Annotated in this window: 56 protein-coding genes and 1 tRNA gene (1 of these 57 running past the window's edge); 24 read left to right on the forward strand and 33 right to left on the reverse strand. The window is 64.6% G+C overall.

The features are described 5' to 3' along the window. Positions 1-144: 144 nt before the first annotated feature. Positions 145-591: a cupin domain-containing protein gene (locus J2Y55_RS25480; protein WP_310159087.1), complete on the reverse strand. Its 447-nt coding sequence runs from the start codon at positions 589-591 to the stop codon at positions 145-147. 281 nt (positions 592-872) lie between these two features. Here J2Y55_RS25480 and J2Y55_RS25485 point away from each other — a divergent pair, with 281 nt between their 5' ends. From J2Y55_RS25485 to J2Y55_RS25495, 3 genes are read left to right on the forward strand one after another with little or no spacing between them, the layout of a single operon-like run. Further along, entirely contained in the window at positions 873-1,553 is a 681-nt protein-coding gene (locus J2Y55_RS25485) for a gluconate 2-dehydrogenase subunit 3 family protein (protein ID WP_310159089.1), read from the forward strand. Between the two features lie 18 nt (positions 1,554-1,571). Continuing rightward, positions 1,572-3,335, forward strand: a complete 1,764-nt coding sequence (locus J2Y55_RS25490) for a GMC family oxidoreductase (RefSeq protein ID WP_310159092.1) — start codon at positions 1,572-1,574, stop codon at positions 3,333-3,335. Further along, complete coding sequence (locus J2Y55_RS25495; RefSeq protein ID WP_310159095.1) at positions 3,332-4,552, forward strand: cytochrome c; 1,221 nt, start codon at positions 3,332-3,334, stop codon at positions 4,550-4,552. Before J2Y55_RS25490 ends, J2Y55_RS25495 begins: the two co-directional genes overlap by 4 nt. On the opposite strand, the gene J2Y55_RS25500 is transcribed toward J2Y55_RS25495, so the two are convergent. From J2Y55_RS25500 to J2Y55_RS25590, 19 genes are all read right to left on the reverse strand, one after another. After that, complete coding sequence (locus J2Y55_RS25500) at positions 4,549-5,370, reverse strand: HpcH/HpaI aldolase/citrate lyase family protein (protein WP_310159097.1); 822 nt, start codon at positions 5,368-5,370, stop codon at positions 4,549-4,551. The two genes, J2Y55_RS25495 and J2Y55_RS25500, sit on opposite strands and share 4 nt — an antisense overlap. Before the next feature lie 13 nt (positions 5,371-5,383). Continuing rightward, positions 5,384-6,607 (reverse strand): CaiB/BaiF CoA transferase family protein, encoded by a 1,224-nt coding sequence (locus J2Y55_RS25505; protein ID WP_310159100.1) that lies wholly within the window; start codon positions 6,605-6,607, stop codon positions 5,384-5,386. Then, complete coding sequence (locus J2Y55_RS25510) at positions 6,604-7,494, reverse strand: HTD2 family dehydratase (protein WP_310159103.1); 891 nt, start codon at positions 7,492-7,494, stop codon at positions 6,604-6,606. The genes J2Y55_RS25505 and J2Y55_RS25510 overlap by 4 nt, the downstream gene beginning before the upstream one ends. A 21-nt stretch (positions 7,495-7,515) precedes the next feature. Beyond that, entirely contained in the window at positions 7,516-8,709 is a 1,194-nt protein-coding gene (locus J2Y55_RS25515) for a CaiB/BaiF CoA transferase family protein (protein ID WP_310159105.1), read from the reverse strand. After that, positions 8,706-9,887, reverse strand: a complete 1,182-nt coding sequence (locus tag J2Y55_RS25520; protein WP_310159107.1) for a CoA transferase — start codon at positions 9,885-9,887, stop codon at positions 8,706-8,708. The genes J2Y55_RS25515 and J2Y55_RS25520 overlap by 4 nt, the downstream gene beginning before the upstream one ends. Positions 9,888-9,901: 14 nt before the next feature. Then, positions 9,902-11,119 carry an FAS1-like dehydratase domain-containing protein gene (locus tag J2Y55_RS25525; protein ID WP_310159111.1) on the reverse strand — a complete coding sequence of 406 codons (1,218 nt, stop codon included), beginning with the start codon at positions 11,117-11,119 and terminating at the stop codon, positions 9,902-9,904. A 293-nt stretch (positions 11,120-11,412) separates the two neighbouring features. Next, positions 11,413-12,210, reverse strand: a complete 798-nt coding sequence (locus J2Y55_RS25530) for an N-acyl homoserine lactonase family protein (RefSeq protein WP_310159114.1) — start codon at positions 12,208-12,210, stop codon at positions 11,413-11,415. Positions 12,211-12,295: 85 nt separating this feature from the next. Further along, positions 12,296-13,057: an ABC transporter ATP-binding protein gene (locus J2Y55_RS25535; RefSeq protein ID WP_310159117.1), complete on the reverse strand. Its 762-nt coding sequence runs from the start codon at positions 13,055-13,057 to the stop codon at positions 12,296-12,298. Then, positions 13,050-13,832 (reverse strand): ABC transporter ATP-binding protein, encoded by a 783-nt coding sequence (locus tag J2Y55_RS25540; RefSeq protein WP_310159120.1) that lies wholly within the window; start codon positions 13,830-13,832, stop codon positions 13,050-13,052. The genes J2Y55_RS25535 and J2Y55_RS25540 overlap by 8 nt, the downstream gene beginning before the upstream one ends. Further along, positions 13,829-14,806 (reverse strand): branched-chain amino acid ABC transporter permease, encoded by a 978-nt coding sequence (locus J2Y55_RS25545; RefSeq protein ID WP_310159124.1) that lies wholly within the window; start codon positions 14,804-14,806, stop codon positions 13,829-13,831. The genes J2Y55_RS25540 and J2Y55_RS25545 overlap by 4 nt, the downstream gene beginning before the upstream one ends. Then, positions 14,799-15,701 carry a branched-chain amino acid ABC transporter permease gene (locus tag J2Y55_RS25550; RefSeq protein WP_310159126.1) on the reverse strand — a complete coding sequence of 301 codons (903 nt, stop codon included), beginning with the start codon at positions 15,699-15,701 and terminating at the stop codon, positions 14,799-14,801. The genes J2Y55_RS25545 and J2Y55_RS25550 overlap by 8 nt, the downstream gene beginning before the upstream one ends. Next, entirely contained in the window at positions 15,698-16,615 is a 918-nt protein-coding gene (locus tag J2Y55_RS25555; protein ID WP_310159129.1) for an NAD(P)-dependent oxidoreductase, read from the reverse strand. Before J2Y55_RS25555 ends, J2Y55_RS25550 begins: the two co-directional genes overlap by 4 nt. A 4-nt stretch (positions 16,616-16,619) precedes the next feature. Next, positions 16,620-17,369 carry an SDR family NAD(P)-dependent oxidoreductase gene (locus J2Y55_RS25560; protein WP_310159132.1) on the reverse strand — a complete coding sequence of 250 codons (750 nt, stop codon included), beginning with the start codon at positions 17,367-17,369 and terminating at the stop codon, positions 16,620-16,622. A 54-nt stretch (positions 17,370-17,423) separates the two neighbouring features. Then, positions 17,424-18,635 (reverse strand): ABC transporter substrate-binding protein, encoded by a 1,212-nt coding sequence (locus J2Y55_RS25565; protein ID WP_310159134.1) that lies wholly within the window; start codon positions 18,633-18,635, stop codon positions 17,424-17,426. 153 nt (positions 18,636-18,788) lie between these two features. Further along, on the reverse strand, positions 18,789-19,430 hold the full coding sequence (locus tag J2Y55_RS25570; RefSeq protein ID WP_310159137.1) for a GntR family transcriptional regulator: 642 nt from the start codon (positions 19,428-19,430) through the stop codon (positions 18,789-18,791). A 135-nt stretch (positions 19,431-19,565) separates the two neighbouring features. Then, entirely contained in the window at positions 19,566-20,138 is a 573-nt protein-coding gene (locus J2Y55_RS25575) for a cysteine hydrolase family protein (RefSeq protein WP_310159139.1), read from the reverse strand. A 55-nt stretch (positions 20,139-20,193) separates the two neighbouring features. Beyond that, positions 20,194-21,231, reverse strand: coding sequence for an ABC transporter substrate-binding protein (locus J2Y55_RS25580; protein ID WP_310159141.1), 1,038 nt, complete (start codon positions 21,229-21,231; stop codon positions 20,194-20,196). A gap of 53 nt (positions 21,232-21,284) precedes the next feature. Then, complete coding sequence (locus J2Y55_RS25585; RefSeq protein ID WP_310159143.1) at positions 21,285-22,097, reverse strand: ABC transporter permease; 813 nt, start codon at positions 22,095-22,097, stop codon at positions 21,285-21,287. Next, positions 22,094-22,894, reverse strand: coding sequence for an ABC transporter ATP-binding protein (locus J2Y55_RS25590; protein ID WP_310159145.1), 801 nt, complete (start codon positions 22,892-22,894; stop codon positions 22,094-22,096). The genes J2Y55_RS25585 and J2Y55_RS25590 overlap by 4 nt, the downstream gene beginning before the upstream one ends. Before the next feature lie 406 nt (positions 22,895-23,300). Here J2Y55_RS25590 and J2Y55_RS25595 point away from each other — a divergent pair, with 406 nt between their 5' ends. From J2Y55_RS25595 to J2Y55_RS25610, 4 genes are all read left to right on the forward strand, one after another. Then, positions 23,301-25,325: a coiled-coil domain-containing protein gene (locus tag J2Y55_RS25595; RefSeq protein ID WP_310159147.1), complete on the forward strand. Its 2,025-nt coding sequence runs from the start codon at positions 23,301-23,303 to the stop codon at positions 25,323-25,325. Positions 25,326-25,399: 74 nt separating this feature from the next. Beyond that, a complete protein-coding gene (locus tag J2Y55_RS25600) occupies positions 25,400-26,440 on the forward strand; it encodes a TAXI family TRAP transporter solute-binding subunit (RefSeq protein ID WP_310159148.1) in 1,041 nt (346 codons plus the stop codon). A gap of 8 nt (positions 26,441-26,448) precedes the next feature. Further along, on the forward strand, positions 26,449-27,036 hold the full coding sequence (locus J2Y55_RS25605; protein WP_310159150.1) for a hypothetical protein: 588 nt from the start codon (positions 26,449-26,451) through the stop codon (positions 27,034-27,036). 25 nt (positions 27,037-27,061) lie between these two features. After that, positions 27,062-27,568, forward strand: a complete 507-nt coding sequence (locus J2Y55_RS25610; RefSeq protein ID WP_310159151.1) for a DsrE family protein — start codon at positions 27,062-27,064, stop codon at positions 27,566-27,568. 322 nt (positions 27,569-27,890) lie between these two features. Here the strand turns inward: J2Y55_RS25610 and J2Y55_RS25615 are convergent. The 3 genes from J2Y55_RS25615 to J2Y55_RS25625 all read right to left on the reverse strand — a co-directional run bounded on the left by J2Y55_RS25615 (position 27,891) and on the right by J2Y55_RS25625 (position 30,583). Continuing rightward, positions 27,891-27,977 (reverse strand) — tRNA-Leu (locus tag J2Y55_RS25615). 112 nt (positions 27,978-28,089) lie between these two features. Beyond that, complete coding sequence (locus J2Y55_RS25620) at positions 28,090-30,219, reverse strand: methyl-accepting chemotaxis protein (RefSeq protein WP_310159152.1); 2,130 nt, start codon at positions 30,217-30,219, stop codon at positions 28,090-28,092. Between the two features lie 70 nt (positions 30,220-30,289). Beyond that, on the reverse strand, positions 30,290-30,583 hold the full coding sequence (locus J2Y55_RS25625) for a hypothetical protein (RefSeq protein WP_310159154.1): 294 nt from the start codon (positions 30,581-30,583) through the stop codon (positions 30,290-30,292). A 14-nt stretch (positions 30,584-30,597) separates the two neighbouring features. Here J2Y55_RS25625 and J2Y55_RS25630 point away from each other — a divergent pair, with 14 nt between their 5' ends. Further along, positions 30,598-31,608, forward strand: a complete 1,011-nt coding sequence (locus tag J2Y55_RS25630; RefSeq protein ID WP_310159156.1) for a complex I NDUFA9 subunit family protein — start codon at positions 30,598-30,600, stop codon at positions 31,606-31,608. 14 nt (positions 31,609-31,622) lie between these two features. Then, positions 31,623-32,303 (forward strand): HAD family hydrolase, encoded by a 681-nt coding sequence (locus J2Y55_RS25635; RefSeq protein WP_310159158.1) that lies wholly within the window; start codon positions 31,623-31,625, stop codon positions 32,301-32,303. A 189-nt stretch (positions 32,304-32,492) separates the two neighbouring features. Here the strand turns inward: J2Y55_RS25635 and J2Y55_RS25640 are convergent, their stop codons facing one another. Further along, entirely contained in the window at positions 32,493-33,488 is a 996-nt protein-coding gene (locus J2Y55_RS25640; protein ID WP_310159159.1) for a 2-hydroxyacid dehydrogenase, read from the reverse strand. 201 nt (positions 33,489-33,689) lie between these two features. On the opposite strand from J2Y55_RS25640, the gene J2Y55_RS25645 reads away from it, so the two are divergent. Next, positions 33,690-34,226, forward strand: a complete 537-nt coding sequence (locus tag J2Y55_RS25645; RefSeq protein ID WP_404979039.1) for an SH3 domain-containing protein — start codon at positions 33,690-33,692, stop codon at positions 34,224-34,226. Positions 34,227-34,451: 225 nt separating this feature from the next. On the opposite strand, the gene irrA is transcribed toward J2Y55_RS25645, so the two are convergent. Further along, a complete protein-coding gene (irrA, locus tag J2Y55_RS25650) occupies positions 34,452-34,916 on the reverse strand; it encodes an iron response transcriptional regulator IrrA (RefSeq protein WP_310159161.1) in 465 nt (154 codons plus the stop codon). A gap of 183 nt (positions 34,917-35,099) precedes the next feature. Here irrA and J2Y55_RS25655 point away from each other — a divergent pair, with 183 nt between their 5' ends. The 7 genes from J2Y55_RS25655 to J2Y55_RS25685 all read left to right on the forward strand — a co-directional run bounded on the left by J2Y55_RS25655 (position 35,100) and on the right by J2Y55_RS25685 (position 39,788). Then, positions 35,100-35,735, forward strand: a complete 636-nt coding sequence (locus J2Y55_RS25655) for a LysE family translocator (protein ID WP_310159163.1) — start codon at positions 35,100-35,102, stop codon at positions 35,733-35,735. A 120-nt stretch (positions 35,736-35,855) separates the two neighbouring features. Then, a complete protein-coding gene (gene fabA / locus J2Y55_RS25660; RefSeq protein ID WP_069689584.1) occupies positions 35,856-36,368 on the forward strand; it encodes a 3-hydroxyacyl-[acyl-carrier-protein] dehydratase FabA in 513 nt (170 codons plus the stop codon). 120 nt (positions 36,369-36,488) lie between these two features. Continuing rightward, entirely contained in the window at positions 36,489-37,715 is a 1,227-nt protein-coding gene (gene fabB / locus J2Y55_RS25665) for a beta-ketoacyl-ACP synthase I (protein WP_310159165.1), read from the forward strand. A 6-nt stretch (positions 37,716-37,721) separates the two neighbouring features. After that, positions 37,722-37,994, forward strand: a complete 273-nt coding sequence (locus J2Y55_RS25670) for a DUF3303 domain-containing protein (protein ID WP_092171235.1) — start codon at positions 37,722-37,724, stop codon at positions 37,992-37,994. Positions 37,995-38,111: 117 nt separating this feature from the next. Then, positions 38,112-38,945: an enoyl-ACP reductase FabI gene (gene fabI / locus J2Y55_RS25675; RefSeq protein ID WP_310159166.1), complete on the forward strand. Its 834-nt coding sequence runs from the start codon at positions 38,112-38,114 to the stop codon at positions 38,943-38,945. A 22-nt stretch (positions 38,946-38,967) separates the two neighbouring features. Further along, entirely contained in the window at positions 38,968-39,501 is a 534-nt protein-coding gene (locus J2Y55_RS25680; RefSeq protein ID WP_310159167.1) for a YcxB family protein, read from the forward strand. 41 nt (positions 39,502-39,542) lie between these two features. Then, complete coding sequence (locus J2Y55_RS25685; protein WP_310159169.1) at positions 39,543-39,788, forward strand: DUF2188 domain-containing protein; 246 nt, start codon at positions 39,543-39,545, stop codon at positions 39,786-39,788. Positions 39,789-39,940: 152 nt separating this feature from the next. On the opposite strand, the gene J2Y55_RS25690 is transcribed toward J2Y55_RS25685, so the two are convergent. Then, entirely contained in the window at positions 39,941-40,315 is a 375-nt protein-coding gene (locus tag J2Y55_RS25690; protein ID WP_310159170.1) for a hypothetical protein, read from the reverse strand. 248 nt (positions 40,316-40,563) lie between these two features. Continuing rightward, entirely contained in the window at positions 40,564-41,796 is a 1,233-nt protein-coding gene (locus J2Y55_RS25695) for an argininosuccinate synthase (RefSeq protein WP_069689589.1), read from the reverse strand. A gap of 253 nt (positions 41,797-42,049) precedes the next feature. On the opposite strand from J2Y55_RS25695, the gene J2Y55_RS25700 reads away from it, so the two are divergent. Next, on the forward strand, positions 42,050-42,658 hold the full coding sequence (locus J2Y55_RS25700; RefSeq protein ID WP_310159171.1) for a 2-hydroxychromene-2-carboxylate isomerase: 609 nt from the start codon (positions 42,050-42,052) through the stop codon (positions 42,656-42,658). 7 nt (positions 42,659-42,665) lie between these two features. Continuing rightward, on the forward strand, positions 42,666-43,631 hold the full coding sequence (locus J2Y55_RS25705; protein ID WP_310159172.1) for an NHL repeat-containing protein: 966 nt from the start codon (positions 42,666-42,668) through the stop codon (positions 43,629-43,631). A gap of 9 nt (positions 43,632-43,640) precedes the next feature. On the opposite strand, the gene J2Y55_RS25710 is transcribed toward J2Y55_RS25705, so the two are convergent. Together J2Y55_RS25710 and J2Y55_RS25715 are read right to left on the reverse strand one after the other, a co-directional pair. After that, complete coding sequence (locus tag J2Y55_RS25710; protein ID WP_310159173.1) at positions 43,641-44,699, reverse strand: M48 family metallopeptidase; 1,059 nt, start codon at positions 44,697-44,699, stop codon at positions 43,641-43,643. A gap of 37 nt (positions 44,700-44,736) precedes the next feature. Beyond that, entirely contained in the window at positions 44,737-45,294 is a 558-nt protein-coding gene (locus J2Y55_RS25715) for a LemA family protein (RefSeq protein WP_310159174.1), read from the reverse strand. A 206-nt stretch (positions 45,295-45,500) separates the two neighbouring features. Here J2Y55_RS25715 and J2Y55_RS25720 point away from each other — a divergent pair, with 206 nt between their 5' ends. Together J2Y55_RS25720 and J2Y55_RS25725 are read left to right on the forward strand one after the other, a co-directional pair. Beyond that, a complete protein-coding gene (locus tag J2Y55_RS25720) occupies positions 45,501-46,289 on the forward strand; it encodes an ABC transporter permease (protein ID WP_310159176.1) in 789 nt (262 codons plus the stop codon). A gap of 7 nt (positions 46,290-46,296) precedes the next feature. Next, positions 46,297-47,052, forward strand: coding sequence for an ABC transporter ATP-binding protein (locus J2Y55_RS25725; protein ID WP_310159177.1), 756 nt, complete (start codon positions 46,297-46,299; stop codon positions 47,050-47,052). Between the two features lie 94 nt (positions 47,053-47,146). On the opposite strand, the gene J2Y55_RS25730 is transcribed toward J2Y55_RS25725, so the two are convergent. Further along, entirely contained in the window at positions 47,147-48,988 is a 1,842-nt protein-coding gene (locus J2Y55_RS25730; protein ID WP_310159178.1) for a glycosyltransferase family 2 protein, read from the reverse strand. A 496-nt stretch (positions 48,989-49,484) separates the two neighbouring features. Between J2Y55_RS25730 and J2Y55_RS25735 the strand changes: the two genes are divergently transcribed. The 3 genes from J2Y55_RS25735 (at position 49,485) to J2Y55_RS25745 (ending at position 53,218) form a co-directional block, all read left to right on the forward strand. Further along, positions 49,485-50,252 (forward strand): rhamnan synthesis F family protein, encoded by a 768-nt coding sequence (locus tag J2Y55_RS25735; RefSeq protein WP_310159351.1) that lies wholly within the window; start codon positions 49,485-49,487, stop codon positions 50,250-50,252. Between the two features lie 365 nt (positions 50,253-50,617). Next, on the forward strand, positions 50,618-52,051 hold the full coding sequence (locus tag J2Y55_RS25740; RefSeq protein ID WP_310159180.1) for an MBOAT family O-acyltransferase: 1,434 nt from the start codon (positions 50,618-50,620) through the stop codon (positions 52,049-52,051). A gap of 12 nt (positions 52,052-52,063) precedes the next feature. Then, a complete protein-coding gene (locus J2Y55_RS25745) occupies positions 52,064-53,218 on the forward strand; it encodes an alginate O-acetyltransferase AlgX-related protein (RefSeq protein WP_310159181.1) in 1,155 nt (384 codons plus the stop codon). 27 nt (positions 53,219-53,245) lie between these two features. Here J2Y55_RS25745 and J2Y55_RS25750 read toward each other — a convergent pair whose 3' ends face one another. The 3 genes from J2Y55_RS25750 to J2Y55_RS25760 all read right to left on the reverse strand — a co-directional run. Then, positions 53,246-54,574: an ABC transporter ATP-binding protein gene (locus J2Y55_RS25750; RefSeq protein ID WP_310159182.1), complete on the reverse strand. Its 1,329-nt coding sequence runs from the start codon at positions 54,572-54,574 to the stop codon at positions 53,246-53,248. After that, complete coding sequence (locus J2Y55_RS25755) at positions 54,564-55,394, reverse strand: ABC transporter permease (RefSeq protein WP_310159183.1); 831 nt, start codon at positions 55,392-55,394, stop codon at positions 54,564-54,566. Before J2Y55_RS25755 ends, J2Y55_RS25750 begins: the two co-directional genes overlap by 11 nt. A gap of 163 nt (positions 55,395-55,557) precedes the next feature. Further along, on the reverse strand, positions 55,558-56,276 hold the 3' portion of the coding sequence (locus J2Y55_RS25760; RefSeq protein ID WP_310159184.1) for a glycosyltransferase family 2 protein. It continues 322 nt past the right edge of the window; 719 of the gene's 1,041 nt are visible here — the last part of the coding sequence; its start codon lies beyond the right edge, outside the window; it ends in the stop codon at positions 55,558-55,560.

Here is a 56,276-nt window from a genome sequence, read left to right on the forward strand (position 1 = left end):
AGGTCAAAGCGAGCCATCTCAACCTCCAAGGCTGAGATCAATGAATCAGAACTCAGTCCCGCAGGGAATCCCGTTTATGAGTATGTGACCTAGAGTCCGTCTCGAAACTCTAAGCGCCCAACCGCTCTCGCGCACAGGGAGGCGTCATGCGTCCTGCGGCACATAACGCCGCGACAACTCGCTACTGTTGTCATAGGACGCTTCGAAGATGGCGGCGGCCAGGGTCGCGCGCACGCGCAGAATGCCGGTGCCGACATTCTTGAAGCCGTGGCGGGCGCCGGCCGGGATCAGCACGGACTGATTGGCCGTCACGATCATGCTCTCATTGCGAAGGTAGATTTCGGCCGTACCCTCGTAAACCTCGAGCACCTCCTCGACCGCGTGAATATGCATGGGGGCTCCCAGCCCCGGGTCGCAGAACTGGTCGAAGATGCATAATTGCTTGCTCTGCACCGTTGCCGAGGCGCGCATCAGGGTCATCACGCCGTCACGCCACTTTTCCAAGGGCTGGGTGTTGTGATCGAGAACTTGCATCGGAATGCCTTCATCCTTCGTGATTTCGTGGGCCGGCCCGGTGTCGCGTCGAGACAAGCTGATCTCCCCTCATCTCTCAGCATATGACGCGCAGCGATGGAAGAGGGTCGCCAGCATGCGCGGCCGCTCCCACGGGCCTCTCCATGCACCTGGCGGATGGCAGTACCGCTCTGATCGGATGTTGATTGTTCTCAATCGAAAGTAGAGCCTCGCCTGGTTAGCAATGGCTGCGGCTTGTCCGGCCAGCGATGCGGACAGTCGAGGCCGGCATGACATCATCCACACCGTTTCGCCCCAGTCGCCGCGGTTTCCTTTCTTCGACAGGCATGACCTTGCTCGTGGCCTCCATCGCCGGCGCGAGGGCGGCCGAGCACTCCGGAGCCTTGCCGTGGAAGCCGTTCGCGGCGCTGCCGCCGCAGCCGCTGCCCGGAGGGCGCTGGTATGTCTTCACGCCTGATGAGGTGCGGATGGTCGAGGCCATCGTCGACCGTCTGATTCCGGCTGACGATCTCAGCATCGGCGGCAAGGAGGCCGGCTGCGCGACCTTTATCGACCGCCAGCTTGCCGGCAGCTACGGCTCGTCCGAGCGGCTTTACACGCAAGGCCCGTTCCTGCCCGGCCTGCCGACGCAGGGCTATCAGGGTGCCGAGGCGCCGGTGGCGCGCTACCGGGCCGGGCTTGCCGCGCTGGCGCAGCATGTTCGCTCTCAATTCGCCGGCAAAGCTTTCGCCGATCTCGCCCCCGCCGACCAGGACAAGGTGCTGGGTGATTTCGATGCCGGCAAGGTCGCCTATCCCGCCGCCGCCGGCTTCTTCAACCTGCTGCTGCAGAACACGATGGAAGGCTTCTTCGCCGACCCGATCTATGGCGGCAACAAGGATATGGCGGGCTGGAAGCTGCTCGGCTTCCCCGGCGCCCGCTACGACTACCGCGACTATGTCACGGCCCATAACCAGCCCTTCCCTCTGCCGCCGCTCTCGATCGCCGGCCGGCCGGAGTGGAAGGTCGGCAGCAAGTAACCGGCGGGATCAGGCACGATGGTGAGGAAACTGCCCCGCAAGGATGTCGTCATCGTCGGCCTCGGCTGGACGGGCGCGATCCTGGCGCATGAATTGACTGATGCCGGGCTCGATGTCGTCGCGATCGAGCGCGGACCCTGGCGCGATACGGCGACCGATTTCAACGTCGCCTATGCGCCCGACGAGTTGCGCTACGCCATCCGCAAGGACCTGTTCCTGCAGCCGGCGCAGGAAGCGATGACGATGCGCAACACCATCTCGCAGACGGCGCTGCCGATGCGCGATTACGGCTCCTTCCTGCCGGGCACCGGGGTCGGCGGCGCGGGCACGCATTGGAACGGTCACACCTGGCGTTTCTTCCCGAGCGATTTCGTCCTGAAGACGCATCTGACCGAGCGCTATGGCGCAAGCCGCATCGCCGATCTGACGGTGCAGGATTGGGGCGTCAGCTATGACGAGCTGGAGAATGCCTTCGACCGCTTCGAATATCTCGCCGGCATCTCCGGCAAAGCCGGTAATCTGAACGGCAAGATCGAGGCCGGCGGCAATCCCTTCGAGGGGCCGCGCAGCCGGGAATATCCACTGCCGCCGATGCAGATGACCTATGCGCCGACGCTGTTTGCGGAAGCGGCGCGCTCGATCGGCCTGCATCCCTTCCCGACGCCGTCGGCCAATCTCTCCAAGGCCTATGTCAATCCGCTCGGCATCGCGATGGGGCAATGCACCTTCTGCGGCTTCTGCGAGCGTTTTGGCTGCGCCAATTATTCGAAGTCCAGCGCCCACACCACGATCCTGCCGGTGCTGATGCGCAAGTCGAATTTCGAGGCGCGTACGGAATGCGAGGTGCTCAAGGTCGATCTCGCATCCGACGGCAAGACGGCCAAGGGCGTGACCTATGTCGACGTCACCGGCGAGCTCTGCGAGCAGCCCGCCGATATCGTGCTGCTCAACGCCTACGGCCTGCACAATGTCCGCTTGATGCTGCTCTCCAAGATCGGCACGCCCTATGACCCCGCGACCGGCACGGGCACGGTCGGGCGCAACTATGCCTATCAGACCAACGCCTCGACCCAGGTCTTCTTCGAGGGCAAGAACTTCAATCCCTTCATCGCGGCCGGCGCGCTCGGCCAGACGGTCGACGACTATAATGGCGACGCCTTCGACCATGCCGCTCTCGACTTCGTCGGCGGCGCCGGCATCAACTGCATCCCGACCAATGGCCGGCCGATCGCCTACCGGCCGACGCCGCCGGGCACGCCACGCTGGGGCAGCGCCTGGAAGAAGGCAGCCAAGGAGAATTACGGCAATACGCTGACCTTCAGCTCGCAGGGCTCGTCCTACGCCGCACGCGGCAATTATCTCGATCTCGACCCGACCTATAAGGACCGCTTCGGCCGGCCCTTGCTGCGCGTCACCTTCGATTTCCCCGACAACGACATCCGCATGTCGAACTGGGTCAGCGACCGTATGCAGCAGATCGCGACCGCGCTCGGCGGCAAGCAGGCGGTGGTCGGCCGGACGCGCAAGGGTTGGAATTCCGTGCCCTATCAGAGCACGCACAACACCGGCGGCGCGATCATGGGAACGGATCCCAACACCAGCGCGGTCAACCGCCATTTGCAAAGCTGGGACGTGCCCAATGTCTTCGTCGTCGGCGCCTCGGCCTTTCCGCAGAACGCCGGCAAGAACCCGACCGGCCCTGTCGGTGCGCTCGCCTTCTGGGCTGCGGATGCGATCCGCAACCATTATCTGAAGAATCCCGGCAAGCTGGTGCAGGCATGAAGAAGGCAGCGCTTCTCGCCGGCGTCGTCGCAGCCGCACTCGTCAGCGCGAGCGGCTTCGCCTCCGACCTGTTCGACCGCATCAATGCGGGCCGCTACAAGGCCGTCCTGGCCGATTGCGCCGCCTGCCACACCAAGCCCGGCGGTCGGCCCTTCGCCGGCGGGGCGCCGCTCGACACGCCCTTCGGCAAGCTGATTCCATCGAACATCACGCCCGATCGCGAGACCGGCATCGGCAATTGGAGCTATGCCGATTTCCGCGGTGCGCTGAAAGAGGGCGTCGGCAAGGGCGGCAAGCGGCTCTATCCGGCGATGCCCTATCCAGCCTATTCCGCCATGACGGAGGCCGATATCGCCGATCTCTGGGCCTATTTCCAGAAGATCGAGCCGGTCAGCAACCGCGTCGTCTCGAACCAATTGCCCTTTCCGTTCAGCATTCGCACGGTGATGATCGGCTGGAACCTGCTGAATTTCTCGCCCAGCGAATTCAAGCCCGAGCCGGCCAAATCAGCCGAATGGAATCGCGGCGCCTATCTCCTCAACGGACCCGCCCATTGCGGCACCTGCCATACGCCCAAGAGCCTGCTCGGCGCCGACAAGACCGACCAGTTCCTGCGCGGCGGGAACCTGCAGAGCTGGGTCGCGCCCGACATCACCAATGACGCCCATAAGGGTATCGGCGGCTGGGCGGCCGAGGATATCGTTGCTTACCTGAAAACCGGTGCGAACCGCTTCGACATCGCCTCTGGCCCGATGGCCGAGGTCGTCGCGAACTCGACGCAATATTGGACCGATGCCGATCTGAACGCGGTTGCGACCTATCTCAAGGACATCAAGGGCGCAGGCGCCGCCCCGCCGCGGCCGCTCGATGCCGGCGATCCCCTGATGCTGGCCGGCAAGGCCGTCTTCGTCGATCGTTGCTCGGCCTGCCATGTCAGCTCGGGCGAGGGCGCTCCCTTCCTGTTCCCGAAACTGGCCAAGGCGCCGGTGGTCAATGGCGATGACCCGACCTCCCTGATCCGCGTCGTGCTCGAGGGCAGCCAGGCCGGAACGACCAAGGCCAGGCCCACGACCCCGGCGATGCCGTCCTTCGCCTGGAATCTGGGCGATGCCGAGGTGGCGAGCGTTCTCAGCTATGTCCGCAACAGCTGGGGCAACGCCGCCCCGGCGGTGACGCCGGCCCAGGTCAAGGACATGCGCGCGAAGCTCGCGCGCTAGGTTGAGGCTGCATCACGGCCGCTGGCCGCCAGGATCTTCCGCGCCTGGTCCAGCACCGGCTTGTCGACGAGCTTGCCGTCGACGGTGACGGCGCCGCTTGCGCTGGCGGCCGCGATGATGCGCTTGGCCCAGTCGATCTCGTCGCTGGTGGGGGAGAAGCCCTCGTTCACGGCCGCGACCTGGGCCGGGTGGATGCAGAGCTTGCCGCCGCAGCCGAGCCGTCTGGCGCGCTCGATATCCGCGGCGAGCAGATCGGCGTTCTTGACCTCGAGCGTCACGCCGTCGATCGGGGGCGGCAGCCCCGTCGCCGCCGACGTGATCACGAGCTCGATGCGAACAGGGTCGAGCTCGCTGCCCAGGCCGCGAATGCCGGTCTCGCTGCAGAAATCCACAGAACCGAAGGCGAGCCGGCTCAGCCCGCGCGAGCGTGCGAGATCGAGACGGTCGACATAGCCCAGAGAGGTCTCGACCAGTGCGATGAGCTGCTGCCGGCGCTGCAGGCGCGCGGCTACCGCCTCGACTGTCTTGCGGCTTTCAGCCTTGGGCAGGATGACCGCGACGATGTTCGGCAGGGACGCAACGAGGCGCAGATCGTCGCTGTTCCACACCGTGTCGATGGCATTGACCCGGACCGCGATCTCTTTCGCCTCGGAGGACGAGGCCCAGTTCGCGATATGGTCGCGCGCGGCCTCCTTGGCGTCAGGCAGCACGGCGTCTTCGAGGTCGATGATGACCCGGTCCGCTCCTGCCCCAACCGCCTTGGTGAACCGCTCGGGCCTGTCGCCGGGGACGAACAGAAAGCTTCGCTCGAGAATCATGCTCTGTTTCCGTCTAGGCCGCCGGCGCGCGCAGGGGCGCCCAGACCGGCGCGCCTGGAACGGGCTCGACCGCGGCTCCGGACCGGATGATCGCGTCGCATTCGGTGTCGTTGAAGGCAAGCGTGCGTAGGATCTCGCGCGTGTGCTCGCCGAGCAGCGGCGGCGGCAGTTCGGCGGCACTGGGAGCGTCGGTCTGGAACGGCAGGTCCGGCAGGTCGAAGCCCATGTCCTGGAAGAGCAAATGGGCGACCTTGTCGCCATGGCGGGCCTGCGGCGCCTCCAGCACGCGCTCCATCGGCAGCACCTCGGTGAAGCCGAAGCGCGCGGCGGCAAGCTGCGCCGCGATCTCGTCATAGGACCAGCGCTTGACGGCGGCCCGGACCAGCGCCTCGACATGAGGCCGTTCCTTCTTGCGTTGCCGCAGCGTTGCCAGGCTCGGATCGACCGGTTGGCGCAGCGCCGCCCAGAAATCGCTCCAATGCCGGTCCGTCAGCATCACCAGATAGATCCAGCGCCCGTCCGTGGTCTCGTAGGCGCCATAGCCGGGCATGCTGAATTCGCCGGAGGGCTCCGGATCGGGCTTTCCGGTGAGGTGCAGCTTCAATTGGATGCCGGCGAAGTCCCGGGCCGCGACATGCAGGCCCGCCTCATAGAGCCCGACTTCGATCTTGCGCTGGGCGGGTCCCGTGGCGGGATCCAGCAAGGCGGCGAGGATCCCGATCACGGCGTAGCAGCCGGCGAATTGGTCGTGATAGGAGGGGCCGAGCCGTGTCGGTCGTCCGTCGATGCGATGCGCATGCATGACACCCGTCGCCGCCTCGGCGATCGGGTTTGAGGCCAGGTCCTCGGCCTGCGGGCCGTCATTATAGCCGCGGATATGGCAGAAGACGATATTGGGGTTGTGCCGCGCGCAGTTCTCATAGGTGACCCCGAGACGGCGCGCCGAGCCCGGGGCGAGATTGTGCAGGACGATGTCGACCCTCTGTAGAAGCCGCTCGAACACCGCCTTGCCCTCATCGCTGCCGAGATCGAGGCAGAGGCTCCTCTTGCCGCGGCTATAGGCGATGTAGGTCCCACTTGGCCCGCCGCGGACGAGGTTGCGGGTCGGGTCGCCGGCGGGCGGCTCCAGCTTGATTACCTCGGCCCCGAGCTGCGCCAGGATATGGGCGGCAAAGGGTGCCGCCAGCATAGACCCGATCTCGAGGACGGTCTTACCGGTGAGGATGCTGCGGTTCATGGCGTGTCTCGATCGTAGACGGCGTTTGCCGCCATGGCCTGGCCACCGCCGGAATCGCGGATCCAGAGGAGAAGATCGTCGGGCCCGGCGCCTGGGCTTGCCTCGATCCGGAAGGGCGCATCGACGAAAACCGGCGCCAAGCCTCTGAACGCGAAGCGTCGCAGCCTCGCATCGGGGCGGGCTGCGCTGGCGAGGCCCTGGAGCAAGGTCGCAAGCAAGGGGCCGTGCACGACGAGATCGCGATAGCCTTCCTCCGCTTGCGCATAGCTGCGGTCGTAATGGATGCGGTGGCCGTTGAAGGTCAGCGCGGAATAGCGGAACAGCAGCACGGGATCCGGGCTGAGTTCGATCACATGCGCCGGGGCGACTGGTGCGGGCTCAGGCTGAGGGGGCGCTGCGCCAGGCAGCGGCGGGTCGCGATAGACGATGTCCTGCTCCTCGACGATGCAGGGTCCGGTTCCCATGCTGATGATGTGGCGGACGGTGACGAAGACGAGATTGCCCCGCCGTCCCGACTTGTTTTCGATCTTCGTGATCTCGCTGGTCTTGGTCGCGGTCTGACCCAGAATCAGCGGGGCGAGGCAATCGATGCGCCCGCCCGCCCACATCCGTCGCGGCAGCGGTACGGGAGGCAGGAAGCCACCCCGTTTGGGGTGGCCGTCCGTGCCGACCTCGCTGCGCGGCACGAAACTGTTGAAGAAGATCCAGTGCCATCCCGGCGGGAGCGCGTCGCCGGCGGCCGGGGGCGGTACGTCGAGTGTCGCAGCGAGCGCAGCAGCGCGTTCAACCGTGATGATGTCGCGCGCCGTTTCGCTTCGCCCGATCCAGTCCAACCAGTCCTGCGGGGCGGGGGTGGTTTCTGCGATCAATCTGCTCTGCTCCGTCACGGCGTCCTGTCCAATCCGCAATCAGAAAATCACCTGGGCCTCGGCCAGGCGCTGGCGCTCGGCCCGCCCGATGCCGAGAAGCTCGCCGAAGACGTAATCCTCATCCTCGCCGAGCCGGGGCGTGCCGCGCGCGATGCCGACATCCGAGGTGCTGGAGAAGCGCATCGGCACGCCGACTGCCGCGCGCATGCGCCCGTCGGGCTCGGCCACATGGACGACGGCGTTGCGCGCCTGGAGGTGCTCGTCCTCGACAATGTCGCGCGTGGTCCAGGAGACATGGGCTGGAATGCCGGCGCGCTGCAGAAGCTCCGCGGCGGTGGCGGCGTCCTGCTGCCGGGTCCAGCTCGCGACGAGGGCATCGAGCTCGCTGCCATGGGCTTGCCGATAGGCTGCCGTGTCGAAGCGGGGATCGACTGAATGCCCTGCTTGTTCGATGAGCCCGGCGAGCGCCGCCCATTGCCGGTCCGTGCCGACTGCGATCGTCAGCCAGCGATCGTGATCGCGCGAGGGATAGACGCCGTGCGGAGCCATGCGCAGGTCGTCATTGCCCATGCGCCGGGGCGCGCCGCCGGTCGCTGCCTCGAGCAGCGCTTCTCCGATCAGGGAAGACGCCACTTCGCGGGCCGCCACATCGACATGCGTGCCCTTGCCGCTCCGTCGGCGCTGCAGCAGCGCCGCCATCGTCGCCATCGCGGCATTCAGCCCGACCGAATGGTCCATGACATGCCGCATTTCGACCGGCGGGCCGTCGGCATAGCCGGTGAGATAGCCGAGCCCACCCCAGGCGCCGAACAGAGGAGCGTAGCCGGCAAAATGAGAATCGGGGCCGGTCTGGCCCGAGGACGAGACCGAAACCAGCACGATCTCCGGCTTTACCGCGCATAAGGCGTCATAGGAGAGGCCGAGACGCGCCATCACGCCGGGGCGGAAACTCTCCGCGGCGACATCCGAGACGGCGACCAGCCGCTTGGCGAGTGCGATGCCTTCGGGATGCTTCAGGTTGATCCGCACGGAGAGCTTGTTCGACGCCACCTGGTCGAAGCTGGCCGGGCCGTTGCGTCCATAAACCGGATGCGGCTTGCGGAAGATGTCGGGCCGCAGCGCGCTCTCGATCTTGATGCATTCGGCGCCGAGCTGCGACAGCATATGCGTGCAGAACGGCCCAGCCGCATGAACCGTGAAATCCGCGATCCTGATGCCGGACAGGGGTTTCATTCGGCTGCTCCCACGACCTTGCGCGCCCTGATGGCTGGGGCGGCAAGCCTATGTTCGCCCAGGGCCGGAGGGCCGCTTGCGAGCCGCAGCGGAGAACCACCGAAATGGAAGGGCGCCACCAGCATCGACCTTGTCCCGACACCGGGGATCTCGACAGGCTGGAACAGGCCCCTGGCCTGCTCATGCGGGTCGCAGAGGATGTCGGCCGGGGCGTTGTAGCGCGCCATCGGCACGCCGAGCCTCTGGGCGCGGCCGACCAGTTCCACCACATCGTGGTCGCGGGCCCAGGCCCGGATGTAGCGGTTGATCTCGGCGCCGCGCCGGCTGCGCTCCAGGGCATCGTCAAGCGCCTTGTCCGTCGCCCAGGCGGGATGGCCCATCAGTTCGACCATCGCGGTCCATTGGCGTTCCTCCAATGTCAGGACCTCGACGAAGCCGTCGCGGCATTCGAGCACGCCGCCATATTTGAAGGAGCGCTCGACACGGTGTTCGAGCGAACCGTCGCCGAGCCGCTGCACCGCGAAACAGGCAACGGCCAGGCCGGCATCCTGAACCGATATGTCGGCAGACTGACCTTGTTCGGCCCATAGCGCCGAGAGCGCGGCGAGGGCGGCCGCGACGCCGCCCTGCATGGCGGTGAAATGCCCGTAGATCTTCAGCGGCGGGCGATCGGGGAACAGCTCCACCGACAACCCGTTCGGCAACAGGAAGCCCTCGCCCGTGGCATGGATGGCGTTGATTTCCTCGGCCCGCCATCCCGCTTTCGGCCCATGGGCCCCGAAAGGCAGAACCGAGACGGGGATCAGCTTCGGAAATCGCCGGGAGAGGTCATCGGGATCGAGCCCGCGCGAACGCCGCTCCGCGATGGGCGTGTCGTCGATCAGGATGTCTGCATCGGCCAGCAATGCATCCAGCTCTGCCCGCCCCATATCCTCCGCGAGGTCGCAGATGACGCTCTGCTTCCCGGCAGCGAGATAGGAAAAGAGCGCGCTCGTATCCGGTGCCTCGGCCAGGAAGGGAGGCTCCCGTCGCAGCCGGTGCCCGCTTTGGGGTTCGAGAAGGATCACCTCCGCGCCCATGACGCTGAGGAGGCGGCCGCAATAGGCCGCCGCCACGCCGTGCGAGCATTCGACGACCCTGACCCCTGCGAGCGGCTGCTGGTTCGACTGCTTGAGCACGGCGTGCCTCGGTTTCAGCGGACGACAGGGAGGTCCAGGTCGAGGGCCGCGCCATCAAAGGCGACGCGAATGCTCACGTCGCGCGCCGGCAGGATGACGGTCGCCAGGCCCGGCGTCGTGAGCTCGCCGCGCTGGTTTTCGCCCCAGATCTCGATATCGACGAGGGCATGGCCGTCCTTGATGTATTTCCGGCTGACCTTGCCCTTGCACCAGGTCGAGTCGCCCATGGTGTTGAAGCGGCGCATCTCCGTGCGGACGCGCTTGAGGAAGGCGGCGTCACCCATCCAGTTGGTCACGAGGCTGCACATCCAGGATGAGCGCTGCGGGCCATAATCATAGGTGCCGGGAACGCCGACTTCCTTGGCGACCGACTCGCGATGATGGCCGATGCCGGTGTATTCGATGCCGCCGCCGGCTTCCGGATTGCGGAAGAAATGGCCGGGATGCTTCATCGCCGCCTTGAAGACGACGCCATGGGTGTGGCCGCGCCCGCAGCCGACGAGAAATCCCATCGTGTCCATCAATGAGAGCGGTCCACGCACGATGCTGGGCAGCGTTTCGCCCTCGACGACATCCTCCCAGTAGCGAATATGGCTGCCGCGGATGTTCTTTTCCTCATCCATGATCGCCTGATCGAGCTGCTGGAACTCCTCGGGCGTGTATTCGTAGGGCACGATGTCCTTGTATTTGCCGGCGTCGCGCGCGGCTTTGCGTTCATGGCGCGTGCAGGTGCCGAGCGCACGGGCGATCAGTTCGCCATGCTGGTTGCTGTAGCTCGCCTCGACATATTGCAGCACGAGGCGGCCGGAGAACTTGCTCTCCTTCTCCTCGACGCCGACGACACGCTCGATCGCCGTGATGCGGTCTCCCGGCCTGATATGGCGGAAGAGCTCCCAGTCATTGCCGGCATAGAAGCCATGGACGCCGGGCAGGCCCCAGCGCGTACGGCCGACCCAGCCAAAGGCCATGGGAAACATCGGGTGGCCGAGCTGCGACCCGTAGCGGCTTACGCCGCCATAATCCGCTTCGCGATAGATCGGGTTGAGATCGCCGATGCCGTTGCAGAAATTGCGCAGCGTGTCCGCCGTGGCGTCCTGGAGATAGGGCCCCTCGGGGCGCAATTGCAGCCCGATCATCTTGCGCGCCTCGGCGACCGCCTGGTCGGTGATCTTTCCCTCTGCCGGGGCGTCTCCGACATTCGCGTTGGGCTTCAGGGCTTCGACGACGTTCATGGTGGATGTCCTTTCAATGGCAGCCCGGCTGTCGGCCGGCTGCGGATGTCGCCTGCCGGATGAAGCCGGGACGGCGGATGGCCGCCTCGGCTTCATCCCGCGGTTCGCATGCGAGCCCTCTGGAAGCGCCGGGTCGGAAGGGGGCTCCCGATCCCTGGCTCTCCCGGTCAGTCCTTAATCTCAATTCATAGAATGCACAATGCATTAATTGAGGGAGGTGGTCAATGCCGCTTCCACCAATCGCGGCGGAGAAGGATGGGCTTTCTGTTCCCCGCGGAGGGCCGATGGGACGGCTAGTCGAGACGCAGGATATGGCCTGCCAGATCCGGCCTGGCGGGGGGGTAACGCTCGCTCACGAGCGGGTCGTGGCTGACGACGATATGCGCGTCGGATTCGGCGAGTTCGCGCATCCGGTCATGGGCGGTCAGCATCTCTGCGACGTTGAAGGCCACGGTGAACGGCACGCCGCGTTCCAGCTCCTCGTAGTAATGCAGCGCGTCGGAGGCGAGCACGACCCAGCCGCGGCGGGTCCAGACCCGCACGATTTCTTGGCCCGCGCAGTGCCCGCCGACGAGATGCACCGAGAGCCCCGGAGCGATCTGCTTGTCCGGGCCGTGGAGAACCAGCCGATCCCGATGCAGAAGTTCGACGAAATGCGAGATTTCATCGACTTCATAGGCGCGGCGGCACCAATTCTTCTGCATGAAGGGGCTGACGACGAAGTCCATCTCGGCCTTCTGCAGCTCGAAGCGCGCCTTCGGAAGAGCCCCGACATTCCCGATATGGTCGTAATGGAGATGGGTGATGACGACCCGTTCCACCTGCTCCGGCGCCACGCCCAGAAGGCGCAGGCTGTCGATCGGGCAGTGCAGATAGTCGTGCCCGTGCTTCTCCGCCTTGGCTCTGGCCATGCCGGTGTCGATGACGAAGGTTCCCGCCTCGCCGATCGCCACCCAGCTGTAGAAGTCCATGGGCTGCAGCGTCTCGGGCTGCGCCTCGAAAATGAAGTTCTGGCCCCGGGTGCGCTTGCGGTTGGTCGCATAGCGGATGGCGTAGAGCTCATACGGAGGTATCGCGCCGGCTGTCGACATCGCAGTCACCTTGGAGCGTTCGTGGCTTGATAATGCATCAGGCACAATGCCTGCGGTTCTGACTCGAGTCGTTATCGGCGCTTGGCTAGGTCGGCGAAACCAGCACCGCCGACGCGTCATGTCCCTGGGCAGGGCCGAGATAGCTGTTGATCGCATCCTGGCGCGCGGAAGGCGTGCGCAGCGCGGATGCGGGGTGGCGGCTGACGATTCGGCCGCCGCGCATGAAATAGACCTCCTCGGCCAGTTGCACGCTCATCCGGAAATTCTGCTCGACGAGCACGACAGAGAGATTGGTCTGGCCGCGCACGATCTCGAGCCGCTCGAAGACGCGCTTGACCAGGAGCGGGGCCAAGCCGAGGGAGGGTTCGTCGAGCAGCAGCAGGCGCGGCCCGGCCATCAGCGCCCGCCCGATCGCCAGCATCTGCTGTTCGCCGCCGCTCAGCATCCAGGCCGGCCGGTTGACGCGATTGGCGATCTCGGGAAACAGGTCCAGCACCATCTGCTGCCGCTGCGCGCGCAGGCCGCCATCGACATGGTAGCCGCCGAGCGTGAGATTCTCGCCGACCGACAGGGTGGCGACGATCTGCCGGCCCTCTGGGACATAGACGATGCCGCGATGGACCCGCTGCCGGGTGCTGAGGCCGTCCACCGCCTCGCCGTCGAAGATGATCGAGCCTTCGGCGCGGACGAGGCCGGCGATGGCCTTCAGCGTGGTCGATTTGCCGGCTCCGTTGGCGCCCAGCAGGGCCGCCACGGCGCCTGTCTTCACGCTCAACCCGACATCGCTGACGGCGACATAGCGTCCATATCGCGCGCACAGGCCGCTGACAGTGAGCAGATCAGTCATCGTCCTCTCCCAGATAGATCCGGGCCACCTCCGGATCGCTGCGGACGGCGTCCGGCGTGCCGTGTGCGATCAGTTTCCCGAAATTGAGGACATAGATCCGGTCGCAGATCTCCATGATGAGATCCATGTCGTGCTCGACCACGACCATGACCAGGTCGGGCGTTCTGAGTTGATGCAGAACCCGGGTGAGCTCGCGTGTCTCGGCCGCGTTGAGCCCGGCGGCGGGCTCGTCGAGCAGCAGAATCTTTGGCGTGCCGGCGATCGCCCTTGCGATTTCGACCAGGCGTAGGATGCCGGGCGGCAGTTCCGCCGGAAGCATATTGGCGATGTCCGCGATGCCGAGCTTTTTCAGCGCCTGCTCGGCGCGGTGTCGTGCGTCGGCCTCTTCCGTTCGCGCCAGCTTCAGGCCGAGCAGAGCCCCGGCCCAGCCGCTCCTGCCCAGGCGCGAGAGACCGAACATCACATTCTCGATCGCCGTCAGATCGGGGCACAGAGCGACATGCTGGAAGCTGCGGGCCATGCCATGCCGGGCGCGCTGGGTCGTGGGGAGTGCGCCGAAATCCGTGCCGGCGAAGCGGATGCTCCCCTGCTGCGGCCGGTAGAGCCCGGCCAAACAGTTGAACAGGCTGGTCTTGCCGGCGCCGTTGGGGCCGATCAGCCCGGTGATCTCGCCGGATTGAAAGACCGCGCCGATATCCTTGAGGACGGAGAGACCGCCGAAGCTCAGCGACAGGTTGCTCGCCTCGAGCTGTGCGGGGGCGTTGGCGCCGGTCATGATGCGGACCTCCCCGCGGCGCGCCAGCGCGGCAGATAGTGGCCGGCCAGGATGACGGCGAGAAGGGCTACGCCGTAGAGGATCGGAATCCAATCGCCCGATCCCGCGAGGAGCTGGGGCACGAGCGTGACGAAAGCGCCGCCGAGCAAGGCGCGCCCGAGCGTCAGTCCGTAAACGCTGACGACCGATCCGACGAGCAGGAAGATCGAGGTCCACAGCGTGAAGCTGTTGGGCGACACGGTCGAGCTGGTGAAGGCGAGAGCCGCGCCTGACGCCGCACCGAGGCCGCCGCTGATGCCCATGGCCGAGACGCGCGCCCAGTCCCGGCCGACGCCGAAGGCCTCGGCCGCCGCCGGATGGGAGCGGGCGGTCAGCAGCGCCAATCCTTGCCGCGATTGCCGGAACCTGCCGAGCATCGCAGTTGCGACGACCAGGGCTGCCAGCGCGAAGTAATATTGCTGCAGTGGTTTCGGGACGCCTGGCAGAAGCTCGCGGGAGACGTAGAGCCCTTCGAACCCGCCGGTCCACGGGCCGGCCTGCAGGATCAATTCCGGCAGCGCCAGCGCCAGCGCCATCGTCGTCACCGCCAGATAGATCCCCGACAGCTTCCGCGAGGGGAAGGCGAAGCCGATGCCCAGCAGAACCCCCAGCGCGATCGCCGGCCAGACGCTGACGAGAGCCGATAATCCGAAGGAGCGGTCCGCGATCGCCACCGTATAAGCCCCGGCGGCGACGAAGAAGCTGTGGCCGATCGAGACCTCGCCAGCATAGCGCACGAGGAAGGTCACGGCGAGCACGCCCAGGCCGTTGGCGAAGCAAAGGCCGAGGCTGTAGAGCCAGAAGCCCTGGATCGCCAGGGGCAGCGCGATGAGCGCGATGACGAGCAGGGCGGAGGCGCCGAGGAGCCAGGGCCGCTCGCTCATCGCCCGCTCCGATGCTGCACCGGGCGGGGCCGAAAGGACGTCGTCAGACACGGGATCCGGTTCCCCTCTCGAGCAGGCCGTTCGGGAAGATGTTCAGCGTCACCAGGATCACGCAGAGCAGGAAGGTGTTGCTGAACTCCGGCGAGACGTAAAAGCTGAACAGGTTGACGAGGATGCCGACCACGATCCCGCCGAGCACCGTTCCCGGCAGGCTGCTGAAGCCGCCGACGACCGCCGCCGCAAAAGCCTGCAGCATGAAGGAGGAGACGGTGGTCGAGCTCAGGAAGGTGGTGGGAACGATCAGCAGCGCGGCCGTCACGCCGAGCGCCGCTGCGACGACCCAGGCGAAGACATGGACCGAGCGCAGGCTGAGGCCGCAGATCTCCGCTGCGAAGGGGTTCGCTGAAACCGCCCGGAAGGCGATGCCGAGCCGGGTCTTGTCGATGACCAGGAACAGGCCAGTGACGATGACGCCTGTCGCGGCCAGGATCGTCAGATCATAGGAGGTGATCCGCTGCCCGAGCATGGTCATGTGCCAGTTCGGGATCGGCAGATCCATGCTGACGATATCGGCGCCGAAGAGCAGCTGGATGATGCCCTGGGCGATCAGACCGATGCCCAGCGTCGCAATGGTGCTGGTCAATTCGGACTCGAAGATCAGCGGCGCGATGAGCGCATAGGTCAGCGCTGCGAGCGCGACGATGATGACGAGCGCCAGCAGGACGGCCGACCCCCAGGAGAGCTGCAGCAATGATCCGGTCGAGAATCCGTAGACCAGGAAGGCGGCCAGCCCCGCGACATTGCCGTGCGAGAAGTTCACGACGCGAGAGCATTTGAAGATCATGACGAGGCCGAGCGCGCCCAGGGCATAAAGACACCCCGCGACCGTTCCGGCCCAGATCAGAGAAAGCAGGTCGCCGCCGGTCCGCAGGAGGTTGAAGCTCATGCCTTCACCTCCTCGCCGGCGGGCGCGCCGCCCTTCTCGATCAATTCGATCACCGCGGGGAAATAGCGCCCGCTGCCGCCAGTCTCGGCCGAGGCCTGGTAATAGCGCCGCGTCATCTCGGCGAGATGCGGCGTGACCTCGCAGCCGCGTGCAAGCTCGAGAACATAGGAGATGTCCTTGAGCACATATTCCGGCGGAAACGCCTTGTCCGGGAAGCTGTGCGGCAGCATGGCGTTGATGCCGTGATTGCGCAGGACGAAGCTGTCGCCGGAGCCCTTGGAGACCGCCGCCAGCATCACCTCAGGCTTCACCCCGGCGCGCTCGGCCACGACCATCATCTCGGCGAGCGCCACGACATGCTCGAACACCAGCATGTTGTTGACGAGCTTCAGGACCTGTCCGCAGCCGACCTCGCCGCCATGGGTGACGTCGGTCGCGATGTAGTCGATCAATGGCCGGATGCGCGCGTAGAGCGGCTCCGGCGCTCCCACCATCACGCTGAGCTGCCCTCTCCTTGCCGCTTCCCGCGTCCGCGCCACCGGTGCATCGGCGAATTCCAGGCCTTGGGCGGCAAGCTCGCGCGCGACCTCGCGGGCAAGCTCGACCGCAGTGGTGCTGAGATCGACGATGATCGCCCCGGTGTGGGCGGAGGCGCTGATCCCGCCTTCGCCGAGGCAGACCGATTTGACCTGCGCTCCGCCGGGCAGGGAGAGGAAGATGACGTCGGCCGCATGTGCGACCTCCGCGATCGAAGCGGCGCGCTCGGCCTTGGTATCCCCCAGGGCCTCATCGAAGGAGGCCGGGTTGAGGTCGAAGGCGATGAGACGCCCGCCATGCTTGAGGGCCATGTTACGGCACATCGGGCCGCCCATGACGCCCAACCCGATGAAGCCGATGGTCGCGTTTTCGGTCATGGTCTCAATCCATCAACATGCCGCCATTGACGTCGAGCACCGTCCCGGTGATCCAGTTCGACGCAGGCGAGCACAGGAACAGGATGGACTGCGCGATGTCTTCCGGCTGGCCGTAACGGCCGAGCGGCACGCTGCCATGCGGGGAGGGGGCTGCCCGCTGCGTGACCTTGGACCACATCGGCGTCTCCACCGGGCCGGGTGCGACGACATTGGCGTAGACGCCCTTGGCGGCACCGGCCTTGGCGACCCATTTCATCAGCCCGTGCACGGCGGATTTGGCCGCCACATAGGACGGGCCCGACGCCACGCCGCCGATCTTGGCGGCGATCGAGCCCAGCGCAACGATCTTGCCGTAACCCTGCTCGGCCATCACCGGGAACAGCTTGCGCACGGGATTGACCACGCCGAACAGGTTCACATCCAGGATCGCACGCCACTCCTCCTCGGTGGAGTCCGCCAGGGGGGCGTGCGAGATCGTCCCGGCGCAGAGGACCAGGATGTCGATGCGGCCATGCTCCCCAAGGATCGCGTCGATGACGGCATCGGTCGCCGCAGCGGAGGAGACGTCGCAGCGGCGGAAGCTGACGCCGGCAGGCCACTCGCCTTGAGGTTCCGTGATGTCGGTCGCGATGACCCGTGCTCCCGCCTCCACTAGTGCGGCGACGGTCGCGCGTCCGATGCCGCCCGCCGCGCCGGTGACCAGCGCGACCTGTCGTTCGAGCCGTGCCGGCCCGCTCAAGGGAACATCAACCATTATCGACTCCTGGAACCCTTGGGTTCGGTGGGCATGGTGGTCGTGAGGCGAAGACTATTCAGCTTTCGCGTCGAACACGACGGCAGGGTAGGGGCGGAACTCCCTGACCAGCTCGAATCCGCCATCCTTCGCCCGGATGATCGCTTCCTGGCGCGTGCCGCGATGATCGCCGGGTTTGAAGGAGACCTTGCGCGAGCCGCCGACATCCGCATCGGTAAGAGAGTTCATCGCCGCGATCAGGTTCTCGCGGGTGAGCGGCTTGCCGCTGTCGAGCAGCTTCTCGAAGCCCGTCGCGAAGAGGGCGGCGTTGCTCCAGCCATTGAGGCCGAAAACGCCGACGGGATCGTTCGGATAATATTTCTTGATCGAGTCGCGATAGGCCTTCACCTGCGCATCGTCGCCCGAGACCGGCAGGAGCCAGGACGAGAAATAGACCCCGTTGAGCAGGTCTCCGGCGAGCTTCACGGTCGAGGGGTCGGCGGTGAAGAAGGGCGCGAACCAGGTGACCTTCAGCCCCTGGCGGTCGGCCGATTTCAGCGCAGCCGCCAGATTGGCGTTCGAGCCGAAGAGGACGACGCCCTCAGTTCCCGAATTCGCCAGGCGGCGGATATGGGGGGTGAAATCGGTGGTCTTCACCTCGAAGGGGATGGACTCCGCCGGCTCGATCTTGCGGTCGGCGAGGTACTGGTCGAAGCCGCGCTTGGCGGAGCGGCCGAGCTCGTCATTCTCCCAGAGCAGGGCGATGCGCTTGAATTTCAGTTCGTTGAGCGCGAACTCCGCATTCGAGGCCGCCGACCAGCCATAATCGGGAAGCAGCGGGAAGAGGTTGGGCTCGACGAAGAAGGCGCTGGCGCCGCCGATCGGCCCGATGATCGGCAGCCCGACTTCCTTCGCGTAGGGGATGACGGCGACCGTCGTCGCGGTGCCGACCGGCGCCGCCAGCGCGAAGACCTTGGTCTCCTCCACCAATCGCTTGGTCACTGCGACGCTGCGGGCCGGCTCATAGCCGTCGTCGAAGGTGACGTAATTGACCTTCCAGCCACGGATGCCGCCGGTCTCGTTCAGGTTTTTGAAGAAGGCTTCGGCGGCATGGGTCAGGATGGAGTAGAACGGTACGGGCCCCGTCACCGGCGTAAAGGCGCCGACCGTGACGGTCTTTTGCGCCGTATCGATCCCCGACGGGGCGGATTGTGCATGGACGCTTGGGGCAACCATCATGGATGCGACGGCCAGCGCGGCGGCGGCGATTGAGTGCAGGCGTTTCACGGTCATCCTCCCTCTGTGCTCTTGTTTTGATTATTGCCGGGCAGCCTACATGAGCCTTTTCGGCAAAACAATGCACAATGCACTTATGGAGGAGGCAAAATACGCCGTGCCGATCCGCGCTGAACGCGCGGCTGCGAAGGGGGCTGGCTCAGATCATTCGTTCAGCGAGCTGCGCAGTTCCGCCCAGCCGGTCTCGATATGGCGGCGTGTGGTCAGCATCGCGCCTGCCGTGTCGCCGGCGATCATCTGGTCGAGCAGCTCGGCATGCTCGGCCGCGGCGCGTTCGGCCCGGCCGGAGAGGCGGTTGATCAGGTCGAACGGGTAGCGCGCCCACAGGATCTGCACGAAGTGCAAGGTGTGCGGCAGGTCGGCGATATCGTAGATGCGGCGATGGAAGCGGTAATTGATCGCCCGGGCGGCCGAACTGTCGCCCTTCTTCGCCGCGGCCTCGAATTCCGCGGCAAGCGTGCGCAGCTTCTCGACATCGGATGTCTGTAGCTTCTCGACCGCGCCGCGCACGAGCTGCGCTTCCAGCAGCATCCGCAGCATCAGGATCTCGGAGGAGGCGGTGACGTCGAAGGGAACGACCGTAGCGCCCTTATAGGAGCTGCCGGTGATGTAGCCCTCGGCTTCCAGCAGCTTCAGCGCTTCCCGAACCGGCGTGATGCTCGTCTTCAGGAGCTCGGCGATCTCGACCTGCTTGAGACGCGTTCCGCGCGGGAACTGGCCGGACAGGATTCCTTCGCGCAGGAAATCAGCGACCTGCTCTTCCTTGGTCCGGTATTCCATCGTCATTCGGCCGCTGGCTCCGCTCGTCAACGCGCATCCGCCTGCCGCGCAATGCCGGGGGGCAGAAGTGCATTATCCACGACATAAGCCAGCAAGGGCTTGCTGTCACGCGGATGTGCCTAGCTTTGCGGCACGCCCGGATCAGAAGGACACGCTTCCCGAGGTGCTGATCTCCGCATAGCGCCGCAGCCCTGCAAGCGCGAAATTGTGTTCCTCCTCGGTGGCGCCGCAGCAACAATCCTCCAGGATCGTGCAGGCATAGTCGCGGTCGTGCCCCTCGCGCACCGCCGCCTGGACGACGCCATTGGTGGAGACGCCGCACAGGACGAGCCGTTGGAACGCGTTGGCGCGGAGGATGGGCTCGAGATTCGTTCCGTAGAAGGGGCTGACGCGGTGCTTGATGATGTCGAAATCGCTGGCTTGCGGCGCAAAGCCGGAAAACACTTCGGTTCCCCAGCTTCCGAGCTTGAACAGGCCGGCCTCCCTGGCGCGGGAGAAGATCGGCGAGGCGGGCGGGCACTCCCGGTAATCCTGGGAGAAGCCGACACGGACATAGCCGACGGCCGCACCGGCAGCCCGCGCCTTTGCGATCGCTGTGACCGTGTTCTCGTACAAGCCCTTGGCCAAGCCGCAGGCGACATAGGTCTTGGCGTTCGGCCCATCGGGATGGACGAGGTCATTGATCATGTCCATCACGAGCAGGATCGTCTTCATGGCGGTGTCATCCTCGGTCGAAGAGAAGGGGTGGGGCCGGCGGAGGCTCCGCAGCTTACAGGCCGACGGCGTCGATCAGGCTTGAATTGATGACGTCGCCGAACTTCACCGCGCGCACCTCGTCGCCGAAGCGCAGCATGAAGTCCCGGTTCTGGTTGTAGGCGCCCTCGCTCAGCGTCATGCGAGGTGCGAAGGCTGTCCTCTGGTCCTGTACCGTTGCCAGGAGCAGGTCGAAATCGGTCTGCGCCCAGATCGTGCGATGTACGGCTTTCGCCGCCGCGACGGGGTCGGCATGGATCAGCGCGAGGCCACGTGCGAGCCCGCGCACGAAGCGCGTCACGGTTGGTCGCTCGGCCTGGAGGAAAGCCGGATCGATCGCGAGGATCGTGTAGATGAAGTTCTCCAATCCGGGCACCTCGCCCTGCGAGGGCCGGGCGACCCAGACGCCGAGCCCTTCCTGCACCGCCCGGTTGTTCGAGGGCGCGGTGGTGTTGTAGCCGTCGATCTGGCCGGCGCGCAGCGCGGGATACATCTGGTCCAGCTTGATCACGGTGAGCGTCACGTCCTTGTCGGCGTCCAGACCGACTTGGCCGAGGAGATAGCGCCACATCTTGTCGATCCCGCTGCCGCGGCCGCTGACGGCGAGCGTGAGGCCCTTGAGCCGCTTCAGGCGCTCGGGCAGGGGCATGTCCGGCTTCATGCCGACCCGCTCGGCCGCGGCCTTGCTGATGATGGCGTCGCTCGCATATTGCGTCATCAGGGGCGCGAAGACCGTCATCTTCTGGCCCTTGCTCGCGGCGAGGATCACATCGCTGAGGACGAGGCCGGTGATCTGGAAGCTGCCGCCGAGCATGGCCGCCATGGCAGTGGTGCCGCTTCCGGTCTGGACCAGCGAGACCTCAAGATCCTCATCGCGGAACAGCCCAGCCGCCTCCGCCACGAACAGCGGCAGATAGGCGAAGGTGAAGCCGCCGACGCCGATGGTGAGCTTGCGGCGGCCCGGCTGCGCCTGGCCCAGCGCAGAGCCCATAGTCAGCGGGCCGAGCGCCGGCAGGGCCAGAGCCGATCGGATGAAGCTGCGTCGCGTGGTCATGCTGTCCTCCCCTGGGCCTGTTTCTTGCCCGGACGTGTTTTTTTCTTGAAGCGTCAGCGCCACCGGAAAAGCCGGCGCTCGAGCGCGCCGAGGCCGGCATTCAACAGGGTCGTCACGACCATGAGGGCAAACAGCGCGGCGAAAACGCCGGCCGTGTTGAACTGCCCGGCGGAATCCTGCGTGAGGAAGCCGATGCCCTGGTTGGAGGCCATCATCTCGGCGGCGACTGCGCCCACGAAACCGTAGGGCAGGCCGAGCTTCAGCCCGGTGAAGATCCAGGGCAGGCTGGCGGGCAGCACCACTCTCCTCTGCACATCGGCGCGGCTTCCGCCCATCAGGACCATGGCCTCGACGAGGCGGCGGTCGACCTCGCGGATACCGCTCAGCGTGTTGAAAAAGACCAGGAAGAACACGCTGACGGCGGCGAGCACGATCTTCGGCATCAGGCCGATGCCGAACCACATGATGAACAAGGGCGCGAGCGCGACCTTAGGGACCCCGTAGATCGCCGTCAGGAAGGGATCGAGCGTGCGCCGCGCCGTCTCGCTGCGTCCCACCAGCAGCGCGCCGGTGATGGCGAGGCTGGCGCCGATCAGGAAGCCGGCGGCGGTTTCCTGGAAGGTGACGAAGAGGTGCCGCCAGAGCAGCCCGGATAAGGACCAGGCCCATAAGGTCGCGCCGATCTCCATGGGGCTGCTGACCCAGAACGGACTCACCAGCCGTCCGGAAACCGCTTGCCAGGCCCCGATCACGACGAGGAAGAACAGGACCCGGTAAGCCGGCACCGGATCGCGCGGCCGGCGCAGCATCGACGGGGCGATCGTCTTCATCACGGCAGCCGGCAGATCGAGCGCCGGCGTCGTCACGAGACGGGCTCCGCGATTTCACGCCCTGTCGTCCCGAAAATCTCGATTGCGTCCCAGAGCGCCTTGTAATGGGCCTCGAAACTGGGTGCGAAGCGCACATCCCGGACGTCGCGCGGACGCGGAATCGTGATCTCCTCGATATGCTTGATCCGGGTCGGTTGCCTGGAGAGGACCACCACCCGGTCCGACAAGGTGATCGCCTCGACGATGTCATGCGTGACGAACAGGATCGTCTTGCCGGACCCCGACCAGAGCCGCATCAGCTCCGCCTGAAGCACCAGCTTCAACTGCGCGTCCAGCGGGCCGAACGGCTCGTCCATCAGGATCGTCTCGGGCTCATAGATGAGCGTGCGCGCCAGCATGGCCCGCTTCTGCATCCCGCCGGAAAGCTGGCGCGGGTAGTGCCGCTCATAACCCGCCAGACCGACCTTGTTCAGGATGTCGCCTACGGCCTGGCGCCGCGTTTGCCGGTCGATGTTCCTGATATCGAGGGGAAGGGCGACATTGTCTTCGACGCAGAGCCACGGAAACAGGCTGTCATGCTGCGTCAGATAGGCGATCCGCGGGCTGATGCCGTCCAAGGGGCGGCCATCATAGCGGATGCTCCCACCGCTCGGCCTGTCCAGCCCCGCAAGCAGGTTGAGAATGGTGGACTTGCCGCTGCCGCTTGGGCCGATCAGCGAGACGAATTCACCGCGGGCGACGCTGAGATCGACAGCGCTGAGAACCTCCGCCCGCCGGCCTGCCGTTTCAAAGACCTTGGAGACATCCGTCAGTTCCAGAAGATGAGGCTGCATGGTCGCCCGCCGCTCGTCAGCACACGCAAGAGGGGATCGCGTGAATTCAGATTACGCATTGTGCATTATGCATAGTGTGGTTTGGTCCGCAAGGCGACCGCTTCCCGGAAATCGGGAACAAGCGTCACGGCAAGGGCTGGATCGTGCGATGGCGGCAGGACGGGAGTCGCTGGCGACGCAGGGGCTCGAGGGCTCGCCTCGATCTCCTCAGGCAGCTGCTCTGCGCCTTAGACATCTGGGAGAAGGGCGAACGCGTCGCCCAAGCCGCATATGGGCACGCAGCATAGGGGGGTACCCCGTTAGTGCGATCTCCTGCCCCTATGCCCGCCTTCTGTTCTCCTCCGAACCGGGGTCATCTCGATCGTTGCGAGGGCGTGGGGCCGCCAACTGAACAGGCGTCTGTTACATGCGCGACGTGACAGAGAGCGCACAGGAAGATCGGCAAATCGTCATCGGAAAGGGTGGCGCGACCGAGCCATACGATGCCACTCACTGGGCTGGTCAGTGGGGCGGCGCAAGGCCGCCCGCCAAACCCCATCGTACTGACATATCAGCAGCCACTGGCGCCCGAGAGCCCCCTTCTGCGCGCAATCAACGCGGTAAGTCCGCCCAGGCCGAGCGCGCGAAACGTCGGCGCCGCTATATCGCGCTGGCGAGCGGTGTCGCTGCGGTGGGTCTCCTGCTTGTCGTTGCGATCCCTGACTTGGACCAACCGAAGCACTTGGACCAACCGAAGCCCACTCAGTTTGCGCGGACGAGTTTGGCGCCGAGCCAAGTGCCGCGCCAAGTCTCGAATACGACGCTGCCTCCGAGCAATGCCGATGCCGCCGGCGCGCTGGAGCGCGCACCACGGCTTGCCGCGGCCCCGGAACCCGCAATCCAGCGATCGCAGAACGCAGAGCAAGCCGTCGCAATACCGCAGGAGCTTGTCGTGGCCCGGCGCGCAATCGAGAACCTCTCGGCGCAGCTCCGCACCCAGGCGAGCGAGAATGACCATGCATTGGCACAGGAGCGCGAGAGAACGGCCGCCCTCGTGCAGGAAGCCGAAGCCGCGCGAAAGGAACTGACCGCAACGCGCGCGCAGCAAGGTCAAGCGCTCGAGCAGGAACGCGCGAGCGCCGCCGCGCTGGCGAGCCAATTATCGGCGTCGCGGCAGGAAGGCGAGGCGCTGGCGGCGCAGCTGCGCAAGGCGGCGGCCGAAGCCGGACAACCCAAGCAGGCGGATTCTGCAAAAACCGCACAATCGTTCGAACAGGAGCAGCAGAAGGCAGCACTGACTGAGGCTGAAGCCGCCCGCAGGGAGCTGTCCGCGACCACGGCGCAACAACGCCAAATGCTCGAGCAGGAGCGCGCACGTGGCGCGGCGCTGGCAAACCAGCTGTTGGCGGCGCGACAGGAGACCGATGCACTGGCGGCGCAGCTGCGCAAGGTCGTCAGCGAAACCGCACAGCTCAAGCAGTCGGAGACTGCTAGGAGTGCCCAGCTCCTCCAGCAGGAGCAGCAGAAGGCGGCTGTTTTATCAACCGAGGCGGATGCCGCACGGCAGGCGTTGGCCACGGCAACGCGGCAACATCGTCAAGCGCTCGAGCAGGAGCGTGCGCGTGGCGCCGCGCTGGCGAACCAGGTTGCAGCCGCGCGCCAGGATAGCGAGGCGCAGGCGGCGCAATTGCGCAAGGCCGTCAGCGAAACCGCACAGCTCAAGCAAGCGGAAACCGCGAAGAATGCGCAAATTCTCCAGCTGGAGCAGCAGAAGCTGGCTGCTCTTGCCGAGGTTGAAGCTGCGCGACAGGCGCTGACGGCAACCAGGGCAGAGCAACGTCAAGCGCTTGAGGAGGAGCGCGCACGCGGTGCCGCGCTGGCGAGCCAAGTGTCGACGGCGCGGCAAGACACCGAGACGCTGGAGGCGCAACTGCGCAAGGCGCAGGACGAAGCAGGCCAGTCCAGGCAGGCGGCAGAGACTGCAATCGCGGAACTGCGCCAAACCCTGCAGCAAGAGCGCGATCGCGCTGCGGCCATGACCTTGGAATCGAGAGCGGCGCTATTTGGCGTCTTCGGGCCTGCAGCGACCGAACCCTCGGCGATCAGCCAGGATACCCGGCATGCGCCGGAAGCGGCGGTCGTCGGGGCCGAGCAGCCGGCGGTCGCGGAGGCGCATGTCGGCCAGGAGGCGATACGGTTGATCGCTCGCGCCAGTGCATTGCTTGGCCAGGGGGATATCGGCTCTGCGCGGATCGTGCTCGAGCGCGCGATCGAGATGGGCAGCGCGCGAGCGAGCTTCATGCTCGCGGAGACCTATGATCCCCGCATTCTTTCAGCCTGGGGAACCTATGGCACGCGCGGCGAAGTGACGAGGGCCCGCGAGCTCTACGCGAAGGCGCAGGCCGGCGGCATTCAGGAGGCGGGGGATCGCGTCGGCGCGCTGCTCCGGTAACGCCCGACGAAGGCGATGCTCCCGCCTTTGGGTTTCACGCTCAAAAGAGGATTTGGGCAAGAGGGGATTTGGGAATGAAGATTTTGCCGGGACGGTTTTGGCTCCTGCTGGCCGCGTTGACTGCGCTTGTGCCGACGCTCCAGCCAACCGGCCTGCAGGCGCAGACGCCCCAGGCGAGCACCCGCAATATTGCCGTGTCGTCGCGCGGGCGTGCGCCCGCGACGGAGCAGGAGAAGATCAATACATGGACAGTCGGCCTTGCCGCAGGATTGATCGAGGGTGCGCCGCTGCGTCTCGGGGCCGAGATGGCCCGCGTCGTCGATGACGGGCCGAATATGCTCCTGCTGCCGATCGTCACCCGTGGCGCCACGGAAAACCTGAACGCGCTGCTTTATCTGCGTGGCATCGATACGGCGATCATCAACTCCGATGCGCTGGAAGAATACAGGGTCCAGGTCCCCCAGATCAGGAGCAAGATCACTTACCTGCTGAATCTCTTCCCCTCGGAACTGCATATCCTCGTCCGACCCGAAATACAGACCTTGCAGGACCTGAACGGCAAGAAAGTGAACTTCAACACACTGGGCACGGCCGCCGCCTATTCCGGACCGATGATCTTCAGCCGGCTCGGCATCAATGCGGAGAAAATGTTCATTCCGCATCCGGTCGCTCTCGAGCAGATGCGCAAGGGAGAGATCGCCGCCGTCGTTTTCATCACGTCCAAGCCAGTCGACGCCTTCGTGCGCGGACGCTTCGAGCCCGGCTTCAAGTTCCTTGCGGTCCAATACGAGAGCAAGTTCGAGGACTACTATCTTCCCGCCGTGCTGGAGGCTCGCGAATATCCCGGCCTCATCAAGCCCAATGAAAGAGTGGCGACGATTGCGGTGCCGACGGCTCTGGTTGCGTTCAATTGGGCCCAACAGACCAACCGCTACGACCGCGTCGCCCGCTTCGTCGACCTCCTGTTCAGCCGTATCGAGAAGCTCCAGGGACCGGGCTTCGACGAGAAATGGAAGTCGATCAACCTCGCCGCGACGGTTCCCGGTCTCAGCCGTTTTGCCGCGGCGCAGGAGTGGCTCGACCGCCGGGCGTCTGCTCCGCGAGCGTTACGGTGAGAGTGATCATGATGACCGTAGCCTTCGCGGTGGCGAGCCAGACCGCTCTCGCCCAGAGCGCTGCCGATCCCATGACCCGGTCTCGCGCCTGTTCGCAGCTGGAGCAGGCGGAGCGGGTGGTCTGCTTGGATAAGCTTCCGCGAGCCGGCGACGATTGGGTCATCAGCGAGACGACGTCACCGGTGGATTATGCGCCGATTGTCACCGCCACCGCGTTGTCCCGTGACAACGCGGGTACCTCCCTGGCGCAGCTCTCGGTTCTCTGCCGTGGCGGCCGGACGGAGTTGGTGGTCGGGGGGCCGGCCCTCGCCAGCAGCAGTACGGATTACGACCTGTCCTACCGCCTCAATAGCGGCCAGCCCGTGCGGGTTGCGGCCGGCAGGGCTTCGCTTGGGACAGGTATCGCATTCAGGGGCGATGTTGTGAGTTTGCTGCAGTCGCTCCCCGAAGAGGGCGCGCTGGCGATCCGCCTCTCCGCGCGATCCGGCGCCGTTCATGAAGGGCTTTTCTCCCTGAGCGGCCTGAAGGCGGTGCGCAGCAAGGTGGCTGCCGCCTGCAACTGGCCACGCCATGCCGCCAAGCCGGGTCCCGAATAGTCCTCAAACTCATGGGCGAAAGACAATGATGGTCAGCTTTAGAGACGTTGTCGGCACCACCCTGGTGGCTGGTGTCGCACTCTTCATCACCTTCGCGCCTGTGGCAGCGGAGGAGGTGAAGCAAACCTCGGTGCAAACCTCCAAGCGCCCCGCTGTCGAAAAGAAGGCGCACCGGCTCGTCCTGCAGGTGAACACGAATGAACCCGGGACGATGAATCTGGCGCTCAACAACGCCACCAATGTCGCGCAGTACTATCAGGAGCGCGGCGAGAAAGTGGAGATCGAAATCGTGACCTTCGGGCCCGGCCTGAACATGTTGCGCGATGACACGTCACCGGTGAAAGCGCGCATCAAGGCAATCGCGGCGAGCACTCCGGGGATCTCCTTCAAAGCCTGCGGCAACACCCAGGGCAATATGAGCAAGGCGGAGAACAAGGACATTTCCCTTATCCCCGAGGCGGTGGTGGTGAAATCCGGCGTCGTCTATGTGATGGAATTGCAGGAGCGAGGCTGGACCTATGTCAGGCCGTGATCCAGCGCAGCTAGCTCTGTCGTCCCGACAAGGGTTCGGGCCTCTAAAGCATTGCACGAGGGCAGCTAGGGCGGCGCGACTAAAACGCGTCGATCGGGTTGCTTGAAGACGCAACGATCGGGGCTGGTGTATCGTGCCTCGGCCCCGTCGCGCGACCCGGCGCAGCTTGCGCCGGCGCACGACAATTGAGCCGGAAGAATCCCTACTTGGTAGTGAAGGGATGGATCATCGCAAGGGGGTGAGGTGAATGCGCCCGGTGAGGGGCAGATACGCCATAAGGCCTTGCAAGATCGTGACTCTTTCTCCTGCTGAGGAAAAAGAGTGGTGCCCAGGAGAGGACTCGAACCTCCACGCCCTTGCGAGCGCCAGCACCTGAAGCTGGTGCGTCTACCAATTCCGCCACCTGGGCAACGGCGGTTCGTTTACGGGGGCAAGATGGTCCTGTCAACGCATAGATCGACATTCATGTCGTTTCGTTGACGGAAGAGTTTGGGCCAGGCCTGAGGGCGTGGTTTCGCCGCTCAGAACTCCTCCCAGCCGGCGTCATTGGCGCGGCCGTTGACGGCGCGCTTGGCCGGTGCGGAGGCCCGCGCCGGGGCAGGGGCGGATCTGGCTGGAGCTTCCGCCCTGGAGCTCTGTCCGAAAGCGGCCTCGGCGAGCTTGCGCAGGCGCGCGGGCTCGGAGGCCGGTTCATGAGCCAGGGCAGCGCTTGCCCTGGCAGCCGGGTGCGGCGCCGGGGCGTAGCTGGCCGATGAGGCGGTCGCGCCCTCAGGGCCGGTCCTGAAGGCGGCGACGAGGTCGTTGAGCTGGACGATGCGGCCCGAGAGCGAACCGGCCGAGGCCGCGCTCTGTTCGGCCAGCGCCGCATTGGCCTGCGTCATCTCATCGAGATGGGCGACAGCCTGGCTCATCTCGTCGATGCCATTGGCCTGCTCGCCCGAGGCCGCCGAGATCTCGGCGATGGTGGCCGCGACCTTTTGCGAAGCCGCCAGGATCTGGGTCAGCGCGTCGCCGGCCTGGCGCACCAGCTTGACGCCCTCGCCGACCTCGCTGTTGGACGAGGAGATCAGCCCCGAAATGTCCTTGGCTGCGGCGCCCGAGCGCTGCGCCAAGGTGCGCACTTCCGATGCCACCACGGCAAAGCCCTTGCCGGCATCGCCGGCGCGTGCGGCCTCCACCGCCGCGTTCAGCGCCAGCAGATTGGTCTGGAAGGCGATGTCGTCGATCACCCGGATGATGTCGGAGATCTTCTGCGAGGCACTCTCGATGCGCGCCATGGCGGCGACCGCTTCAGTCGCGATCGTTCCGCCCGACTGCGCTGCCTGCATCGCCTCGGTCGCGATCGCGGCGGCCTGCTTCGAGGCCTGGGCCGAGGCCTTCACCGAGGCTGCGAGCTCCTCGGTGGTGGCCGCGGTCTCCTCCAGCGAGGAAGCCTGCTCCTCCGTGCGCTTCGACAGGTCGTCGGCGCCCATGGTGATCTCGCGGGCGGCCAGGCCGACATCCGCCGAGGTCGTCTGGATCGTGCGCACCGTCGAGGACAGGCGGTCGACCGTCTCATTGATCGCGCTCTTGAGCTCGGCGAACTTGCCGCGATAGGCGGTCTCGATCCGGGAGGTCAGGTCGCCGCCGGCCACCGCCTGCAGGGCGGCCGCGAATTCGGATGTGGCTGAATCAACCACCGCATTGATCTCGTTGATGCCGGCGACGAGCTTCTGCATCTGCTCATCGGCATGCTCGATCTCGAGCCGCGCCGAGAAATCGCCAGACGCCGCAGCCGCGACCACATCGCCGACATCCGTCACGACGGAAGCCATCGACTCCGCTGCCCGCAACCGCGCTGCGGCCGATTCGCGCTCCTGCTCCTGAAACGCCGCGACCTTCTCGGTGCTTTCGCGCAGCACCGAAACCGCGCGCGCCATGGTACCGACTTCATCCTGGCGTGCGACATGGGGCACGTCGATCTTGGTGTCGCCAGCGGTCAGGCGCTGCATCACGCCGCTGAGATCGATCAGCGGCTTGATGATGGCGCGCGCCGAAAATGCCAGGGCGCCGGCAATCGAGGCGCCCAGCAGCAGAAGCAGGGCGACGGGAAGGATGATGCGCAGCTTCGAGGCGAAGGCAGCCGTCTCGGCCTCTACGGCGTCGCTGGCCTCCTCATTGGCCTGGCTGAACGTGGCCAATTCCTCCATCAGGGCAGCGCGATTGCGCCGGCTGGCGTCGCCATTGCCCCAGGCGTCGGCGGCCCGCCCGGAGACCTCCTGGACCAGGCGGATCGTTTCGACCCGGTTGGCGACGAATTCCTCGATCAGCTTGCTGATCTTTTCAGTCCGCGATCGCTCGGTCTCGGGAATGGTCTTCAGGAGAATCTTGAGCCGGTCATCGACCTTGCCCAACCCCTTCTCCATGGCCGTGGCGGCGAGTTTCGCCTCATGGGGATTGCGCGACATATAGGCCAGTCGGGAATCCTCACTGAGCTGGTTGATCGCGACATTGAGCCGCTCCGTCGCCAGCATCGTGTCATTCTGGCGGGAGACGCGCTGATTCATCGTCTCGAGGCTGGAAATCGCCATGAGTGCGCTGGCCAGTGCGATGATGGCGCCGAAGGCGACAATGCCGATCAGACCGAGAATTTTGACCCGAATTGATTTCATCTTATCCCCTGGCCGATCGCGCAATATCGACAAATTTCGTGTGTTTTAGCGGGGGTAATTGAAGGCCGAGTTAATCTTGCCCCCAGAAACGAACAAAAAAGCCAGAAAGCTGCCCATTTTCAAGGCGCTGCCTGCCCTCGGCGGAGCAGCGATTTCGTGATGGCGGTGCGAGCGCGCCGGCCCGGGCGTTGCGAGGATGTTTCAAGCTCCGGCGGTTGCTTCCGCAGAGCTCATCCAGGCCCTTGTCGCGATCGATGCCCTTGTCGCGCTCGATTTCTTCGCATTCGATTCCTGCAGGCTGCGTCCCAAACCGCCTTTCCAGATCGGGGCGAAATGCTTTAGGAGCGTTCCAACCAACGCGCATGAGGCATGACGAGCATGGCGAACGATCTGTCCCCTCCGAGCCAGCAGCTCGTCACGGTCTTCGGTGGTTCGGGTTTCGTCGGGCGCCATGTCGTGCGCGCCCTCGTCAAGCGCGGCTACCGCGTGCGCGTCGCGGTGCGCAGGCCCGATCTCGCCGGCTTCCTGCAGCCGCTCGGCACCGTCGGCCAGATCCACGCGGTGCAGGCCAATCTGCGCTATCCCGATTCTGTCGCGGCTGCGATCAAGGGGGCGGACGCCGTCGTCAACCTGGTCGGCATCCTGCAGGAGAGCGGCCGCCAGAGCTTTGCCGGCGTCCATGCCAATGGCGCGCGCGCCATCGCCCAGGCTTGCGCAGCGTTGGGCGTCCCGCGGCTGGTCCAGATTTCGGCGATCGGCGCCAACACGGATTCGAAGTCGAGCTATGGCCGCAGCAAGGCCGAGGGCGAGGCCGCGGTCCTTGCGCTCGTACCCGGCGCGGTCGTGCTGCGGCCTTCGATCATGTTCGGTCCCGAGGACGGTTTCTTCAACCGCTTCGCTGCGCTCGCCCGGATGCTGCCGGTGCTGCCGCTGGTCGGCGGTGGCGAGACGAAATTCCAGCCTGCCTTTGTCGGCGATGTCGCGGAAGCGATCGCGCTGGCCGTTGATGGTGCGGTCGCTGGCGGGCGCATCTACGAATTGGGCGGCCCCGAGGTGAAGAGCTTCAGGGAGCTCGTCGCCTATATCTGCGAGGTCACCGGCCGCAAGCGTCTCCTGCTCTCGCTGCCATTCCCGCTGGCGCGGCTGCAGGCGCGCATCATCGAGATCGTCGACATGCTGACGCTCGGGCTCTTGCCGAACGAGCTGAAGCTGACCCGCGATCAGGTCACGCTGCTGGAGAGCGACAATGTCGTCTCCCATGCGGCGAAGGCGGAGGGGCGCGATTTCGCCGGGCTCGGCATCGCGCCGAGTTCCGTCGAGGCCGTGGTGCCGTCCTATCTCTGGCGCTTCCGCAAGACCGGCCAGTTCGACGCGGCGCGCGCGGGCTGAGACTTATCGCGACCATGGGCTTCGACCTGATCATCTATGACTGCGATGGCACGCTCATCGATACCGAGACGCTCTATGGCGAGGTCAGCCTTGCCGCTTGCCATGCGCTCGGCCTGACGCAATGGACCCTCGACCACTATGTCGACCAGATCGTCGGCATTCCGTGGTCGGACGGCGTCAAGATCATCGAGGCCGCGCATGGCAGCGCGCTGCCGGCCGATTTCGAGACAAGGATCGAGGAGGCCGTCGCACTGCGGCTTCAGAACGAAGTGCGCGCCCTGCCGGGCGTGCGCGAGGCGGTCGGCGCGATCGGCGGCCTGCGCTGCGTCGCATCGTCGACGAGCCTGGCCCCGCTGCGGCGCAATCTCGGCATTGCCGGTCTCGTGGATCTGTTCGACCCTCATATCTTCTCGGCGTCGCAGGTCGCCCGCGGCAAGCCCCATCCCGACGTGTTCCTGTTCGCGAGCGATCAGATGGGGGTTGCGCCGCGCAATTGTCTCGTGATCGAGGATTCCGTGCCGGGCGTGCTGGCGGCGCGTGCCGCCGGGATGACCGTCATCGGCTTCACCGGCGTCTCGCATGACAAGCCGCGCAGCGCGGCCCGCCTGAGCGAAGCTGGCGCCGTGCAGGTCATCGACGATTTCGGGCTCTGGCCCGATGTCGTGGCTGGCCTCGGCGCGCCTGCCGCAGCCTGAGACGGCGACGCCGGCCTCCGCTCATCTCAGAGCCCGTTTAGGAATTCCCTCAGCCCTCATCCTGAGGAGCGCTCCGCAGGAGCGCGTCTCGAAGGATGCTCCAGGAGGCTCCGGAACCATCTGGAGCATCCTTCGAGACGCCGTTGCGCGGGCTCCTCAGGATGAGGGCTGGAGGTTCCAGACGGTGCCTCAAAGCATGCTGGGCAGGACGCGGTCCGGCGGCTTGTGCCCGTCCATGAAGGTCTTGATGTTGACGATGACCTTCTCGCCCATATCGGCGCGGCCTTCATGCGTGGCCGAGCCCATATGGGGTAGAACCACGATGCGGTGCTGGCGGGCGAGCCTGAGCAGGCGCGGATTGACCGCGGGCTCGCTCTCGAAGACGTCGAGCCCCGCACCGGCGAGCTCTCCGGCCTCCAGCATGCGCGCCAGTGCGGTCTCGTCAACGATCTCGCCGCGCGCCGTGTTCACGAGGATCGCGTCGGGCTTCATCAGCTTCAATCGGCGGGCCGAGAGCAGATGGTAGGTCGCCGGCGTATGCGGGCAGTTGACCGAGACGATGTCCATCCGCGCCAGCATCTGGTCGAGCGAATCCCAATAGGTCGCGTCGAGCTTCTCCTCGATGCGGGCGTCGAGGCGGCGGCGGTTGTGATAATGGATCGAGAGGCCGAAGGCGGCGGCGCGGCGCGCGACCGCCTGGCCGATGCGGCCCATGCCGACGATGCCGAGCCGTTTGCCGGTGATGCGGCGGCCGAGCATCCAGGTCGGCGACCAGCCGGCCCATTCGTCATCGGGGATGACGCGCGCGCCCTCACTGATGCGCCGCGCCACGGCGAGGATCAGCGCGATCGTCATATCGGCGGTGTCGTCGGTCAGCACGCCAGGCGTGTTGGTCACGGTGATGCCGCGCTGCACCGCGCTGGTCACGTCGATATTATCGACGCCGTTGCCGAAATTCGCGATCAGCCTGAGCTGGTCGCCGGCCTGAGCGATGATCCCGGCGTCGATCCTGTCGGTCACGGTCGGCACCAGCACATCGGCGGTCTTCACCGCCTCGACCAGCGCGGCCTGGCTCATCGGGGTATCGTCGATATTGAGGCGGGCATCGAACAGCTCGCGCATGCGCGTTTCGACCACCGCAGGGAGCTTGCGTGTCACGACGACCAGCGGCTTTTTCTTCGTCATGGACGCCTCCTCCAACGCTTGCCTGTGCTTCGCCGCCTTTTGGCCTCAACCCGCCATTAACCGCAGGGCTTCAGGAATGAGGGGTGGCGTGACCGCGCGTGCTTGCCTCGTTGTCTAAGTGGCGGCGCGGCGGATGACAACATGGCCCTTCGCCGGATGTCTCCGGCGCGCAGGCCTTGTTGTGGGACGGAGATTGGACGGATGCTGGGTTTGTCGGTGCGCGGTGTTTGGCTTGGCCTTGCGATGTTCGCGGCCATGAGCGGGGGCTCTGTCGCGCTGGCCCAGGATACGCAGGCGGGCTCGGTCACGGGTTTGCCCGTGCCGCGCTATGTCAGCCTGAAATCGGACCGGGTGAATCTGCGCGAAGGCCCCTCCAAGGAACATCGCACGCGCTGGGTCTATCAGCGCGCCGGCCTGCCGGTCGAGATCGTCGCCGAATTCGAAACCTGGCGGCGCGTGCGCGACGCCGACGGCTCCGAGGGCTGGGTCCTGCACAGCCTGCTGTCGGGCCGTCGCACCGCGCTCGTCGCGCCGTGGTCGAAGGCCAAGGACGAGACCTTCACCTTGCGCGCCTCCGCCGATGAGAAATCGGCCGTGGTGGCGCAGCTTCAGTCGGGCGTGATCACCAATGTCGCGAGCTGCGCCAATGCCTGGTGCCGTGTCGGTATCGGCAAGGTCGAGGGCTATCTCCGCCAGGACCGGCTCTGGGGCGTCTATCCCAATGAGAAGATCGACTAGGGGAGGCGGACGCACCACCCTCTTCCCTTCTCCCCTGGCGGGAGAAGGTGCCCCGGCAGGGGCGGATGAGGGGGCGCCGTGCCCTTTCCGGTCGGCGTCGTGTTCCGCCAGACGGTTGAGCTCACAGCGCCCCCTCATCCGTCTCGGCTTCGCCGAGCCACCTTCTCCCGCCAGGGGAGAAGGGTTCCCCGCGCTCTTGCCTTGTTAGGCGAAGGAGCGTCTGCCTCAGTTGGCAATCTTGCGCAGGCGCACCACGACATCGACCCGGGCGATCTCGTAACCCGCGGGCGGCTCCGGCAGTTCGGCGACGTCCACCGCCGAGGCCGGGATATCGATCACCGTGTTCTCGCCATCCACCACGAAATGATGGTGCTCGCTGTTGTCGGTGTCGAAATAGGTCTTGGCGCCGTCGATCGCGAGTTCGCGCAGCAGGCCGGCCTGGGTGAATTGGTGCAGCGTGTTGTAGACGGTGGCGAGCGAAACCGGCACGCGCGCCTTCATCGCTTCCTCATAGAGCATCTCGGCGCTGACATGCCGGTCGCCCTTGGCGAACAGGAGCCAGCCCAGCGAGACGCGCTGGCGGGTGGGGCGCAAGCCCACGCGCCGCAGGCGCTGGCGCACATCATGGAACGGGCAGCCTTGTCGCGCGCTCGATCCGTAGCCCTGGTCCTGGGGAATCAGATCGGTCATGCCTCGGGCGGGCCTCTTCAAAGGGTTGGCTGACGCGGATGCTGCGCCGCGAATAGATTACAACAGATGTAAGGCTTCAGTCCGTGCCCCGCAAGCTTGAGGCCGTTTTCCGGATGGCGCGCGCCTCCTGACAGCTTCGTGAGGCAAGCTGTCGCAATGCTCCGGTCCACCGGGAGCGGCGTCATGTCCGATACAAGCTATCTCTGGATGTTTTTCTCACTCGTTCTCGGCATCGTCATCGTGCCGGGCATGGATATGGCGTTCGTGCTGGCGAATTCGCTCGCCGGGGGGCGCCGCGGCGGCTTCTTCGCAATAGGCGGTGTCATCGCGGCGGGAATCTGCCACGTCGTCATCGGCGTGCTTGGCGTCGGCATCGTGCTGCAGCTCGTGCCGGCCGCCTTCAACATCATGCTGTTGCTCGGCGCCGCCTATGTCGCGTGGCTCGGCTTTTGTCTGTTCCGGAACGGCGCCGCGCTGGGCAGGGTCGAGCTCGCCGAACAGCGGACGGCCTGGACGATCTTCAGCCAGGGAGCTCTGACCAACCTTCTGAATCCAAAGGCCTATCTGTTCATGCTTGCGGTGTTTCCGCAGTTCCTGAAGCCCGAGGCTGGACGGATCTGGCTCCAGGCCGCCATTTTGAGCCTGATCATCGCGCTGACGCAGGCGTTGGTCTATGGTTGCCTGGCTGTCGTGGCCGGCGGAGGCCGCACGGCACTCGCGGCACGCCCCCATGCGACGGTCCTGATCGGCCGGGCGGTCGGGGTTCTGCTGATGCTGGTGGCGGCCGTCACGGCCTTCGAAGGCTGGCGCCGTCCCTGATCTTTGCCGGAATCGCTGTGCCTGCGCCCTTCCGTTCCCGCGCAGCGCCGTGTTAGGCACGGCGCGAGATCAGATGAACCGCCGGCCCTGACGGCCGGAACGGAACGGAGCGGAACGAGAATGGAGCGGCAATCGTCATTCAGCTACGAGGAGATCCTCGCCTGCGGTCGCGGGGAGCTGTTCGGGCCCGGCAATGCGCAATTGCCGCTGCCGCCCATGCTGATGGTCGACCGCATCGTCGAGATCAGCGAAACCGGCGGCCCCAACGGCAAGGGCCTGGTGCGCGCCGAGCTCGATGTGCGCCCCGACCTCTGGTTCTTCGACTGCCATTTCAAGGGCGATCCGGTCATGCCGGGCTGCCTTGGCCTGGACGCGCTCTGGCAGCTCACCGGCTTCTTCCTGGGCTGGCTCGGCCTGCCCGGCCGGGGCCGGGCGCTGGGCGTCGGCGAGGTCAAGTTCGCCGACCAGGTGCTGCCATCAGTCAAGCAGGTGGTCTACGGCGTCGAGTTCAAGCGCGTCTTCAAATCGAAGCTCGTGCTCGGCATCGCCGATGGCTGGCTGGAGGCCGACGGCAAGCGAATCTACACGGTCAGCGACATGCGCGTCGGCCTGTTCAAGCCGGAAGCCGCTTGAGGAAAAGCGCCGCGCAGCCTTGCGTGCGCCAGCCGCGCGGTCCATTTGCGCGGTGACGACAGAAAAGAGCCGGGGCCCTGGAGCGCCGGCCGCATGAGATATCGAGCTGGAGAAGCGAGCATGAGACGCGTTGTGGTCACCGGGATGGGCATCGTCTCGTCCATCGGCAACAATACGCAGGAAGTGCTGTCCTCGCTGCACGAGGCCAAATCGGGCATCTCCTTCATGCCGGATTTTGCCGAGCACGGCTTCCGCAGCCGCGTCGGCGGCGTGCCGACGCTCGATCCGGCGACCGTGCTCGACCGGCGCGCCATGCGCTTCCATGGCGGCGGCTCGGCCTGGAACCAGGTCGCCATGGAGCAGGCGATCCTCGATTCGGGCCTCGAGACGCCCGAGGTCAGCCATGAGCGCACCGGCATCATCATGGGCTCGGGCGGCCCCTCCACGCGTGCCCTGATCGACGCCTATGACAAGGCGCGCGAGAGCGGCTCCTCCAAGAAGGTCGGCCCCTTCGCCGTGCCCAAGGGCATGTCCTCGACCGCCTCGGCCACGCTCGCGACCTGGTTCAAGATCAAGGGCGTGAATTATTCGATCTCCTCGGCCTGCGCGACCTCCAATCACTGCATCGGCAATGCCTATGAATTGATCCAGTGGGGCAAGCAGGACGTCATCTTCGCCGGCGGCTGCGAGGAGCTCGACTGGACCTTGTCGGTGCTCTTCGACGCCATGGGCGCGATGTCGTCGGACTTCAACGAGACGCCGTCGCGCGCCTCGCGCGCCTATGACGTCAAGCGCGACGGTTTCGTCATCGCCGGCGGCGCCGGCGTCGTCGTGCTGGAGGAGCTGGAGCACGCCAAGGCGCGCGGCGCCAAGATCTATGGCGAGATCGTCGGCTATGGCGCGACCTCGGACGGCTACGACATGGTCGCCCCCTCCGGCGAGGGCGCGGTGCGCTGCATGAGGATGGCGCTGGAGACCGTCAAGGCCAAGGTCGACTACATCAACCCGCATGGCACCTCGACCCCGGTCGGCGATGCCAAGGAGATCGAGGCGATCCGCGAGGTCTTCGGGGCCGGCGAGAAGGCCCCGCCGATCTCGGCGACCAAGTCGCTGACCGGCCATTCGCTCGGCGCTACCGGCGTTCAGGAGGCGATCTACTCGCTCTTGATGCTGAACAACGACTTCATCTGCGAGAGCGCCCATATCGAGGAGCTCGACCCCGCCTTCGCCGACATGCCGATCGTGCGCAAGCGCATCGACAATGCCGGCCTCGGCTGCGTGCTGTCGAATTCCTTCGGCTTTGGCGGCACCAACGCCACGATCGTGATGAAGCGGCTGGAGGCGTAACGCCCCATGCTCTTCATGGTGATCGAGCATTTCGACCAGGCCCGGGTGAAGGAGGTCTATGCCCGCTTCCACGAGCGCGGCCGCATGGCGCCCGAAGGCCTGACCTATGTCGATAGCTGGATTTCCGCTGACTTCGCCCGCTGCTTCCAGATCATGGCATGCGACGACGTCACGCTGCTGCAGGAATGGGTGCTGGAATGGGCCGATCTCGCCCGCTTCGAGATCGTGCCGCTGGCCTCGTCCAAGGACACCGCAGCGGCGGTGAAGAAGCATTTATAGTGCTGGCGCCCGCCTTGGGCGCTTGCGTGATTCCGGGCGCTTGCGTGATTCATTGAAGCGCTTTGACTGATACTGCCGTTTGACAAGTCCTCGACGCTGACCTCTCGGGATATCCCCATGCTCCCCCTCATGCACAACAAGCGCGGCCTCGTCATGGGTGTCGCCAACCAGAACTCGATCGCCTGGGGCATCGCGCGCACCTTGCACGCGCATGGCGCCGAGATGGCCTTCACCTATCAGGGCGATGCGCTCGGCAAGCGGGTCAAGCCGCTGGCGGACAGCATCGGCTCGAAGCTCGTCCTGCCCTGCGATGTCGAGGACATCGCCACGGTCGATGCGACCTTCGCCACGCTCGACGAAGTCTGGGGTGGCGATCCCGAGCGCAACACGCTGGACTTCGTCGTCCATGCCATCGGTTTCTCCGACAAGAACGAATTGAAGGGGCTTTATGCCGACACCAGCCGCGAGAATTTCTCGCGCACCATGGTGATCTCCTGCTTCTCCTTCACCGAGGTCGCCAAGCGCGCGGCGCAGCGCATGCCCAAGGGTGGCAGCATGATCACGCTGACCTATGGCGGCTCGACCCGGGTGATGCCGAACTACAATGTCATGGGCGTCGCCAAGGCCGCGCTGGAGGCCAGCATGCGCTATCTCGCGGCCGACTACGGGCCCAAGGGCATCCGCGTGAACGCGCTCTCGCCCGGGCCAGTGCGGACGCTGGCCGGCGCCGGCATTTCGGATGCACGCGCCATGTATTCCTGGCAGCGCGCCAACTCGCCCCTGCGCAAATCGGTGTCCCTGGAGGAGATCGGCGGCTCGGCGCTGTATTATCTCTCGGATCTCTCCGGGGGCGTCACCGGCGACATCCACCATGTCGATGCCGGCTACAACATCACCTCGATGCCGGTGCTGGACGGCCTGCGCGCCGCCGATCAGGCCGACGCCGGGTGAATTGGCTATGCAGGCCGCGCAGGTGAGCCGCCGGGTCAGCCTGCGCCTTACCGAGCGCGATCTGGTTGCAGCTCAGCATCTCTTGCTGCGCGCCGCTTTCAGGAATCCGGTTCGGCTGGGTCTGCTTGCTGCGCTCTGGTGCGGCGCCACCGTCTTCGTCACGCTGTCGTTCCGGAGCGATCTGCCCGTGGCGCTACCGGCGGCCATCGCCGTGGCGGCTTTCGCCGCCGCCGCCGTGGTCTTCGGCCTGCCGGTCCTCATCGTCCATCTGCTTTCGCCACGGGCGGCTCGGCGTACGCTGCGGCTGGTCCCGGGGCTTCAGGGCGATCTGCACTATTCCTGGTCTGAAACCGGCTTTGCCTGCAATGCGGATGCGGGCTCATCGCTGACGCATTGGGCGGCCTATCGCCGCTGGCTTGAAAATGAGAAGCTGCTGCTGATCTGGCCCGGCTCCAAACTCTATCAGGTTCTGCCCAAGCGCGGGCTCGATCCCGCTCAGATCGACGAGATCCGCGCCTTCCTGATCGCGGCGCGACAGGAACGGTCTGGAACCTGAGAGAGTCGACCGGGTTTCCTGTCTTTAAATGGGAGAGCGCGATGGTCACGGTCAGATATGAAATCGTCGAGCATGATGGCGGCTGGGCCTACAAGGTCGGCGACGCCTTGTCCGAGACCTTTCGCACGCATGATGCCGCTCTCAAGGCGGCGACGAGCGCGGCGGCGCGGCAGACCCTGGCCGGCACGACCGACGGCATCGTCTATCAGGACAAGGACGGCGCCTGGCACGAGGAGCTTGCCGACGGTAAGGACAGGCCCCTGACCAGGGTCATCGACCAGAAATAGCCGCAAGAACAGGATGCGAAAAGTGGGCACCGGTTTTTCGCATTGAGCCCGCTCTCACTCTGAGATGAGATCTTTGCTCTAACGCGTTTTTTCAAGCGAACCGGTGCCCACTTCGCTTGAAAGCGCTTTGGCTCTGCGGCCGCGCTCGGATCTTATCGCGCCGTGAAGAAGGTCAGCAGCACCTTGCCCTTCTCGCCGATGAGGCAGAGGAAGCGGCGCGGCTTGTCCGATCGGTCGGTGCGCAGATAGGCCTCGCCCATGATGATGCGCGTGATCGGCGTGTCCTCGACCTTGGTTTCGGCGGTGGCGATCGTTGCCCCGTCCTCGTCGATATAGATGTCCTTGATCTCCGGATCCTTGGCCGAGATCGTGTGAAGCGCGGTCGTCTTGCAGGAGGCGATTTCGGTCGAGGCCGGCTTCTCCGGCGGCGTGCCGGAGGTTGGTCCGGCGGTCGGCGCGGTTTGGGCGAGCGCCGGCGCGGCAAAAAAAGTCGCGATCAGCAGGGCAGGGACAGTCAGGCGCGTCATGAGGTGCACTCGGTTTGAGGTGAGTGCTGAACGCATGAGATAGGCGGCGGTTCAAATGCCCTGTGTCATCCCGTGCGCGCTGCGGCACGCAGTGCCGCTGCGCAGACACGGGACCCGATCGTCGTCATGGTCGGACTTGTCCCGACCATCCACGCCTTCCACCGTCGAGTTCTGAGGCGAAAGTGTGGATGCTCGCCACAAGGGCGAGCATGACGCAGAGGCTCTGCTTTACGATCGTCGGCGCGCCCTTACAGCCCCAGCTTCTTCTTGCGCTGGCCGAGCGTGCGCAGCCGCAGCGCGTTCAGCTTGATGAAGCCGGCCGCGTCGCGGTGGTCATAGGCGACGGCGCCTTCCTCGAAGGTGACGAGGTCCTGGTCGTAGAGCGAATAGGGGCTGGAGCGGCCGATGACGTGGACGCCGCCCTTGTAGAGCTTGAGGCGCACCGAGCCGGCGACGAATTCCTGGCTCTTGTCGATCAGCGCCTGCAGCATCTCGCGCTCCGGCGAGAACCAGAAGCCGTTATAGATCAGCTCCGCATATTGCGGCATGATCTGGTCCTTGAGATGGGCCGCGCCGCGATCGAGCGTGATCGATTCGATGGCGCGATGCGCGACGGCCAGGATCGTGCCGCCGGGCGTCTCGTACATGCCGCGCGACTTCATGCCGACGAAGCGGTTCTCGACCAGGTCGAGCCGGCCGATGCCGTTGTCGCGGCCGAGATCGTTGAGCCTGGCGAGCAGCGTCGCGGGCGAGAGCTTTTCACCGTCGATGCCGACCGCATCGCCCTTCTCGAACTCGATCGAGATCACGGTCGGCTTGTCCGGCGCGTCCTCGGGCGAGATCGTGCGGGAATAGACATAGTCCGGCACTTCCTGCGCGGGATCCTCCAGAACCTTCCCTTCCGAGGAGGCATGCAGCAGGTTGGCGTCGACCGAGAACGGCGCCTCGCCGCGCTTGTCCTTGGCGATCGGGATCTGGTGCTGCTCGGCAAACGCGATGAGCTGTTCGCGCGAGCGCATGTCCCATTCGCGCCAGGGCGCGATCACCACGACGTCGGGCTTCAGCGCATAGGCGGTCAATTCGAAGCGAACCTGGTCGTTGCCCTTGCCGGTCGCGCCATGGGAGACGGCGTCGGCGCCGAGCTTTTCGGCGATCTCGATCAGCTTCTTGGCGATCAGCGGGCGCGCGATCGAGGTTCCCAGCAGATAGACGCCCTCATAGGCGGCGTTGGCGCGGAACATCGGGAAGACGTAGTCGCGCACGAATTCCTCGCGCAGATCCTCGATGAAGATGTTCTCGGGCTTGATGCCGAGCAGCAGCGCTTTGTCGCGCGCCGGTCCGAGTTCCTCGCCCTGGCCGAGATCGGCAGTGAAGGTCACGACCTCGCACGAGTACGTGGTCTGCAGCCATTTCAGGATGATCGAGGTGTCGAGGCCGCCGGAATAGGCGAGAACGACCTTCTTCACGCTTTTATCGGACATCGGGCAATCTTCCTGTTGCTGCGCGCTCCCGCGTCCCGTCGGGCCGCGTTTTGAACGCAATGGCGCACTATCGCAGCCTCAGCGGCGAAGCAATCGGAACCTTCTGATCGATCCCGCGTCTTCCCGTGATGGATCGGTGTTGATGACGCCCATCACGAGCGACAGACCGCACCGACTGCCCTTGCAGTTGGATGTCTGGAAGCCGAAGCTCCGGACGCGCGATTTCAACCTGGATCATCGACTTGGAGGCTGAATGCCGAAGCGTCCTGTTCTGGACTTCTGGTACGAGTTCGCATCGACCTACTCCTGCTTGAGTGCATTGCGGATCGAGGCTCTGGCGGAGGAGGCCGGCGTGACATTGCGCTGGCGCCCCTTTTTGCTGGGACCGATCTTCGCTGCGCAGGGCTGGACGACGTCACCGTTCAATCTGTTCCCCAACAAGGGCCGCTATATGTGGCGTGACATGGCGCGCCGCGGCGGCCGCCACGGGCTGACGATCGTCAAGCCCGAGACCTTCCCGCAGAACTCGCTGATCGCGGCGCGGCTCGCGCTGGCAGGACGCGAAGCCGGCTGGATGCCGGCCTTCTCGAAGGCGCTGTTCAGGGCCGAGTTCTCCGAGGGAAGGAACATTGCCGAAGAGGCCGTGCTCAACGCGGCGCTCAAGGTGGCTGGGGCCGATCCTGGCGTCGCCTACGCGGCCTCCCGCAGCGAGGAGGTCAAGGGTCGGCTCAAGGCCGAGACCGAATACGCCAAGTCGATCGGCATCTTCGGGGCGCCGACCTTCGTCACCGAGGATGGGGAACTGTTCTGGGGCGACGACCGGCTTGAGGAAGCCCTCGACTGGGCCAAGGACGGGTGCTGAGCACGCCATGGCGGGCTTGCCGGATCGCAAGAGTTTGCCGGATCGGAGAAGTTTCGTATCGGGTGCCACTGCGGGCCTGCTCTGCGCAAGCCTCTCTCGTGCCCAGGGTCGCCTTGCTCCTGCCCAGGATCGCCTTGCCATCGCCGGCGAGCCGCCACGCTACGACCAGCGTCCACTGAGCCTCGTCCCCAACGCGCAGGCCATCGGCCGGCGCTATTGGGCGCCAGGCCTGAACGAGGGCTATGTGCCGCAGGGCCTGACCGTGACGGGAGCTGAGATCCTCGTCGCCGCCTATCGCAGCGTCGACCCCAGGCAGGATAACGGCCTCGCGCGGGTGTTTCGCCTGGCGCAGGGCGATGGCCGCCTTGCCGGCGGTTTCGATCTGCCCGAGGCTTACGGCCATCCAGGCGGGTTGGCGGCGCGGGGCACGACGCTCTTCGTCGCCAATTCCGGTCGGCTTCTGGCGCTCGATCTCCCGGCTTCGCTCCGGAGCGGGGCGCCCGCCATCATCGCAGAGCGACGCGTCGACAAGGCGATGGGGCCCTCTTTCCTGGCGTGCGACGGCGATGCGCTCTGGTTCGGCCCGTTTCGCCGCCAAGGCGAGGCTACGCTCTATGCCATCCCGCTGGCGCGCATCGTCGAAGGAGGCAGTGACCCGCTGGGCCCCGCAGACGCCGGCCGGCGCCTGCCTCTGCCGCTCCTGGCTCAGGGCGCGACCTTCGATCGCTCGGGCGGGCTCTGGATTTCGGAAAGTGTCGGCAACAGGCCAGGCGCCTTGCACCGGCTCGACGCTGGCAGCGGCGCCGTGCTCGCGAGCTATGCGGCTCCGGGCGGCATCGAGGATCTCGGCTGCGCCGCCGACGGCAGCCTCTGGGCGGTCAGCGAGGCGGGTTCGCAACGCTGGAGCCGCTGGGAGACCTTCTACCCGCTGGTCTTCGAGATCGATCCGGGCAAGCTGATCGCGCGGGGCTAGCTCTTTGCTCTAGCCCTGCGGCGGTCGCGCCCAGGGGCCGCGTGCGGCGGATTCCTCGACCATGGTCGGCAGGGTCTGCCGGTCCGCCAGCTTGGGCGGCTGCGGCGGCATCGATGGTACGCGCCCACCGGCGGTCTCGACCAGCGCCTGCACGCGCTTGGTGATGGAAGGGTGGGTCGAGAACAGATCGGCGAAATCGTCGGGATCGTTCTCGAAGCACATATCCATCACGCCCGAGGGCACGCCGTCGATATCGGCGCGGCCGGCGATCTTGAGCAGCGCCGAGATCATCGCATCCGGGTTCTTGGTCAATTCGACCGCACCCGCATCCGCCAGATATTCGCGCGCCCGCGACAAGGAGAGCCGGATCAGCACGGCGAGCAGCCAGGAGACCGCGATCACGGCGAAACCGATCAGGATTGCGACGAAATTGCCTTTCTTGGCGTCGTCGGAGGAGACCCGCACGCGCCCGAGATTGCGGAAGATGATTTCGCCCACGAAGGAGATCACGCCGGCGATGACCACTGCGATCACCATCAGCTTGACGTCGCCATTGCGGATATGGGTCAGCTCATGGGCGAGCACCGCCTCGACCTCGGCATCGTCGAGCTGGTCGAGCAGGCCGCGCGTCACCGTCACGGTGAACTGCTTGTCGTTGACGCCGCTGGCGAAGGCGTTGAGCGCCTCGCTCTCGACGATGGCGAGCTTGGGCATGGTCAGGCCGCGCGAGATGCAGAGGTTCTCCAGCATCCGGTAGAGTTTGGGATTGTCCTCCCGCGACACCTCGGTCGCGCCGGCCGCAGCGCCGATCAGGCCGACATTGATGCGAAAGCCGATGAAGATCCAGGCCGCGGTGGCGACCGTGATGAAGGGCCACCACGACCAGAACAATCGCGTCACCTCGCTGAAGGCGCTGCGCCCGCGCGGCACGCCACCATAGCCGTAACCGACCAGGATCAGGCCCCAGCAGGTCAGGTAGACCAGCAGGAACAGCCCGACGAGCAGGAAGCCGGAGCGGATCCGGTTGTTGCGCTGATGTGTGTAGAGCCCGAAGGCCTGGCCGACCATCGCCGCCGCCCCGTCTGCCGGTTGTCGTGGCCCGTCCCTAGAACTTCACGGTCGGCGGCGCATCGAGCTGGGTCCGCGCCGCCTCGCCGACATCGAAGAATTCGCGCGGCGTGAAGCCCATTTGCGGGGCAAATAGCACGGCTGGAAAGGCCTGGATCGCGCCGTTGAATTCGCCGACCGCATTGTTGAAGAAGCGCCGCGCCGCTGCGAGCTTGTCCTCGACATTGCCGAGATCGACCTGGAGCTGCTGGAAATTGGCGCTGGCCTTGAGATCGGGATAGGCCTCGCCCAGCGCCAGCAGCCGGCCGACGGCGCCCGATAATTGCTGCTCGGCTGCAGCTTGGGCATGCACGCCGGTCGCGCCCTGGGCCGCGTTGCGCGCCGCGATCACGGCATCGAGCGTGCCGCGCTCATGGGCGGCATAGCCCTTCACCGTCTCGATCAGGTTCGGGATCAGATCGTGCCGCTGCTTCAGCTGCACATCGATATCGGCGAAAGCCTGGCCGACGCGCTGCCGCATCGCGACGAGGCCGTTATAGGTGATGATCAGGTAGACGACGACGGCTGCGAGCAGCCCCAGAATGACCCAACCCATGGCGCGCTCCCGTGCAGGCAAAACCCGACGCGCAACCTTGCATGAAGGGTGGCGTTGGGGAAGCCGGGCATCAATCCAGCTCAGCAATGTGGCGATACAAACTGTGCCGGAGTCGACAGCAATTTTGCCAAGATGCATCGCTTTATGGCCCGACGCGGCCCCTTGGAGGGGCATCCCCGTGCGGGGCTGTCGGAGAATCGTTAAGAATGGATTTTGCTGTACGTGGGGCTGCCGATATCCTCGGAGGCATCGGGGCTTGGCGCATGTGGTGGATGCTGGCCAAGAATGATGTGATCCGCCGTTACCGGCGGTCTCGCCTCGGCCAACTTTGGCTTACTCTTAGCATGGCGGTCATGATCTTCGGCATGGGCGCGGTCTACGCATCCTTGTTCGGCACCTCCATGTCCGCCTACCTGCCGCATCTCGGCACAGGCCTCGTACTATGGGGACTGATTTCATCCACGATCACCGAAAGCTGCTCAAGTTTCATAGAAAACGACAGTATTATTCGCCAGGTTGCGCTTCCGCGTTTTACCTATCTGCTTCGGACAATCGCGCGAAATCTCTTCGCTTTCGCTCATAACCTGATCATCCTACCGGTGGTTTATCTGGTCTTCGGATCGCCAATCAATTGGCATATTCTGCTGTTCATCCCCGGCCTGCTGCTCGTGCTCGCCAATCTGGCCTGGGTCGGATATTTACTGGCGATCCTGTCAGCTCGGTTCCGCGACATACCGCAGATCGTCGCGAGTATCGTTCAGGTGGCGTTTTTCGTCTCACCTGTCGTCTTCAAGCCCTCCCAGCTACGGATCGACCACCCAGTGCTCATCCTGAACCCCTTTGCGAGCATGCTGGATGTGATGCGCGAGCCGCTCCTCGGCAATCTGCCGAGTGCGACCTCATATCTCATTCTGCTTGGCTTGCTGGTTTGCGGTTGGTTGTTCAGCCTGGCTTTCGCGGGCAAATACTCGCACCGCGTCGTCTACTGGCTCTGAGGGCGTCATGGCACATATTGTCCTGGACAGGGCCAGCGTCGAGCTCGCCGTCTATAATTCACGCGGTCGCGGTCTGAAGAGTGAGATTCTCCGGCGCACCGTCGGCGGGGGCCTGCAGAATGACCGCGATAGCAGCATCCAGGTCGTTAAGGCGCTGAGCGAAGTCAGCTTCGAGGCCAGGGATGGCGACCGTATTGGCTTGATCGGTGGCAATGGCGCCGGCAAGACGACACTTTTGCGGGTGCTCAGCCGTGTCTATCCACCGATCTTGGGCAAAGTCTCGATCGAGGGGCGCATCTCGTCGCTGATCGACCTCTCAATGGGCATGGATACCGATGCAACGGGCTACGAGAATATCGAGATGCGCAGCATCATGCTCGGGCTCGACTACAAGCAAGCGCAGGCGATCATTCCCGATGTCGAGGAATTCAGCCAGCTCGGGGAGTTCCTGTCGCTGCCCATCCGCACCTATTCCAGCGGCATGCTGCTGCGGTTGGCCTTCGCCGTCAGCACAGCTGTTCATCCCGATATTCTGATCCTCGACGAGGTGATCGGCGTCGGCGACGCTGCCTTTGCAGAGCGCGCCGAGAATCGGCTGCACACCATGATCCAGAAGGCCAGCATCATGTTCCTGGCCTCGCATGACAACAATTCGATCAGGCGATTCTGCAACCGTACGCTTTGGATGAAGGGCGGAAAGCTGATGATGGACGGGCCGCCGGACGAGGTGTTGGCAGCGTATGCAGCGGATAAAGCCGCTTGAGACTGCGAGGCTTTTTGCTTGGGGCGGCGAATCCAAGCTGAGAATGCTTCCTGGCAAGCAGCCGCCGTCAAATAGATGACCGGCCGCCTATCGTCTATTCGGTCCGGATCGTCACCGCCTCGTTCGTGCGGGTCAGGTGAGGCGAATAATAGGGATCGAGCGCGATATAGTCCTCCCAGCGCGCTTTTAATATCTCGCTTTCACACTGAAACCGGGCGCGCTTCTCAGGTCCTATCTCGTATCCGCGTGACTTGCTCTCGAAGTGATAGAGTTCGGCGAAGGGTGTCCAGACATTGTAGTAACCGGCAGCGTGCACCTTGAGACAGAAGTCGACGTCGTTCAGGGCAATCTTCAGCGAGATCTCATCGAAGCCGCCGACTTCCAGCGCGATCGAGCGCCTGACGGCAAGGCATGCAGCAGTCACGGCGCTGAGGTTCTGTGCGACGCGAAGGCGGCCGAAATAGCCGAAATCGCCTTTCTCGAAGCCGCGATAAGGGTGGCAGGCAATACCGCACACGCCGACGAAGACGCCAGCATGCTGGATCGTGTCGTCCTCATAATAAAGCTTCGCGCCGACACAGCCGATTTCTGGGCGCATCGCCTGGGCTACGAGTTCCGACAGCCAGTCTTCGCCGATCACGCTGGTATCGTTGTTGAGAAAAACAAGGACATCGCCCCGTGCTTCCCTGATGCCGAGATTGTTCATGGCGGAATAGTTGAATTCGGCCGGATAGTCCGCGATCAGAACCCCTTCCTGCCGGAAGCGATCATAGAGTCTCAGCGTTTCCTCGTCTGTCGAGCCATTGTCTACGATCAAAATCTCGTAACGGGGATAGGCCGTCCTCGATCGGATCGAGGCAAGGCAGGCTCCGATGAGTGCCGGCATGTTCTTGTTGGGGATGATGATCGTCGCGAGCGGCGCGGGCTCGGGCAGGCGATAGCGAATCCTGGCGACAGGCGCGTCATCGAGACGGGTTACGTCGCCATCACGCCCTGTGCGGGCGAGATGGCTGGCGATGGCGCTTGCCATCGCCGCGACGGCGTAGGGCTTGGCCGCATCGCTTCCGGCGGTGGAGTTCTCCGCGACGCGCCAGTGGTACAGGATCTTCGGAATGTGCAGGATCTGGCGGCGTTCGAGTGTCTCGGTTACCTTGAGATACAGATCGTGGTCCTGAGCGCCCTCCAGGCCGAGTGTCCAACCGCCGACCCTGCGCACGTCCTCAGCTTTTAGGGCAGCCAGGTGACTAACGTAGTTGAACGACCGCAGCAGATCGGGAGACCAGTCGGGCTTGAAATGAGGATCGAAGCGCTTGGTTCCGGAGGCGTCGATCTTGTCCTCGTCCGAATAGATCAAGCGGGCATACGGGTTCGCCTCCGCCGCGAGCGCGACTTCGAGCAGCGCATGCGGTCGAAGCAGGTCATCGTGATCGAGCGGTATGATCCAATCGCCCGTGGCAAGGGCGAGCGACGCGTTCGAAGCGGCGGAAATGTTCTGGTTCCGTGCGAGACGGGTCCATTTGATGCGCGGTTCCTCGCGGCTGAGGCCGTCCAGGAACGCCGCAATACGAGGACTCGACGAGCCATCGTCGCAGATGCACAATTCCCAGTGCGGATAGATTTGGCTCCGCACGGACAGTATCGCGGCTTCGAGCAAGGCGGCGGGAGTCTCGAACACCGGCATGATGATGGAGAAAAGCGGCCGCTCCCTCAGCCTTAGCAAGAGAGCCTCCATGGCGGCTCGATCATCCCCAGGCCGGTCGTCGAACCGCGCGATCCAGTCTTCGTAGCGTGCTTCCTGCCGGACGGTTCGCTGAAGCCGACGGAGAAGACCGCGTGCACCTTCGCTGCGAAGGACATCGCTTACCCGCCGTAGCGCCGCACCGACCCCCCCGGCACGGCGAACTGCGCGCCAGAGCGGCTCCGTGATGCTCGGCATGACGATTGGTCTACTCCGCCGCTTGAATTCTACGGCTTGCTGCGCCGAGGGAATGATATCGATTTAAGAACGAATAATGCGAGACAGTGACCCGTTCAAGTATGCCAGCGCTTCGATGTATGCATCCCCCGCCAGGATAGGTTCAAACCAGTTCATGCAGGAAATGCGCGTTCGCTCGGTCTCCCATCTGCTGCGAAGCTCCAGCGGTATTGTCGGGAACCGCAAGTCGCGACTTTCCGGGAGCCTCGCTATTCGTGTGATCGGCGGCTATGTCGCCTGCGTACATGTCCTGGCCACAAAAGCCCAGGCTGCTTGTGGAACCAGGGATGCTATGTGGTGAAATGGTCGCTGGCCGGTCCGTGCCTCATTTGGTGATTCCCGATCCGTGATTGTCCGTCGATCGCCCCCCTCAAAGCCGCCGATCCTTGCTCGAGGCAAGGCCTTCGCTCGGCATGTGCTGCAGAAGGTGGCCGGGCTGACGCTTGGTGCCGCTTTCGTGTCGGATACCGGCAGGTCTCTGCGGAAGCGCTGGGCTACCCGAAGCGCGCGGGCTGAATGGCCGGGCCTCAGGGTCGCCATCGTCGCTCATGCCTATTACCCGGACCTGATGAACGAGATCCTGGCCTGCCAGGCCTTGCTCCCGGCCGGAACGCCGGTCCATGTCACCGTTCCGCCGGAGCGGAGCGCGCTCCTGAGCGAGGCTGTGGTCGGCGCGCAGGACGTGTTCATTCATGAACACGACAATCGCGGCCGTGACATCGCTCCGTTTCTGGCCGTGCTCGGATCAGGTGCGCTCGACGGCTATGATGCCGTCCTGAAGCTGCATACCAAGCGCAGCCCGCATCTGCTGGATGGAGAGATTCGCCGCAAGCTTCTGTTCGACAAGCTCTGCGGCAACTGGAACGCGACCTGCCGGGCGCTGTCTGCCTTCAACTCCGCCGCGACGGGAATTGTCGGATGGGGCCAAAGCTGGCGGGCGACGCCATCATACTGGATGGCGAACGAGGTCCGCACGCGCGAGATCGCAAAGCGTATGCAGGCCCCTGACGAGGCTATCCGCTTGGGCTTCTTCGAAGGCACGATGTTTTGGTTTCGGCCCGCCGCGCTGGCGTCGTTGCGTGAACTCGACCTGCGGCCGGAGGATTTCGAACCGGAAGCGCGCCAACTCGACGGCACCTTGCACCACGCCGTCGAGCGCTGCTTTACGATCGCGGCCTGGACGCGGGAGTTCACGGTGCGCGATTTGAAGGGGCGCGCTCTGTGATCGTCGCGAACAAGACCAGCGACCCTCATTTCTGACTGATATGGGCGATCCAATCGCACATTCCGATCAAGGTGATTGTCTCAGGCCAGGCGACGAAGTCGAGCTGATGGCCATCGCGGCTTTGAGGATCATTTGTCCACGTCGTCCCAATTTTCCCGGCCGTCTCTCTTTACGAAAATGAAGGTTCAGGCTTATTGCGCCTTCCACGAAAACGCCCGACCTGCTGTGCCGGCTCTATCGCCACATTAAACCAAGATGAACAAGGGGATGACTCGTTGGCAGCCTATTCGAAGGAAACTGCCGCGCAGCAAGCGCGGGAATCGTATGGCTCCGACGATCGTTTGATGGCCTGAAGGCGCTCAACTATGTCTTTCGGCTCACCCGTCTTCATATTCTTCTACCTGCCGATTTTCTTCGCGATTTATTTGGCGGCGCCTGCCGGCTGGCGCAATGGGCTGCTCCGCAACGGGCTGCTCATGTTGGCGAGCCTGCTTTTTTATTGGGTTGATGCTGGAGCCCTCTGCTGGATTCTCGTGGCTTCGGTTGTCGTGAACCAAATCATCGCGGTCTACATCGCGGATACGAGCATTGAAGCACGGCGCACGGCGCTCCTTTGCGTCGGCGTCACGCTGAACCTTTTGCCGCTGATCTATTACAAATATTGGGTTTTCCTGATGCAGAGCATGCCGGCCTCTCTGGTCGGCCTCTTGAGTGGGATAGGTATCCCCGTCGAAAACATCCTGCTGCCGGCCGGCATTTCGTTCTTCACGTTCCAAGGCATCTCCTACATCGTCGACGTCTATCGCCGCGATGTGCGCCCGACACAGAGCATGGTCGATTTCGGGATGTATCACACGCTGTTTCCGCAGCTGATCGCAGGCCCCATCGTCCGCTATGCCGAGGTCCAGCACCAGATCCGCAAGCGCTGGAGCAGTCTGACGGACATCCATACGGGGATCGTGCTCTTCTGCCTCGGATTGGGGTGCAAGATCATTATCGCCGACAATGCCGGTTTCGTTGCCGACAAGGTCTTCTTATCGCCGGCCGCGACGATGACGCTCGGCGACGCTTGGCTCGGCATCGGCGCCTACACGCTGCAGATCTTCTTCGATTTCTCGGGATATTCGACGATGGCGATCGGGCTCGGCCGCATGCTGGGCTTCCGCTTTCCGCAGAATTTCGAGCAGCCCTACCGCTCGCAGAGCATCACCGAATTCTGGCGGCGATGGCATATGACGCTATCGCGCTGGTTCCGGGATTATCTCTACATCCCGCTTGGCGGCAATCGAGCCGGCCCCGCCCGCACCTATGTCAATCTCGCCATCGTGTTCGCTCTGTGCGGTCTCTGGCATGGCGCGGCCGTCACATTTCTGATCTGGGGGCTCTGGCACGGCCTGCTGCTGGTACTTGAGCGGCTGTTGCAGCACCGCTTCGGCTGGAGCCCGTCGGGCCTTGCCGGATGGGCGTTGACGCTGCTGCTCGTTATGATCGGCTGGGTTTTCTTCCGCGCGCCGACCATCGACGCTGCGCTTTCTTATCTGTCGACGATGGCTGGAGGCGGGCGCGTTGGGCTCAGCGACGCGATCTGGCTGATCATGACGCCCAACCGGATCACCTTCCTCATCGTAGGTGCCGTCATCGCGCTGTCGGCCTATAACGTCGCACGGCTCGAACTCGAGGACGGATTGGGGCGATGGCGGCTTGCCGCGATCAATGCCGGCGCGCTGGTCGTCTTCGTGTACTCGCTGTCGCTCATCGCCACGAACGGTTTCAACCCGTTCATCTATTTCCGGTTTTAGAGGGCGACGACGATGCTCATCCGCGTCAGTTTCCTGCTGATCTTCGCCGGGCTGGTTTTCGCCCCCCTCGGTCAGATGGCGACCCGTCTGCTGCCGGAGAAGCCGTTGATCGAGAACCGCGTGCTCGCCGCCTGGCCCAAAGACGTGGATATTTCCCACCGTTTCGTGCGCGGCGTCAGCGACTGGTTCAACGATAATTTCGGCCTGCGGGCTCTGCTGATCCGCATCAAGACGCAGATCGACTATTCCCTCTTCAAGACTTCGGATCGCGTCCATATCGGACATGGCGGTTGGATGTTCTACCGCAGTGTGCTCGATGTCGAGCGGCCCAATGTCGAGAACTACCTGGCCGCCAATTCCGATGTGGTGCGCGCCGGCGTTGTCGCGTTATCGGAAGCGTTCCAGCGTCACGGCATCCAGACGATCTTCGTGATCAACGAGATGGCGGATCGGTTCTATCCCGAAATGGTACCGGGTTCGGCGCTGCCGGCCAAGGAAAACCCCAGAATCCGGCAACTCGGCCGCTCGCTCGCCAATGCGGATTCGCTCTCGGTCGTCGATGCCACGGCCATCCTGCTGGACGCTGCAAAAACACGGCAGGTCTTCCACAAGACCGATTTCCATTGGAACGACACCGGCGCATTCGAGGTCGCTCAGAAGATCGTCGCGTTGGCGAGTGCTGCCGAAGGCCAGCCGGCTTCGGTCTGGAAGTATCCGCTGGCCATCTCCACGCAGAGGTTCAGCGGCGGCATTGCCACCTTCATGCCGCTCTTGCGCTCGCCTGTGGAAGACATGCTGCTGGTGAAACCGAACTGGCCGACCCCACCCGATTTTCGGCAGGACAACGCCCGCGGCATCTTCGAGTTCAGCATCCATTTCCCCAAGACGGGGCCGAGCTTGCTCAAACCGCTGACGATCCTCGGCGACAGCTTCACCGACGGATTCACGCGCTCGGGCATTTATCTCTACTTTTCGGACATGTACCGCGTGCGCTGGGACCACGTTCCGAAGCTCAGCGTGTTTGCCCGCGAATTGCCGCTGGAGACCAGGCATGTCGTCATTCAGATGATCGAGGTCCAGTTCGGGGCGCTGCTGGCCTTTGCCGACAAGGCCGACATCGCTCTTGCCGTCAAGACGATCGACGAGCGCTTCGGGGCACCGAAGTAGCGCATCTGGGTCAAAGGCCGTCGCGGGTCAAAGGCTCTCGAGCGTCACCTTCATGTTCGGCAGGCCCATCAACCCCCTGTGCCCATGCCGGGCATAGGACTTGAAGACGAACGCGTCATTGACCCAGTGATGTTGAACATGCGCAACCTGAGTGCCATCGGCGACAGCAACGCAGACGCTATAGTCGCCATTTAGAAGATACGGCATCTGGAAGGCGAACCGTGCGCGGGCGACCTGGCCGGCTACGACCGGTCGATGATCGTGTTCATATGCGAGGTAGGTGTTCTCACCCATGAGATTCTGCCCGAGCCGATCGCGGATGTAAAATCCAATGAGGGGTTGAGCCATGTCCGCGAGCGCTTTTACGAGCACGACCAGCGTGACGTTCTCTCCGCCCTCGACACCGCGTAGAACCTTGCCGTCGGCGTCCAGCAGCACGACGTTGCGGATTTCCGCCCCGCCGGCGCCAAAGGACGAAGATCCCTCATGTAACGGATAGGAGACCTCGCCGATGGTCTCGATCGCGTAGTCTATCCCCGCTCCCTGCGCGTCCGCTTGGATCGGTCCCTTCTTCATAGCCGACTGCGGACCTTGCATCGTCTCGTAGAGCTTGGCGAGGTAGGCGTCGGACACGTCCTTGGGCGTGCCGTCCTGCACCATCGTGCCGCCGTCGAGCCAGATCGCACGATCGCAGAGGGACAGGACGGCGGAGCTGTCATGGCTGACGAAGAGCAACGTACCCTGCTGCGCGAAATCGCGCAGAAAGCGCATGCACTTCTGAACGAAGAAGGCGTCCCCGACCGCGAGCGCTTCGTCGATAATGAGAATGTCGGCATCGACATGAGCCACCACGGCGAAGGCCAGCCGCACCGACATGCCGCTCGAATATGTCTTGACCGGCTGGTCGATGAAATCGCCCAGGCCCGCGAATTCGGCGATCGCGGGAAACCGCGCCTCGATCTCTGCATCGGTTAATCCAAGGATCGAGGCATTGAGGTGGACGTTCTCGCGGCCGGTGAACTCCGGATTGAAACCCGCCCCCAATTCGAGCAGCGCCGCGATCCTGCCACGGGTCTGGATATGCCCGACCGTGGGGGTCAGCGTGCCGCAGATCATCTGCAGCAAGGTCGATTTTCCAGCGCCGTTGCGCCCAATGATACCGACGGTCTCGCCGCGCCGGATCTCGAAGTCGACATTGCGGAGCGCCCAGAATTCACGGAAATACTTCGGGATCGGCCGGCCCAGAAGCTGCGCCGTACGGCCGAAGACGGCCTGTTTCAGCCGGTCCTCGGGCTTCTCGTAGACGAGGTAGCATTTGCCCGCGCCCGCGACGCTGATGGCGATCTCAGAGGACATCCGCGAACCCCTTGCGAATGCGCTGGAACCAGGCGAACCCTCCGACAGCGACGATCCAACTGACGGCAGAGTAGACCGCCAGCCCGCTCCAGGACGGCATCTTGCCCCAGATCAGCACGTCTCGAGCCTGTTCGACGGGAAAGGTGAGCGGGTTCAGGAGAACGATGGCGCGGTAGGATTCAGGGATCGCCGACAGCGGATAGAAAACCGGCGAGAGGAACAGCAGCGCCGTCACCAACAATCCGATCATCTGCCCGATATCGCGCAGAAAGACGCCCAATGCAGCCAGGAACCAGCTCAAGCCCAAGGTCAGCAACAGGAACGGAGCCAGCACCACGGGCATGAGCAGGATCGTCCAGTGGAACGGGTTGCCAGCGAGCAGCATCGCCAGGAACAGCACGATGAAACTGACGAAACTGTGGAACAGGGCCGACCCCATCGCGACGACGGGCAATATCTCGATCGGGAAAACGACCTTCTTCACAAAGGTCGCGTGACTGACGATCAGCCCCGGCGCGCGGCCGATACACTCCGCAAAGAGCCCTTGCACGATCAGGCCGACGAAGAGCACGACTGCGAAGCTGACCCCCGCCACCTCGTTCTGCGCTGCCCAGCGCGCCTTGAACACGACCGAAAACACGAACGTGTAAATGACCAGCATCGCCATCGGTTGAACGAGCGACCAGGATAAACCGCCGATCGAGCCACGATAACGCCCCACAATCTCCCGTCGCACGAATCTGCGGATCAGTTGACGGTGGGTCCAAGCATTCGTCACGGGAGCAAGAAACGGCAATCTTCTCCAAAACCGATCGGCCATCCGCGTCGCAATCCATGTTTCCAGTCAAGCGTCGCACCGAGGCGCCTGTCGGCATGTCGGCCCGTATCGAGGCTCGGCGTGGCATGGCAGGTAACCCGCGCAAGTCCGGCGGCGCGGGCGAACGCTTAAGCGCTATTGCACGACCAGTCCAGCCTCGGGCCGATCAGCGGCCCGCGCCCGGCGGCTGGCGCAGATAGCGCGCAATCGCCCGGCTCGGCTCCGCATTGATATCATAGGCCAGCGCCGAGAGCAGAAACTGAAGGCCGATCGTGACGTTGATCGCCGACATCATGATGATGCCGAGTGCCGTCGGCTCGCCGGTCGCGAAGGCCCTGACCAGATAGGTCGAGCCGAGCACGACACCGAAACCGAACATCAGGACGCCGAAAAGCGTCCAGATCGTCGCGATGTTGAAGTCGCGCAGGACGTACTGATAGAAGAACCGCGAGCAGAAATTCGTAAGGTGCTTGCGAAAGAAGGGCAGGAGCACCTTCCGGGCGCTCAGATTGCTGACCTCGTCACCATAACGGGCCGGAATCGGCACGTCGACGATGACCGCACGGATCAGGCCGAGTTGGAAGATCATATCGGATTCGAAGAAGAAGCGGCGATCGATCTTGTCGAAGTCGAGCATGTTGACGACCTTCGCGTCGAGACAAGTATAGCCGTTGGTTGGATCCATTAATTTCCAGTAGCCAGACGACATTTTGTTCAAAAATGATAGCATGGCATTGCCGAAGATTCTTATCTTAGGCATCTGGTTGAGGAAACTCGGCGCATGAAAGCGATTTCCTTTAGCGTAGTCAGCGTCCTTTAGTATGACCGGGGCGATCAGCTCGTTGAGATGCAGAGGGTCCATCTGATCATCGCCATCCATCTTGA

Source organism: Allobosea sp. BE125, assembly GCF_031456075.1.
In the GTDB taxonomy this organism is placed as follows: domain Bacteria; phylum Pseudomonadota; class Alphaproteobacteria; order Rhizobiales; family Beijerinckiaceae; genus Allobosea.

Coding starts and splice junctions, on each gene's coding strand:
- J2Y55_RS25490 (WP_310159092.1), top strand. CDS start 1,572: ATGGTGAGGAAACTGCCCCGCAAGGATGTCGTCATCGTCGGCCTCGGC.
- J2Y55_RS25495 (WP_310159095.1), top strand. CDS start 3,332: ATGAAGAAGGCAGCGCTTCTCGCCGGCGTCGTCGCAGCCGCACTCGTC.
- J2Y55_RS25500 (WP_310159097.1), bottom strand. CDS start 5,370: ATGATTCTCGAGCGAAGCTTTCTGTTCGTCCCCGGCGACAGGCCCGAG.
- J2Y55_RS25505 (WP_310159100.1), bottom strand. CDS start 6,607: ATGAACCGCAGCATCCTCACCGGTAAGACCGTCCTCGAGATCGGGTCT.
- J2Y55_RS25515 (WP_310159105.1), bottom strand. CDS start 8,709: ATGAAACCCCTGTCCGGCATCAGGATCGCGGATTTCACGGTTCATGCG.
- J2Y55_RS25525 (WP_310159111.1), bottom strand. CDS start 11,119: ATGAACGTCGTCGAAGCCCTGAAGCCCAACGCGAATGTCGGAGACGCC.
- J2Y55_RS25530 (WP_310159114.1), bottom strand. CDS start 12,210: ATGTCGACAGCCGGCGCGATACCTCCGTATGAGCTCTACGCCATCCGC.
- J2Y55_RS25535 (WP_310159117.1), bottom strand. CDS start 13,057: ATGACTGATCTGCTCACTGTCAGCGGCCTGTGCGCGCGATATGGACGC.
- J2Y55_RS25540 (WP_310159120.1), bottom strand. CDS start 13,832: ATGACCGGCGCCAACGCCCCCGCACAGCTCGAGGCGAGCAACCTGTCG.
- J2Y55_RS25550 (WP_310159126.1), bottom strand. CDS start 15,701: ATGAGCTTCAACCTCCTGCGGACCGGCGGCGACCTGCTTTCTCTGATC.
- J2Y55_RS25555 (WP_310159129.1), bottom strand. CDS start 16,615: ATGACCGAAAACGCGACCATCGGCTTCATCGGGTTGGGCGTCATGGGC.
- J2Y55_RS25560 (WP_310159132.1), bottom strand. CDS start 17,369: ATGGTTGATGTTCCCTTGAGCGGGCCGGCACGGCTCGAACGACAGGTC.
- J2Y55_RS25570 (WP_310159137.1), bottom strand. CDS start 19,430: ATGACGATGGAATACCGGACCAAGGAAGAGCAGGTCGCTGATTTCCTG.
- J2Y55_RS25575 (WP_310159139.1), bottom strand. CDS start 20,138: ATGAAGACGATCCTGCTCGTGATGGACATGATCAATGACCTCGTCCAT.
- J2Y55_RS25580 (WP_310159141.1), bottom strand. CDS start 21,231: ATGACCACGCGACGCAGCTTCATCCGATCGGCTCTGGCCCTGCCGGCG.
- J2Y55_RS25590 (WP_310159145.1), bottom strand. CDS start 22,894: ATGCAGCCTCATCTTCTGGAACTGACGGATGTCTCCAAGGTCTTTGAA.
- J2Y55_RS25595 (WP_310159147.1), top strand. CDS start 23,301: ATGCGCGACGTGACAGAGAGCGCACAGGAAGATCGGCAAATCGTCATC.
- J2Y55_RS25600 (WP_310159148.1), top strand. CDS start 25,400: ATGAAGATTTTGCCGGGACGGTTTTGGCTCCTGCTGGCCGCGTTGACT.
- J2Y55_RS25605 (WP_310159150.1), top strand. CDS start 26,449: ATGATGACCGTAGCCTTCGCGGTGGCGAGCCAGACCGCTCTCGCCCAG.
- J2Y55_RS25610 (WP_310159151.1), top strand. CDS start 27,062: ATGATGGTCAGCTTTAGAGACGTTGTCGGCACCACCCTGGTGGCTGGT.
- J2Y55_RS25620 (WP_310159152.1), bottom strand. CDS start 30,219: ATGAAATCAATTCGGGTCAAAATTCTCGGTCTGATCGGCATTGTCGCC.
- J2Y55_RS25625 (WP_310159154.1), bottom strand. CDS start 30,583: ATGCGCGTTGGTTGGAACGCTCCTAAAGCATTTCGCCCCGATCTGGAA.
- J2Y55_RS25630 (WP_310159156.1), top strand. CDS start 30,598: ATGGCGAACGATCTGTCCCCTCCGAGCCAGCAGCTCGTCACGGTCTTC.
- J2Y55_RS25635 (WP_310159158.1), top strand. CDS start 31,623: ATGGGCTTCGACCTGATCATCTATGACTGCGATGGCACGCTCATCGAT.
- J2Y55_RS25640 (WP_310159159.1), bottom strand. CDS start 33,488: ATGACGAAGAAAAAGCCGCTGGTCGTCGTGACACGCAAGCTCCCTGCG.
- J2Y55_RS25645 (WP_404979039.1), top strand. CDS start 33,690: ATGCTGGGTTTGTCGGTGCGCGGTGTTTGGCTTGGCCTTGCGATGTTC.
- irrA (WP_310159161.1), bottom strand. CDS start 34,916: ATGACCGATCTGATTCCCCAGGACCAGGGCTACGGATCGAGCGCGCGA.
- J2Y55_RS25655 (WP_310159163.1), top strand. CDS start 35,100: ATGTCCGATACAAGCTATCTCTGGATGTTTTTCTCACTCGTTCTCGGC.
- fabA (WP_069689584.1), top strand. CDS start 35,856: ATGGAGCGGCAATCGTCATTCAGCTACGAGGAGATCCTCGCCTGCGGT.
- fabB (WP_310159165.1), top strand. CDS start 36,489: ATGAGACGCGTTGTGGTCACCGGGATGGGCATCGTCTCGTCCATCGGC.
- J2Y55_RS25670 (WP_092171235.1), top strand. CDS start 37,722: ATGCTCTTCATGGTGATCGAGCATTTCGACCAGGCCCGGGTGAAGGAG.
- fabI (WP_310159166.1), top strand. CDS start 38,112: ATGCTCCCCCTCATGCACAACAAGCGCGGCCTCGTCATGGGTGTCGCC.
- J2Y55_RS25685 (WP_310159169.1), top strand. CDS start 39,543: ATGGTCACGGTCAGATATGAAATCGTCGAGCATGATGGCGGCTGGGCC.
- J2Y55_RS25690 (WP_310159170.1), bottom strand. CDS start 40,315: ATGACGCGCCTGACTGTCCCTGCCCTGCTGATCGCGACTTTTTTTGCC.
- J2Y55_RS25695 (WP_069689589.1), bottom strand. CDS start 41,796: ATGTCCGATAAAAGCGTGAAGAAGGTCGTTCTCGCCTATTCCGGCGGC.
- J2Y55_RS25700 (WP_310159171.1), top strand. CDS start 42,050: ATGCCGAAGCGTCCTGTTCTGGACTTCTGGTACGAGTTCGCATCGACC.
- J2Y55_RS25705 (WP_310159172.1), top strand. CDS start 42,666: ATGGCGGGCTTGCCGGATCGCAAGAGTTTGCCGGATCGGAGAAGTTTC.
- J2Y55_RS25710 (WP_310159173.1), bottom strand. CDS start 44,699: ATGGTCGGCCAGGCCTTCGGGCTCTACACACATCAGCGCAACAACCGG.
- J2Y55_RS25715 (WP_310159174.1), bottom strand. CDS start 45,294: ATGGGTTGGGTCATTCTGGGGCTGCTCGCAGCCGTCGTCGTCTACCTG.
- J2Y55_RS25720 (WP_310159176.1), top strand. CDS start 45,501: ATGGATTTTGCTGTACGTGGGGCTGCCGATATCCTCGGAGGCATCGGG.
- J2Y55_RS25725 (WP_310159177.1), top strand. CDS start 46,297: ATGGCACATATTGTCCTGGACAGGGCCAGCGTCGAGCTCGCCGTCTAT.
- J2Y55_RS25730 (WP_310159178.1), bottom strand. CDS start 48,988: ATGCCGAGCATCACGGAGCCGCTCTGGCGCGCAGTTCGCCGTGCCGGG.
- J2Y55_RS25740 (WP_310159180.1), top strand. CDS start 50,618: ATGTCTTTCGGCTCACCCGTCTTCATATTCTTCTACCTGCCGATTTTC.
- J2Y55_RS25745 (WP_310159181.1), top strand. CDS start 52,064: ATGCTCATCCGCGTCAGTTTCCTGCTGATCTTCGCCGGGCTGGTTTTC.
- J2Y55_RS25750 (WP_310159182.1), bottom strand. CDS start 54,574: ATGTCCTCTGAGATCGCCATCAGCGTCGCGGGCGCGGGCAAATGCTAC.
- J2Y55_RS25755 (WP_310159183.1), bottom strand. CDS start 55,394: ATGGCCGATCGGTTTTGGAGAAGATTGCCGTTTCTTGCTCCCGTGACG.